This window comes from Enterococcus salsurae, assembly GCF_054784955.1.
On record NZ_BAAHWY010000002.1, the window covers coordinates 460,591 to 518,261 of the forward strand.

Here is a 57,671-nt window from a genome sequence, read left to right on the forward strand (position 1 = left end):
AGCACCGCTGACCCAGCCGCGTCCATTGATCCGATACCAGGTGGTATTGCCATTGACACTGGTACCCGTTTTACTGGCTACAGCTTGGAATGTCGCATTGCTGGCCAAAGAACCGGTGATACTGGCACTTGTCGAGGCATCACTACGGATGTTCAAGGTTGCCGTCGTGCGGAATTGTTGATTGATCGTTGTTTCTTGGTTGTTTTGGTTGTTATTGACAGCCGTAACGTACGCAGCACTGACCCAGCCGCGTCCATTGATCCGATACCAAGTGGTATTGCCATTGACACTGGTACCCGTTTTGCTGGCAACAGCTTGGAACGTTGCATTGTTCGCTAAAGAACCGGTGATACTGGCACTTGTCGAGGCATCACTACGGATATTCAAAGCGGCTGTGGTCCGAAATTGCTGGTTGATGGCTGTCTCCTGGTTATTGGTTGAGCCATTGCCGCTGCCAGTATTGCCTCCGCCAGAACTGCCACTGTCATATTGGGTCAAGTTGTAGGTTTCGATCAAGTTGATCAGCTTGCTGGCATAGGTTGTATCTGTAGCATACCGACCTTGGAGCCATTGGGCTGCTTCCCGATAAGAAGAGGTATTCGACCGCCAAGCACCAGAATAGAAAAACACGCCTGGTGTAAAGGAGGTTGTCCGCAATACATGGGCATTGTCTTCAAAAGACTCATGTAAGGAAGGATATTTGCGGAAGCGAGCGACGATTTCATATAAGTTGCCTTTGCCGTCATCTTCCAGTGTTTTCATCTCGACAAATTGGCCATTATAGCTGCCTTTGATGCCGAACATGTTATTGGCTTGGCGCGTAAGCAGGGATTGGCCCCAACCAGATTCAAGAATCGCTTGCGCAATCATGATAGATGCATAGAGATCATTGGCACTGGCCACTTGCTGTGCCATCGGTCCGACTTGCTGAATAAAGGCTTGCGGATTGGCAGAACGGGCATTGGTCAAATCTTCCGCAGGCAATACTTGCCCCTGATCTACTGTTGGCTGGTCTTGGACCATCGATTGATCTTCTTCCACTAAAGGAGGGAAATCTTCTGGCATGATCTCTGGATCTGTCGTGGGTGTATCGTCTTCCACCACAGCGCGGATTTGATCGCCTTCTGACAGATCATCTTCGGTTTCCTCTATCTCAACGTCTTGTTCTGGCTGGCTCAGTACTGCCTCTTCTGCTTGCAGACTGCTATCATCCGCAGCGTGTTCGACCACATGGACACGAGATGCTGGGTCTGTATCTTCATTGGCAAAAACAGTCAACGGTACCATGGGAATCGTCGTGGCGCAAATGGTTGTCAATGCCATGCCTTTCCTATATAAGATGCTGTTTTTCTGTCGTCTGAGTCGTTTTTTGATTGTTTTTCTGCTTTCCATTTTTTACTCCTTTTTGTCTATGATGATTTAAAAAAAACGACAACAGTGTTTGACCGTTATCGTTTCTTGTTGGTACTAGTGCACACGTACTGCAAAACTAGGTGCCCAATTGCTGGTTGAACCCACCGATATCGTTTGGCCAGGTCTTGGGGCATGGATATATTGTCCGCCGCCAAGCGCAATCGCCACATGATGGGTACTGCCGGCACTGCCCCAAAACAGAAGATCCCCTGCTTGGGCTTCGCCTACAGAGATCACCCTACCAGCTGATTCTTGCGGGACAGTCCAACCGCCAATATCGCGCCCAGTCACTTGCAAGTAAACATAACGGGTAAATCCAGAACAATCGAATGCATCTGGGCCTTTGCCACCCCATACATAAGGCTTGCCTATATGCTTATAGGCTTCGGCAACGATTGCGGATCCATTGGCTGCAGGCGCGGGTGCCGGTGTTGGTGCTGCTGGTCTTTGGACGACCGGTTCCGGTGTCGGTGTAGGTCCTGCCGGTGCCGCAGGTGCTTCTTCAGGCGCATCAACTGGCGGTGTGTCGGCTGGTGCCGCAGGCTGCACAGTTTCTAGCGTGTCGGCAGCCCTATCACGATCTGCTCCAGCTGCGTCCATGTCTTCCTCAACAGTCGGTTCAACTACATCAACCACGGCCAGACTAGTTTCTTGTTCTGCCTGTGCCGCTTCGATTTGGGCTTGCCTTGCGGCCGCTTGAGCGGCTTCTTCCCGGATGCGCGCTTGCTCCGCCTCAAAGACTTCTTTTTCTGCTTTGAGCTGCTGCTTTTCATCTTCTTTTGACGACTCTTGATAAGCCAGCGTGCTGACTTCAACATTGAGGTCGGCTTGCTTCCCCTCGATTTCCCCTTTTTGCGCTTCTAAACGACTTTGCGTCGCATGGAGCACAGCCACTTTGTCCTTAGACGCGCTTTGTTTACGTGCTAAATCTTCTTGATCCAGCTTTTGCTGGGTGATCAATTGATTGTTCGCCCGAACGATCGTCGTCATGGCATGAAGCCGACCAACAAAATCACTAATAGAATCCGCATCTAAAACAACATGCAACAATTGATCACTTTTCCCATTGACTTGCGTTTCCCGTGCTTGTTCTTCAATATTTGCCGCACGCTTATCGATCCTGACCTGTAATTCTGCGATATCTTCTGCTAATTGATCGATCACTGTATACAAAGCTTCTTGTTCTGCCAATAACCCTTGTGCTTCTTGATTGATCGTAGCAATCTCGTTCGTGAGATCCGTGATCCGTTGCTGGACTGTTTGACGTTGTGTCCGCAATTGATGGATCTCGTTATTTTTTTGTTGGATCATTTGATCAAAATCAGTCGCTGACACGTCTGTTGCCCCTGCAAAAAGTGTCAGTGTCAAACCACACAAACAGATAGAAGTGATGAGTTTTTTCTTCATTTTTCCTCCTTTAATTCAAAATAAAAGAATTTTTTAAATCATTTTGACATCTATAAGTTTAACACATATTTCAACGAAACCCAATCAGCGCTGATTAACAATTTGATTACATTATAAAATACACGTTATTTAATAAATTAAACGGTTTTTCTTCTAGTCTTTATCCTTTGATCCCTACTTGCATCTTGCTTTGCGTACAAAGCGTCCAGCAAATAATGTCGTCAAACAATAAATAAATCATGTTCTAGATTTCACTAGGATGACAAGCTGAGCACAAAAAATGCCCCATCTGTTTCTAACAGATAGCGGCATTTTTTTATTTTTATTCGCGATACGGCAAGAGTCGACGCATCATAGCGATTTGGTTGTCGATGGTCGTTTGACTCAAATGCCCGGTCAATGCCAGGATCCCTAGCCCTTCGATCACGAACATGTAGTTTTCAGCAATGATTTCTAGGTCTTCATCGCGCAGGACCTCTTGAGCGACACCGACTTGGAAAATCTCATGGATCGTCCGTTTGGTTTCGGTCAGTTGCGCTTCTTGCAGTGAACGCGATGCCATTGTCTTATGGGTATAGTAATATTCATACATTGCCCGCAGCATACTATCGGAGATGCTGTGAAGCAAGCGATCGCGATGATCCGCAAAATATTTGTCCAAAATCGTTTCAAAAGGCACTTGCGCCGTGATCATCTCCCGCACATCATCAAACTTGCGCTGAGAACGCTGCTCGATGACGGCCAAAAAAATTTCATCTACTGAGTTGAAATAAAGATAGATTCCTCCGCGACTAATGCCGCATTCTTCGATAATATCTTTCATGGTAGCATCGATCAGCCCTTTTTTACTGAATACGACTTTCGCGCTTTCAATGATGGACTCGCGTTTTTGTTGTTTCTTGTCTTTCGCTTTCACCGGTTCAGCATGTGTCATGCACATCTTTCTCCTTTCGCAACTTTTTTAATGACACACGTGTCATTCTATTGTATAATCACTTTACCACTAAATGACACGAGTGTCATTTATATCAAAAGGAGTGTTCCTATGAATACAAAAAGCAAAACGTATCGGTTGGTGATTCGTGCCATTCTGACTGCAATTATTATTTTACAAACAATGGTTCCCTTTCTCGGGTATATCCCGATTGGAATCACAAGCTTAACCATCATCCATGTGACGGTCATCGTAGCGGCCGTTGTTCTGGGAACCAAAGATGGCATGTTCATCGGCTTGATCTGGGGCTTATTCACGATTTTCCGTGCGTTTACTTCCCCTACCACGCCTTTGGATATCGCGGTTTTCACCAATCCGATCATTTCGGTGGTGCCACGGGTCTTGGTTGGCTTGGTCGCAGGTCTGCTCTTCACGATCATTTATAAGAAGACCAAGAAAGTGGTGGCAGCTTCGATCGTGGCAGCGATTTTTGGCACGATCACCAATACGGTATTGGTTCTATCCCTGATGGGCCTTCTATATACCGGTTTGGTGGCCAACACATACGGTGTTGATACGTCCGCGTTGTTTGTGACTTTAGGTGGTATTGCTTTGACCAATGGGGTTTCTGAAGTGATCACTGCTGCGATTTTGACCCCGATTTTGGTCAAGGCCTTGTTCGCAGCCACAAGCTTGCGTCCAGACAACCGTTGATACTGCTATCGTATCATTTTTCTTTGTGAAAAGGTACCTCGATCATCATGATTCTTTTGCGAAACGACCTCTTTATTGGTGGGTCGTTTTTTTGTCTTTCCGCTATCATTCTTGTCACATGGAATGATTTAGATTGTTTATTCGGGTTTTTCTGTTATTATTCATTTATAATCTTTAACATAATTTTTTAAACTTAAACACACCAAAGAAACGGAGGCTGTTCCGTGGCTATTACACTAAAACATGTGCGTTATTTGCGTATCACCCATTTGCTGGTTTTGTCCTTTGCGCTGTATTTGATCACTGCTGATGACTTTAGCCAAGGGATTGCGTTGGCAATGATCAGTACTTTGTTCAATTCAATTTATCCACCGGATTATGGTGGGAGCACTTGGTTGAGTGGCAAACCAGTTTATCCGATCTTTCTACAAAACAGCAGTCGTTTGGTTGAATCGTTGTGTGAAATCATAGGGATCATCGTTATGGTTGCGGCACTGTCTTTTCTCCTATGATGCCGCCAATTGTGAACGGTATCATCAATCTTTGAACAGACGTCACATATTCTAGGAGGTCCTCATGAACAATATCATGCGCAATATCCTTACTGCCTTGGTTTTCATCATCGTTTACTATGCCATAGACATCCTGTTTGGCACATATACAATAGGTTCATTACCAATCATCCAGATGTTCAATCAATTCTTGATGTTGCTTGCTATTTTCTTTGCGATCGATTTAGTGGTCAAATTTTATCAGCGTCTTCGGCACAAAAACTCAAATAACTAATGTTGCTTGTCTTTGACTAAGAGAGGTGTGTGCTTTATGGAAAAAAAACCTTGGTACAAGAAGAAAAAGATCTATCTGCCCATCGCGGTAGTTCTTGGCTTGCTGGGTATCGTGCCTAGCCTGGTTTCCTTGTTCGGTGTATCGATCGATGATGAGTTGAATCCAGATTACTATACAGACCCAGATCAAGATTTATTCCGCAAAAAAAAATAAGCCTAGTGCTTATTTTTTTTGCTTATTTAGCATCAAGATAGAACAAAATATCCTTCTTGTCTTCTTGAACCGTGCCACGATAGACTTCAGTATCCAGACCGCCAATCCGAAAACCAGCTTTCAGATAGAACAAACAGGCCGACACATTGTTGTCTTGCCCGATCGTATACAATCCCTGTTTGCCATGATCCTTGGCCCATGCAGCAGCTTCTTCTATCAGCATCTGGGCAATGCCTTGCTTCCGATAGGCTTGATCAACTTTCAGATCATACACGTAATCGTAGTTGAAGAAACCTTTCTGCACCACCGCTAATCCAATACATGTGTCTTGATCATAAGCACCGAAGAAGACGGTATTAGACTGCATCTGCTGATAGTCATACTGTTCATCCGGAAAGCACATCTCCCTTATTTGGTCAGATGGTAACCGCTCGATTGAATGGTTCCACGTTTCGTTGATATAGGTCGGGATCATTTTGCCCCAAAGTTTGAAAGGCTGGTTTTTGATGCGGATATCTTGCTGGGTTGCTTCTGTGATTTGCTTGATTTGGATCATGGGTCACCTCAGTTTTATTTCTTGGTTCCAGCCAAATGAGACAGCAAACATTAGAAAAAAGTCGTGATCAATGCCAATATTGCTAAGCCGCCTTGGGTCAAAATGATTTTCTTGTCGCTGGTCAGACTACCGTATGCAGCAACTAAAATGATACCAATTAATAACAATCGAGCGATTTCCAATTGGGCATGCGCAAAGGTGACACTATATAATAAACCAACACCAATCAAGCCATTATAGACCCCCTGGTTTTTAAACAATGTCTGTACGATCGGCTGACTGCCTTCATTCCTCTTCAGATTGAACACTTTTGCAGTATTGACTGACGTCGTAGCAAATGTCTCTAGATACAAAATATAAAAAAATTCAACAGCAACAAGAACGATGAGTATCAAGCTAAGTAAATTCATGTTTATTCTCCTTGATGGGTGACCGTGATTTCAGTCGGTTTGGCTGCAAATTCAGGCATTTTCTTAAATAAGTGTTGCAATTCTGCTGTTTGGTTATGGGCGTCGATTGCGGCTTGATCGGCCCATTTTTCCACCATTACAAAGCGATTGGGTTCTTCCGTCGATTCGTAGAGATGATAGCCGTGACAGCCTGCTTCTGCTCTAGCAGAAACCAATAAAGGTTCAACAGCTGCCATAAATGCTGCCCGTTGGTCTTCTTTGATATAAAATACGGCGTTGATGATTTCCATTGTCTGTGCCTCCAATACTGATTTTATAAAAAGGTGGTGATTTGTGCTGCGTCTAAACGTACGGACTCATAACCTAGTTCTTTGGCTTTCCCAACTGACAAGATCATCACTGGCACATACCGTTCTTTGTCTAAACCAAATGCTTCTGCCAATTGATCGGCTTCAAAACCACCGATTGGATTGGTTTCATAGCCATGGGCACGAGCTACTAGCATGAATTGCATCGCTGCTAAACTGGCGTCGATTTTCACGACATCATTCATTTGTGCTGTCGTTAGGTTTTGGTAATGCGGGATGATTGCTGCCAATTGCTGATCTCTGACTTCTGCGGGCATTTTGCCTTCTGCTACAGCTTTGTTGTAGATGTCTTCGCCTAATTCATGACATTGCAGGTCGCCGAATATCAAGACCATGGCCGATGAAGTGTCATTTTGTCGCACGTTGAAGCGGATCAACGGTTTTAATTTGGCTTTTTGTTCCTCGCTTTCTACTACGACAAAGCGCCATGGCTGCATGTTGACTGAAGATGGGGCGGTCGTTGATTCTTGGATCATGGTCAACATTTCTTCATGGGAGATTTTGTATGTTTCATCGTATACACGAACGGATTTCCGACCGAAAGTGATATCTGCGAAATTGTTATTGCTATATTCTGTCATTGCTATTGTCCTTCTTTCATTGGATAAGTTTGGTGAGTAATCCTTGTAATTGCTGTGCTTCACTTGCTGTCAATCGGATGCCTAAGCCTTCTTGGTCTTGGGCATGCTTGTCGTTGCAAGCAGCGAGATCATCGATGGCCTTCGCCGTCAATGCGACAAAAATTTCACGGTTATTGTCTTTGTTGCGGCTTCTGGTGACGAATCCTTTGTCCTCTAATATTTTTAGATGACGGGTGACTGCCGCACTATCGATCCGCAATGCTGCTTGCAGCTGATTCTGTGTGCAGCGTGTTTGTGCGTGCAACACATGCAGCAGTTGATAACGGGTCAAACTAAAGCCAGTTTCTTTCTCAAAAGCGGCAGTTAGTTCTTGATTGGCGATTTTCAATTGATAAAGCATGTCGCTGAGCATCGATAAATCCATCTGTCACAGGCTCCTTCCATCGTTGACTTGTCAACTGTTGACTCATCAATGATAAGCTTTTCCAATTGATTTGTAAAGGATATTGTCATTTTTTTGGCAAAAACATCAACAAAGACGCCGCAAATACTCAATCTGCGGCGTCTTTGCTGTGGTGCTTATTTCAGTTGGAAAGCTTTCTTCAAGCCCATGACCACCAAGGTAGAGATGGCGGCGGCAAGAAAGATGATTCCCCAAGTTCCTGCTTGGATTGGCATCGTCCCTAAAATTTGATTCATCACTGGCACATAGACAGCCGACAACTGTAAGCCGACAGATAACAGCATCGCCCCTACAAGCACTTTGTTCTTCAAGAAAGACTTGTCTAAGCCAAAGCCGCTGCTCTTGCGCACATTGAAGATATGCATCAATTGTGCGACTGCCATAAAGGTGAAGGTCGCTGTTTGGGCATACTGCAATTCATGGTTGGTATGCATCAAGTAGGTGAAAAAGCCAAAGGCGACTAGCCCGATCACGACACCACTCAAGATGATCCGTCCTAAGAATCGCTTATTGACCAAACTATCTTCTTTTGATCGTGGTTGCCGTTGCATGATCTCATCTTCTGCTGGCTCAAAAGCTAACGCCATCGCCGGTGCGATATCGATCACCAAGTTCAAGAACAGGATGTGCAAAGGCTGGATCGGGATCGGCATCAAGAAAATGACACTCAAGAAAATCGTCACGATCTCGACCATATTACAAGAGAACAGGAAAGACACATATTTCTTGATATTGTCAAAAATGATCCGTCCTTCTTTGATGGCATCAACGATCGTACCAAAACGGTCATCAGTCAAAATCATATCTGACGATTCTTTGGCCACTTCAGTCCCGCGAATCCCCATGGCGATTCCGATATCGGCGCCATTAAGGGCTGGGGCATCATTGACACCGTCACCTGTCATCGATACGATATCACCTTCTTCTCTTAACGCGTCCACCAATTGCAGTTTGTTCTCAGGTGAGACACGGGCAAAAACTGCCACTTCTTCAATGCGTTCATTGAAGCCTGGTTGACCGACAGCATCATCGATCTCTTTACCGGTCATCGTTTTATCATAGTCTTTCAAGCCAATTTCTTTGGCGATCATGGATGCAGTTTGTGGATGGTCCCCAGTGATCATTTTCACACGAATCCCGGCTTCTTGCGCCACTTTGACTGCTTCTTTGACATCTGTCCGGGGCGGATCGACGATGCCTGCAAACCCTTGGATCTCGATATGCTGCAAAGCTTCCCGTAAATCAGCTTCTTCGGTACCACCTTGGTAATCATCGATTCTTCCGACTGCAATCACCCGTTGGCCATGGCTAGCCAACGTACTATTGTAGTCTTCCAATTCCTTCGTCCGCTCGTTATCGGCGTGGGCTAACTCGATCAAGACATCTGGCGCGCCTTTGATAATCAAGGTCCGTTGCTCGCCTTCGTAGACTGTCACCATAAATTTGTTGTCTGAATCAAAAGGCATTTCAGCGATTTTTTGCAATCCTTCTGATTCAGCTGTTTGGCGGTCAATGCCTTCTTTTTTGCCTAAGACAACAAAGGCGCCATCGGTTGGATCGCCTAATATTTCGTATTGTCCGTCACTTTCTCGTAATGAAGCTGTGGTACATAAGGCGCCATTGCGGATCATTTGATGCAGTGCTTGTGTCTCTTTGGCATTGATTTCCTGTTCATCTGCATCATAAAATTTACCTTCTGGCTCATAGCCGTTGCCTGATACGGTATAGGTTGATCCATCGCTTAGGATAATTTCAGCGACAGTCATTTGATTTTCTGTTAACGTGCCTGTTTTGTCACTGGCAATGATACTAGTGGCCCCTAACGTTTCAACGGCTGACAGTGATTTGACTAAGGCTTTGTGTTCTGCCATGATCCGCATGCCTCGAGACAAAGTGATCGTTGAAACAGCTGGCATGGCTTCGGGTATCGCTGCCACTGCGAGAATGATCGAAATATGGATCATTTCCACGAAAGGCTGATCGGTCAATAGCCCAGCAATCAAGACTGCTACTGCAGCAAAGAGTGCGGCAATAATGATGGCTTTGCCCAATTTGTCCAATTCGATATCTAATGGCGTCCGGCGTTTCTTGTCGCCAGTCAGCATATCACTGATTTTGCCGACTTCTGTTTCCATTGCGGTTTCTGTGACAACGGCATAGGCATTGCCTCGGGTTGCAGCCGTACCGGCATACACCACATTCCGACGATCTCCTAACGGCATTTCGTCGTCGTAGATTTCTTTTGCATCTTTGTCAACGGCTTCTGACTCACCGGTCAAAGCGGACTCGATCGACGCAAAATTGCTGCTTTCAAGAAGACGGGCATCGGCTGCGATCGCGTCGCCTTCTTCTAGGACTAAGATATCACCTGGTACGATGTGGGCCGATTCGATCTCGGTCACTTCTCCATCACGAATCACTTTTGCGGTAGTGTAAATCATGTCTTGCAAGGAATCGATCGACTTTTGCGCCCGCAATTCAGTGATGAACCCTGTCATCACAGCAATCACAACGGCGATCAGTACGGCAACTCCTTCAATGGTTTCCCCCATCGCAAAAGAGAGTAACGCGGCTGCGATCAACAAGTAAACAATCAAATTGTTCACATTGTCCCACAGCAATGCCCACACACTATGGGACTCTTGTTGCTGGATCGTGTTTTCTCCATATTTTTCTAATCGTTGGCTGGCAGTCTTCCCGCTTAGCCCTTGTTGTCGGTCACTTTCAAAGTGTTGCAAGGTATCTTCAGTCGTTTGCTGGTAAAATTTTTCCATCAAATTCCTCCTTTTATATTTGGCATGGTTGATCAGAACCGATCGTTGACTGATTTAGGCATAGCAAAAAATGGCTTCAAGTAAAGTGACGGACTTGTGCTTGGAGTCATTGGGTCCTGCAAGGGCGCATCAGCTACAAAAGAACAACAAATACTTGTTCCTAAAAAAGACACAATCGGTTTGTGAAAAAATCATTTGGCTTACTCTTAACCTATCATGGATCAAGGGTATTGGTAAATAATTTTGCTTCACAATATAAGTAAAAAAACATGAGTTACGTATCTGATCATGACCTGACCCGCAAGAAGAAAGCGCACACATTCCTGTATAGGAACAAGGAATTTAGATGGAACGTGGCACCCTATCACTTAATCTCATAGGCATGTTGTGATTCATAAGGTTACATCTTACAGCCAGTGCCATTTCATAGAGAATGCAATCAGGATATCTCAATTATACCAGAAAAAAAACACCAAAAAAAAATATTAATTTGCTGTTTTTGATGATGATTCACACATATTTGCCTTATTTCCCCAAGAATATGCACAAAAAAGACGCATCCATTTACGATGCGTCGTTTCTTTTAAGCGCGTGTGAAGAAGGTACTGCGCTTTGGTAACAAAAACACGACAGCCGCAACGACAGCGACCGACAACAAGCGATCCAGATAATCCGTACCCGCTTGGACCAAAATCACACTAAGGATTTGATTCAACCCAAGACCGTGCAGCACCTGAACGATCATGCTAGAACCCGAAGAGGTGATTCCCCCGAATAAACGGACAGTGATAAAGGAAGCCGCCACTGTGCCTGGCAGTGAGACAAGCAAGGCCAAACCTGGTAATTTCCAAGAGCCTCTTTTGATGATTTTGCCTCGCAATAATAGACCCGCCATCACCCCAGTGACGATTTGAACGGGGGCATAATACAACGAGAAGATATCTGTTGTGACACCACTAAGAACGCCACTGCTTAATCCTGTCAGCAGACCGATGATTGGTCCCCCTAGCGCGCCAGCAAAAATCGTACCGATGCTATCTAGATAAATTGGCAATCTTAACCAAAGGGCAATGGTTCCGCCTAAAAAGTTGATTGCGATCGAAAGTGCCATCAACGTGAGGACTCTGACGTTGAACAGTGTGTGTTTGTTTTGTTTCATTATTGATCATCCCATCTGTAGTTTTTCTAGATCTGCTTCGATCGTTTCTTTGTGTGCATTTAAGAGAACGGTCAAAAACTTCTTGAAAAACTGACGAGAATCGACGTCAGTCATTATTTTGCTATTGGCAGCTTTTTGCCAAAAATCATAGCGGTCCACCAATGTCTGTCCGCGACTGAGTCCTTTCGTTTCAACAGCTGTATAGCTGTCGAACCCTTGACATAAGGTATCATCGATAAAGTACGCGATCGCCAGCGGGTCATTGATCACGCAGCCGAGAATGCGTTCTTGCTGCCAATGGAAATCAACATAAAAACGGGTGATATCTCGCATGAAGCCTCCTGTATCAGGATCCATTCGACAGCAATACTCAATCAGCGTAGGCGTAAATATGATGGCTCTCGTTACGTCAAGTCCGACCATTTCGAGACAAGTACCTAACTTGTCAAAAACCAACGCAGCGGCATCGGGATCGCACCAATAATTATACTCAGCGACGGGCGAACAATTGCCATGACTTTTGTACGTACCCCCCATGCTAACGAAGCGGTCCATATGACGGCCCATGTCCGGATTCAATTGCAGGGCGGTCGCAATGTTGGTCAATGGACCCAGCGCAATCACTGAAATCGGCACATCATGGGCAAATGTTTGCGCCAGAAAACTGGCTGCCCCTTGGGCTTCAATGGTTTTGCTGCTATTGATTGGCCTATTCGTTTCCCCTAAGCCGTCCATCCCGTGGGTATCTTGGGCGCTGATAAAGGGCTGTTTCAAGGGTTGCTTTGCGCCTTGATAAATCGGGATATCCAAACGATCCAAGCGTTCCAAGCATTTGATCACATTTTTGGTGCCAATGTCTACCGGCGCATTGCCGCAGACAGTCGTGATCGCCACCACATCGATCTCTGGGGCTTTGATCGCCAACATCAATGCCAGCGTATCATCGATACCAGGATCACAATCGATAATCACTTTTCGCATTTATTTCCAACCTCCAATCTTTGAGAGATACTTAGTTTTTTAACCTGGGAAGTTTTCGAACCAGTCCAAGACGATGTCTTGATTTAAATGCACGGAAATAGTATACCATTTCCGAATGTAAAAGAGTTTGCTTTTTTCACCTTTTGTACCATTGCCAGCAAATGAGTGAACAGAAACCGCTCACAATTCTTCCGTTTCGATATAACAGTAGATTTTCACTTGCGGCATGACCTTTCGAATGTTCGTTTCAATATCATCTATCAGCTCATGGGGTTCCAGAGGCGCCTCTAATTTGAGCAGAACATCTGCCACGATCAATAGTTCATCGGTACTCAAGTGTAAGGTACGCAAGTCATTGACGTTGACGATCTCTGGTCGTGTGAAGCAAGTCTTTATTTTGGCCAAATCTTGCTGTGAAGCACTTTCTCCCATTAACAAGCTATAAAACTCACGCGCCAAAAAAACAGCAGCCAGCAACAACAACAGTCCGCCCAAGATGCCGCCGAGGGAGTCAAAGACAGCGTTGCCTGTGACTGCTGTCAACAAGATGCCCACCAATGCGATCACGACACTGGCTAAAGCAAATAGATTTTCGGTAAAACCCAGCAATAAATCGGCATCACGGCTGTCTTTCAAAAAATGCAGCAACGGCACGCGCTGGGTGTTTTCGTCTTTGATTTCCTGATCACCACTTTGTACAGCGGTCACTTCTATATACAAACTAACAAACAAGATGGCGATGACATACTGGATGTGTTCCACTTCATGGCCTGGATCGAACAAATCACGGCCAGCTTCAACGACCGCCAACAAGCCACCACCTAAAAAAGCAGTCATCGCCACCACTGTGCTAAAGAAATAAATCGCTCTGCCCTCGCCAAATTGATGCAGGTCACTGCGACCACGCCGGGCACGCTTTTCGCCGATTACCAGCAACCCTTGGTTCAAACAGTCGATAATGCTATGAATACTTTCGTTCATCAGCACGGCACTGCCGCTGAACAAAAAACCAATCAACTTGACGATAAACCCTAATAGATGTGTTAGCAGTACAATACTGCGGGCTTGTTGTGTTTGCTGTTTTTCCATAAGAGAACTTCCTCTCGTTGTTTGTCCTTTTCCTTTGATCCAAGCATACCACCACGGCCATATTCACGGTACTATTGCGCATTAATGTTTGATCTAACTCAAAAAAAATATAACAAAACACCAGTTTTTTATCGAAAATTCTATCGACCCTATTATCTTCTGACTTATTTGTCCGATATTCTCTGTACCGCTAAATGGTAAACCAGGAATGGATGAACGGTTAGTCAGCACTTGTTTTGGTGAATAAATGTCCAAAAATCCGGTTTCATTTATTCGTTTTCTGACCATCGTTCTGATCCCGTCAAACCATCTTAATTGAGTGATTTGGTTTATAATTAGCCTATTATGTCAGACTGTATTTTTTTAAGGAGTTGATAACTATACTTGGATTGCACTTACACACGCGCGTAAAAAAAGACCTGCTGCTGCTTTTAAATAATCACCACGACTTTGTTCCCACTCAGCTTTTGGTCGCGCAGATTGGTTATGCAAATCAATATGTTGTCAAGAAAGCATTGAATGAACTACTGGAAGAGATTCGGGACGCCTTTGACCCCGAGGAATTATCCCTGAAGATCAACAAACACCGCGGAGTTCATTTGTATAGTCGTGATGGCAATCTGTATGACGCTTTGAACATGATTATGTCGAAAGACACGGGTTATTTGATCTTGATCACGATGCTGATCAAAAGAAATGTACCGACAAGTGACCTGTGCGACACGCTCTTTATCAGTGAATCGTCATTGCGCAGACGGATCAAAGACATCAATCAGCAAATGGCTTTTTATGATTTGCGGCTCACTTTTTCAAAAACGATTCGTTTGCATGGGCCTGAACACCACATCCGAATTTTGACTTTTAGTTTGATTTTTTACATCCATCGGACATTGGCAGGTCTGCCATTTTCTGTGGACATACAGCCATACAACACATTGGCGCATCAAGTCAGCCAGCAGTTGCAGCTACAGACGAACAGCCACCAAGAAACGATTTTGGCTATGCTGCTTTTCGTTGCTGATCCAGCCATACGTGGAGGGAAACATGTCATACTTCCTATCCAACAACTGCTGTTTTATCAAGATATGCTGATTCCTGATAAACCGTCCTTTTTAAGCCATTGGTCACCGGATGACTGGTCCTTTCTATTTATTGCGATTTTATCTGCGGATTGGGCTGGTTTCAGCCTTGATATCAATTTACCAAAAACGATCAATGAGACACAGACCGCCGCCAGCCAAAGTTGGCTGCTTGCATTTGAAACAGTCTTTGGTGAGATCCGAAGCGAGCGCAGCCGTGCCATTTCGCAGATCAACAGACAGTTATTGGCCAATCTCTTTTTTCGATTAGATGATGCTTTGTTCGAACTGTTTCACTTAAATGATTATCAAAACATCCAACGATTGTATCCGGCTTATACCAAAACATTTGAAGGCGCCTGGACAATATTTGTGACGCAACATCCTGAGTTTGATACACACTATGCCAAGCAAACGAATTTGTTGCTTTGCGTCTACCTCTTTCCGATTCAGCATGTTTTGCCAGAAATCCATCTATATAATCATTCTTATGTCCCTATGACGATGAAGCACTATATTGAAGAGCGGGTCAAGGGTCATTTCTTTGATCGTTGTAAAATTCGTTTCATGGAACATATAGAAGAAGCTGATTTGATCATCGGTACGCATAAAGTCGAAGCAACGCAGGCAGTGCATCAGCAAACAGTCATCATCGAAGCGTCTCTTTCTGCTTGTGATCTCGCTCGAATCGAACAGGCGATCGAGGGGTTGATTTACGCAAAAGTTGATTGAAGCATCAAAGGCCCGCAACACCGATCGGTGTTGCGGGCCTTTGTTTAATAGTTATAATCTGTTCCAGTGTCTGACGATTCAGTTCCCCACTCTTGATCAGTGCCTTGATCGGTTGTGGTGGTTTCTGTACCCGTTTCTGTATCTGTCAGCTGACCGAGTGCTTTCAACATATCATTGCGCACCTCAGTATAAGAATAATCTTGGATGTAGACAACGGATTGGCCATCATAAGAGGTGCCATCGTACCATTCGTAGGTATGTTTTTCGATGTCAAATCCAGACAGCATATTCCCTGCCAATGAAACCAAGTCTTCAAACTTAAAGTTGGTATTGACATCTTCACTCACGGAATCAAGAATTTGTTGGTATTTGGTGACATTGTTGATTTTCAGCGCTTGGCTGATCGCCGCTTCAATGACTTCTTGCTGACGATTGCCGCGGTCTACGTCGGTATCCATTTTACGGATTCTGGCAAAAATCAAGGCTTGTTCCCCATTTAGCAACTGGCGGCCTTCAGGAATCAATGTTTCTCCTGTGTTGTCGGAGGTGTATTTTTTGTTGATATCATAGGGCACATCAACGGTCACACCGCCAATGGCATCGATGATTTTTTCAAAACTGGTAAAGTTGATATTGACGTAATAATTGATTGGTAATTGTAAATAATTTTGAACGGTTTCAATCGTTGCATCTTCTTCACCAATCGCGAAGGCACTATTGATCTTGGCAGTACTGACGATCGTGCCATTCCCTGTACCATCATAAATATTGGTCCACACATCTCGAGGGATGCTCACCATATCGATTTTTTTGTTTTCCCCATCATAGACCATATAGATCAAGCTATCCGCCCGGGTACTGTCTAAATGTTCCGTCTTCTCACGTTCCGCATCATTATCGACCCCCATCAGTAAGATGCCAAACTTGCCATCGACATCAGAAGCTTGGAGACTATTGTCTTCATTTTTTTTATTGGATGTGATCACTGCAGATTCTTTATACATTTTATCGACAGAGCTTTTGGCCGCATAATACGTATACCCTGCAAATAAAAAGACTCCTGCTAACGCAAAAAGTAGGATACCTATAATGATTCGTCGCTTATCTCGCTTTTTAGTTGCTCGTTTTCGGCTGTATTTCGTCTTTCTATCCATAGTGCCTCCTTCATTTCTCCTGAATTGCTCTCCCCGATTGTACCAGAATTTTTAGTATACGCCTATTTTTTTAAGAAGTTTTATCATTTTAACGGTGTATTTTTGAAGCGATTGTAATAAATAACGCAACCTATTTTTTAGAATATTCGTCTCCTAGACACGAATATCGCTGCAGATCTCGTTGAGACAGGCTTTCTTCACAGTTTTTTTCATTTGTTGCATTCTGATTTTCTTGCTATTATCAAAGTACGCTTGTTTTTTTCAAGTAGATGATTGATTCAGATTCAGTTTTCCCTTTCCGGGTTATCGCTGTTTAACGTATTAAAAGATAAGGAGTGTGTTGCATGTTTTTTCTCACAAAAAAAGGGCTGCATCGCCTTGCGGCACCGTATATCACTGACGGGGCCGCAATTGCATATGGCACTTGGCAATCTTTCAATGCACCTTCCAGTCGGTGCTTGTGCGTATTGAATGACCAGCAATTACATATATTATCGCTGAATCTTTTTTCAACAAAAGTACTTTATGCCCAGGTGATTCCTTTGTCAGACATGAAAAAGGTCAAATTACAGCGTCATCTTTCTACTGCCACATGGCATTTTGCTTATGCCAATCAAGGCTATCGCTTCCAATTCCCATTGACTATTTTGACGTTGGGTCAATGGCAGCCGCGGTTTCTCTCACGCTGTGAGCAGCTGTTTGTTTGATTATTCCCATTATTTTTTAGTCATCCAACCAAATCTTTCAATGAAGCGTTTGCTTTTGGCTGTTGTATTTTACCTAGTCATCGTCTGTGATAAGATAGCACTGAAGAATAGGAGGGCCCATGGATAAGATTAAAGGAACACGACTATATTTAAGAACGTTTGAAGCTAAAGATGAGGACACACTTTTTCAACTTTACAAGCAGCCTGCTGTGTGCAAGTACCTTTTGCACGAGCCCTGGACGTCCGCCAACAGCGCTGAAGCTTTTCAGAAAAAGTGTGTCCAAAAGCGCCTCAGCCATCAGACGGCGCTCTCGTTAGCGGTGGTATACGATCATCGGGTCATTGGCGATCTATCCGTCTGGCGGACAGGACAACCTGATTGTGTAGAGATTGGCTATGCCTTTGATCCTGCTTATTCTGGTCGAGGTTTTGCGCAAGAAGCACTCCAGCTATTGATCAATTGGTTGTTCAGCACGCAGCAGGTCCATCGTATCCAAGCAACATTAGATGCCCGTAATACCCCTTCTGCCAATTGCTGTCGACGCATTGGCATGCGGGAAGAAGCTCATTTTATCCAGGATTGGTGGAATAAAGGCCAATGGACAGATAGCTTGGTCTTTGGCCTGTTGGCTGCTGAGTGGGCGCAAAAATGAAGGAGCAAAAAATAAAAAGCACCTGTGGGTGTAGAAATGAATCGTGTAGGAGGCAATTATGCTAGGTTTATTGCGTTATGCTAAGGATTATCGTAAACAAATCATCCTTGGTCCGTTTTTTAAATTTTTAGAAGCTGTTTTCGAGCTAGTTTTGCCGTTGCAGATGGCGACATTAGTAGATGAAGGGTTACGTCAGAACAATTGGTCCAAAGTCGTGGAAATGACCTTATGGATGATTGCGATGTCAGTGATTGGGATGATCTGTGCCGTGATTTGTCAATATTATGCATCGGTGGCATCTCAGGGATTTGGTACTGAGCTGCGCAATCGCTTGATGGCGAAAATCAATTCGCTGTCACATAATGAACTGAATATTTTTGGCACAGATACGCTGATCACCCGCATGACCAACGATATCAATCAGATGCAAATTGCATTGGCTATGTTGATTCGCTTAGTGGTTCGTGCGCCTTTCTTGAGTATTGGCTCGGTGGTGATGGCCTTTGTCATTGACTGGCAAGCAGGTCTGATTTTCTTATTGGTGTTGCCCTTATTTTGTATTGTCTTGTTTTGGATCATTTCAAAAACGGTTCCTCTCTATCAAAAAGTCCAAGTGCGACTCGATCAATTGAATGAACTAGTGAGCCAAAACTTAAGCGGTATTCGCGTGATTCGGGCATTTGCGCGAACAAAAACCGAAACCAAACGTTTTGATGAAGCAACAGATGATCTGGGCAGTATTTATTTATGGGTCACCAATTTATCGGCATTGCTCACGCCGGCCACAACCTTCATTATGAATATCGCCATCATTGGGTTATTTTATATCGGCGGGTTCAAAGTCAACGTTGGTCATTTGCAGCAAGGACAAGTACTGGCCTTGGTCAATTATATGAACCAAATGCTGTTGGCGTTGATCGTCGTGTCGAATCTAGTCATCATCTTTACCCGTGCCGCGGCTTCTGCTTCTCGGATCAACGAGGTATTGGATGCAGAACCTTCAATTGATGATCAACTCTCTGAAGTCTTTTTAGATCAACCGAAGAACAATGTTGGTGCGATTCGTTTTGAACATGTCGATTTTCGTTTCTCAGCAGATTACGGTCTGGCGCTGCAAAACATCGACTTCCAAGTGACGCCTGGATCAACATTGGGTATTACTGGGCCAACAGGAAGCGGTAAGTCTGCTTTGACTCAATTGATTCCCCGCTTTTATGATGTAGCGGCTGGGAAAGTGATCGTGGATGGCCAAGATGTCCGAAAATGGCCATTACAGCAATTGCGGCAAAAAATTGCGATGGTGCCGCAAACAGCGGTCCTCTTTTCTGGCACGATTCGCGAAAACTTGCAGTGGGGCAAAACCGATGCCACCGATGAAGAATGTTGGCGGGCGTTAGCTATCGCTCAAAGCCGCGACTTTGTTGAAGCATTGCCTAAGCAATTAGATACCCCGATCTTTGAAGGAGGCAAAAATTTCTCAGGTGGACAAAAACAACGCTTAACGATTGCCCGAGCGTTGATCGCCCAACCAGACATTTTGATCCTTGATGATTCATTGAGTGCCTTAGACTATCAAACAGATCTTGATTTACGGATGGCCTTAAAAGAAAACTTGCGGGGCACCGTGATCATCATCTCCCAACGGGTCCGTTCGATCCAAGATGCGCAGCAGATACTCGTGTTAGACCAAGGGAAACTTGTTGGCAAAGGAACCCACGATACCTTATTGGCTGAATCGACAGCCTACCAAGAAATCGTCACATCTCAAGCAGAGGAGGAAGACAAATGAAAAAGAAATCCATTGATTGGTCCGCTTTGGCCCGTTACTTCCCATACTTAGGTGCCTACCATAAAGAAACTTGGACTGCTGTGGTCCTTGGGATCGCTGCCGGTGTCTCTAGTGTCTATATGACCTATTTGATTGGTCAAGGGGTGGATCAGCTGATTGGTGCTGACCAAGTCCATTTCAATGCGCTCTTCCGGATTCTGCTGCTCTTTGGCGGTGTGATGCTGGTGACCGTGATCAGTCAGTGGCTGATCCAACGGTTAGGCAATCGGGTGGCTTATCTTTCTGTCGCCGATTTGCGTAAGCAAGGATTCGCCCATTTGAATACATTGCCTTTGCGCTATTACGATCAACAATCACATGGGAATATCGTCAGTCGTTTTACCAATGATATGGACAATATATCGATTGCTGTCTCAGCTGTCTTCAACCAGCTTTTTTCGGGGATTTCTGTGGTTTTGATTGCCTTGATCGTGATGTGCCAAATGAGTATTCCGTTGACGCTGGTCGTCTTGGTATCCACACCGATCATTTTCTTGGTCAACTGGGTCGTTACAAGAACTTCCCAATCTCATTTCGCTCGGCAGCAAGAGATCGTCGGTGAGATTTCAGGCTTTGTGACTGAAATGATCGGCAACCAAAAAATCGTCAAAGCGTTCGACCGTGAAGCAATCAATCAAGCACAGTTTGAAACCATCAATCAAGACTTGAATGTCCGCGGGCAAAAAGCCCAGTTTTCTTCTTCATTGACCAATCCCCTCTCTCGCTTTGTGGATCATTTGGCTTACTTGTCGGTTGGGTTCGTCGGCGGATTTTTGTTCTTTTCTGGCACGGGATCGGTTACGATCGGTGTCATCTCAAGTTTTACGATTTATTCGACGCAATTTTCGAAACCCTTCATCGAATTGTCCGGGATCACTACCCAAATCCAAACAGCACTTGCTGGCTTGGCTCGAACCTTTGATTTGTTGGATCAAGAACCAGAATCTGCTGATGACCAAGAATCTCATGCTTTAACATCGATCAAAGGGAAAATCGATTTTGAAGATGTCGCATTTGCCTATGATCCAGACCAAAAATTGATCGAAGACTTTACCTTTACCGCCCAACCAGGGGAAACCGTCGCCATCGTCGGAAAGACCGGTGCTGGGAAATCCACTTTGGTCAATTTGCTGATGCGTTTCTATGATGTGGACAAAGGATCGATCCGAATCGATGGTATCGATATCCGGCAACTGAAACGAGAAGATTTACGCCAAAGTTTCGGGATGGTTTTGCAAGACACGTGGCTCTTTGATGCCTCTTTACGAGAGAATCTGCAATATGGGCAGGCGAATGCCACCGACGAAGAAATCTATGCTGCGCTGAAAAGTGCCTATATGTATGAATATGTCATGCGCTTGCCAGAGAAACTTGATACCCCAATTGGACATCAAGGTATTAAAATCTCTGACGGACAACGACAATTACTGACGATTGCCCGGACAATGATCTCAAATCCGCCGATGCTGATTTTAGATGAAGCCACTAGCTCAGTCGATACCTTGACGGAGAAAAAAATCCAAGATGCTTTCTTACGCATGATGCAAGGCAAAACCAGCTTTGTGATTGCCCATCGCTTGTCCACGATTCGGGCCGCCGATAAGATTTTGGTCATGGATGCTGGCCAAATCGTAGAACAAGGCACCCATGAAGAATTATTGGCGCTGCAAGGGTATTACTATCGCTTGTACCATGCCCAGTTTCAACATTAAAAAAATCACTCTTTGCGCCATGCAAAGAGTGATTTTTTGTACCCGCCGTCCGTATATTTCTTTTATGTTGCCTCATCTGGTAAAGTGGAATCAGGGGTGCCCTCCACCGTTGCCCAGTACTGATCACCCCATTGACAGATTTCTTCGACGATTGGTCTTAAGGACAAGCCAATCTCCGTCAAACGATAGTCGACTTTGGGTGGTACGACTGGATAAACCTGACGGGTGATGATTTGGTCTCGTTCTAGTTCTCTTAATTGGCGAATGATCATCCGTTGATTGATTGCTGGCAGCAAACGATGGATCTCACTCAGCCGCAAAACCGGTTGCTGCAGCAACGCCCAAATCAGCGCAATCTTGTATTTGCCACCAATGACATACATGGCGAGGTCTTTGGTATGGATAAATTCTTTGTCATTATAGTGATACATCGTTTTCTCCTATTCTCTACATGTGATGGGTATGTGCCAATGATAGGCACTATACCATCTTTTGTCGATAGTGACAAACTCGTCAGTATTGAATCATCTGACACAACCGTTATACTGAACACAAGCATACTATTATTTGAAAGAAGGTCGATGTGATATGAAAAGCAAAGCAGCCGTAGCATTCGAAGCCGGCAAACCATTAGAAATCGTCGAGATCGATGTGGCCGATCCGAAAGCCACAGAAGTGATGATCAAAATATTATATACATCCGTCTGCCATACGGATGCCTTTACGCTATCGGGGGATGATCCTGAGGGCGTCTTTCCCGCAGTTCTAGGCCATGAAGGCGCAGGGGTCGTCGTCAAAATAGGTTCTGACGTTACGTCGGTCGCAGTTGGCGATCACGTGATTCCTTTATATACTGCAGAATGCGGCACATGTAAATTCTGTCTATCAGGCAAAACAAATCTTTGTTCCGCGGTGCGAGAAACGCAAGGCAAGGGCTTGATGCCAGATGGAACCACTCGCTTTTCTTACCAAGGTCAACCGATTTATCATTATATGGGCACCAGCACGTTTAGCGAGTATACGGTGGTCAACGAGATCAATGTAGTCAAAATCGATGAACGTGCCCCCTTAGACAAAGTCGCTCTTTTTGGTTGCGGTGTGACCACTGGTTTAGGCGCAGTCAAAAATACTGCCAACGTTGAATCCGGTTCAATCAACGCAGTTTTCGGACTAGGCGCCATCGGTCTAGCTGTGATCCAAGGATTAAAGAAAGCCAATGCTACACGCATCATCGCTGTTGATACCAATCCTGACAAATGGCCGCTTGCGCAAAAAATGGGTGCCACTGATTTCGTCAATCCTAAAGACGATGATCGACCCATCCAAGAGGTCTTGGTGGAAATGACTGATGGCGGCGTCGATTACAGCTTTGAATGTATCGGCAATGTCGATGTCATGCGTTCCGCTTTGGAGGCTTGTCACAAAGGCTGGGGCGAGAGCATTATCATTGGTGTCGCTGGTGCCGGCAAAGAGATTGCTACCCGTCCTTTTCAATTGGTGACTGGTCGGGTCTGGAAAGGTTCCGCTTTTGGCGGCGTCAAAGGACGTTCACAGTTGCCAGGGATGGTGCAAGATTATATGGCTGGCGACATTGATTTAGACTCTTTCATCACCCATTATCTTGACTTTGATGCGATCAATACCTCTTTTGATTTATTACATGCCGGTGAATCGATCCGTACGATCTTGACCTATGGGGGCGACGATGCATGCGTCTAAAAATAATTGAACAACACAAAAGTCACGGCGGTCTGCAGATCAAGTATCGTCATTATGCTGAAACCTTACAAACTGAAGCTACCTTCAGTTTATATTTACCCGAAGCTGCAACTGCCGCTACTCCAACTGCTTTGATCTGGTGGTTGGCAGGATTGACTTGTACCGATGATAACTTCAGCCAAAAAGGCGCGTTCCAGAAATATGCCGCCCAGCAGAACCTCGCTTTTGTGATGCCGGATACCTCTCCTCGAGGCGTAGATGTTGCGGATAGTGAAGATTGGGATCTAGGCCAAGGGGCTGGATTTTATCTGAATGCCACGGAAGCGCCTTGGCAAGCACATTTCCATATGTACGATTATCTGACCAAGGAATTGCCAGCCATCGTCTATGACTTGATTCCTCATTTTTCCGGTCAAGAAAGTATCATGGGTCATTCTATGGGGGGGCACGGTGCCTTGATTCTGGGATTAAAAAATCCAGCACGTTTTAAAGCCATCTCCGCTTTTGCCCCAATCAGCCATCCGTCGGTCGTTCCTTGGGGAAAAAAAGCCTTTACTGCCTATCTAGGAGAAGATCAGACCAAGTGGCAAGCATGGGATGCGACGGCATTGGTGGCCAACGTTGATGGACCGCCACCGCCGATATTGATCACACAAGGTACAGCGGATGATTTTTATGACACCCAACTAGTTGAGACTGATTTTCTGACAGCTGCCAAAGAAGCTGGCGCATCTGTGCGCTATGAATCAGAAACAGGGTACGACCATAGTTATTTCACGATTGCCTCGTTTATTGAACGGCATATTGCGTTTCATCAACATTATTTTTCATAAACAAAAGAAGTCTTTACCAGCAAAAAGGTAAAGACTTCTTTTGTTGAGCTTCATCGATTATCGATTCCACACATCCCCATACTCGGATTTTTGTTCAAATTCTTTCTTGGCGAATGGACACAAGGGAATGATTTTCTTGTTTTCTTTACGGGCTTTTTCTACCCCTTTGGCGACAAGTTTTTCCGCTAGTCCTTGTCCGCGATAACTAGGATCAACAAAGGTATGATCAATAATCATGCGCTCAGTTCCGGCATCTGACCAGGTCATTTCACCTATTTCTTTGTCGCCGTCTTTTAAAGCAAAACGGTTTTTTTCTTCTACGATTTCCATCATGATTGCTCCTTCGTGACAAATTTTAAGGCGCCGCTTGGACAAGTATGGATCACTTGCGCTACTTGCGGTGCTTCGCCATTATCTGGCATGATCTAGGGTCTGCCTCCAACTTCGAACACAGCGGAATTTCCTCGTACACAGTTGCCACTGTGGATGCAGATTTACTTATTATAATAGACATCGATCGCTTCGCCATGGTATTTTCGATACCCGCCAGCTAGTAATGTTTCTTCTGTGACTGGTTCACCAGCCAATGTATGACCGTCCATCTGACCGCCTCCTTCATGTTCAACCAACAACAACCATCCTTTGTTTTCATCATACGCCTATTTGGTGAAAAAAGAAAAGATTCTTTCTCCGCTTTTAGGCGTCGCAGCTCTTTTGACTTTGGCTGGATCTCATGCTACACTGCCAACATTAACGGGTACTTGCAGGCGAAACCCGCAGCCAACATTGCCGTCGATAAGAAAGGAACAACTATGCGTATCAACATTTTGCAACATACACCAAACGAAGGGCCTGGCGCAATCATGGATTGGGCAAAAACGTATGGTCATGAGGTCTTCATCTACCATCCTTACCACTTCAACGGTGTCTTGCCCCTTGCCGATGAAACTGATTTCTTAGTAATTTTGGGTGGCCCCATGAGCCCAAATGATCCACTGCCATGGATCAGTGAAGAACGATCACTGATTTTGGCGTTGATCAAGCAAAATAAACCAATTTTTGGGGCCTGCTATGGCGCACAGCAAATCGTCAAAGCCCTCGGATATGCCGTAACGAAAGCCCCCCATAAAGAAGTAGGCTGGGCACCAGTCTATCTTGAATCATCGGTGATCCCGCAACTGCCAGATCAAATGACCGTCTTGCATTGGCACGAAGAAATGTTTGAGATACCGAATGATGCACAGCGGCTGTTTCGCAGTGACCTGGTTGCCAATCAGGGCTTTATCCTGAACCAGCGGATCATTGGCTTGCAGTTTCACTTTGAACCCTTGGTTGAGAATGTGCGAGAAATGGTCATCAACGATGGGGCTTACGCAGCGGATAGCAAGAATGCTTTGCAGCAAGACCCTGCAGCAATTTTGATGCAAGAGGTGCCTGCAGAAAACAAGCGTATCCTCTATCGATTGTTGGACTTCATCACAGACACTCCTTCAGTGATCTGAAAAAAAGAACCAAAAACAAGGGCTGAAAGCTTCCTTTCAGTCCTTGTTTTAGTTATGCACATGTTTGATACTGTCTGCTCACATCTCGTGCTTATCGATCGCTTTGAAATGGTACATCTGAGAAGCATAGTCTCCTGCCAAGTGCGGATCCACATAGAAGCCGATCTGCATCAACTCATCCCCACCCTGGATCCCTAAGTCGGAAGCGTATTGTTTCTCAACATCTAAGCCTTGCAATTTCAATGTCACCAATGGCGCAGAAGCTTCAGCTAACACACGGAAATAAAAGACCATAGCTTCCGATCGATCCTGACTGATATACATCCAGGCTGTATCGTTGCCTTCAAAAGGGCTCAGCAAGCGGACAAATCTGCCAAATTGCAGCAAGTGTCGATGTTGCTTATAGACATGGATTTGCTCTTTGATGGCTGTTTTCTCAGCTGTCGTCAATTGGGTCAGATCTAGTTCATACCCCAATAATCCTGACATCGCCACGTGTCCTCTTATGGAAAGATCAGTGATGCGATGGGTCTGATGATTCGGCACGGCTGACACATGGGACCCCATGGTTGACGGTGGATAAACCAAGCTGGTGCCATACTGGATCTTCAGCCGAGCAATGGCATCGGTGTTATCGCTGGTCCAAATCTGCGGCATATAATATAAGAAACCTGGGTCAAACCGACCCCCACCACCAGAACAACCTTCAAATAGAATCTGTGGATAGGCCGTTGTCAATTTTTCCAGAAAGTCATACAACCCTAGCATATAGCGATGGGCGACTTCTCCTTGCTGGGCTGGGTCCAGCAGCAAGGAATAGACATCGGACATATTGCGGTTCATATCCCATTTGATGTAGTCGATCGGCACGCGATCAAACAGCTTTTGCAACTGTTGATAGATGTGGTCACGGACATCTTGCCGGGAAAAATCTAACACATATTGACTGCGGCTCAATGCTGGTTGGCGCTGCGGGACTTCTAAGCGCCATTCAGGGTGGGCGCGATACAATTCACTATCGCCAGAAACCATTTCTGGTTCTAGCCACAACCCAAATTGCAGCCCGCGGTCTTTGACTTTCTTGGCAAATCCTGCAAGCCCTGAGGCCAATTTCCCTTCGTTTTCGAACCAATCACCAAGGGATGTCTGATCATCTTCCCGCTGACCAAACCAGCCATCATCTAACACAAATAGTTCGATGCCTAGTGCTTTGGCTTCGTCCACTAAGTGGTCCAATTTATCTTCATCAAAATCAAAGTAAGTGGCTTCCCAATTGTTGATCAAGATGGGCCGCTCTTTGTTTTTGAAATTGCCGCGAATCAAATGCTGGTCATAAAAGTCATGGTATACATGGGATAATTGGTTCAATCCTTGATCACTGTATGCCAGCACAACTTCAGGCGCTTGGAAGATGTCTCCTTGATTGAGCTGCCAATTGAAATGGTCACGATTGATCCCCATGATCACTCTCGTTTGCTGATAGGGATCTCGTTCAATGACCGTTTCATGACTGCCGCTATAAATCAAGCTAAAACCAAAACATGTGCCTTGGACTTCGTTGGTTTGCGGATCGGCTAAGATACTGAAGGGATTTTGCTGATGACTGCTGGATCCTCGTTTGCTGTCCAAGCGCTTGGTGCCGATCTGAATCGATTCACGGGTCATTTGACGTTCCCGTGCCCATGCACCATGCAGATGAATCAAATCTAGCGGACGATTGGGAAAGTCGATCGATTGGCTGGCGAATTGTTCGATCCGCACTTGCTGCTCATGGTGGTTGATCAGCTGACTAGAACGAACGATCACTGCGGTATCAGAAAAAATCGAGTAAGACAACTTCAGCTCCAGTTTGGCCGTTTCATCTATGAGGGACAGGCACAGAGTCTCGATTGCGTCAGCATCTCCATAGGTTTGAGGCAAGCCAGCCAGCATTGGTTTGCCTTGCATGATTTCATGTCCTTGATAGACAAAATGGGTCACGTGGCTGCCGTTTTGATGCCGAATGTCATAGGCTGCTTCGCGGAAATCGCCAAAGCCATTACCGGGAAACTCCATCATCATTGTGTCTAATGAAAACAAACGGTCTTTACTTCCTGGCGGGTTTGGCGAAAAAGACCGATCAATGCGGGGATAACGATACCCGCCAGAATAATGGGTCAGATACTTGCCATAATAGATATGGGCAAGATTGCCGCCTTCTTCGATCTGCATCACATAACTGATCTGCCCATTGCTTAAATGAAAAATATGATTCGTTTGATCAAATGTAATCATGGGATATCCTTTCCAGCTGTTTTGTCATGGTCATTTCACAGAACCTAGCATGCCTTGTACAAATTGTTTTTGCAGAACAAAGAAAATAATGGCTGTCGGCAAAGTAGCGATCACGATCCCGCACATCATCATGCCGTAATCTGGTGTATACGAGGCACCCATTGCCGATAGAACCAGTGGCACTGTCCGTTTGTCCGGTGATTGCAAAGCAACCAATGGCCACAAATAATTGTTCCAACTATTCATAAATGTAATGATCGCTGCTGCCGCATAGGTATTTTTGGCTGTCGGCATATAGACTCTCAAGAAAATACTCAATTCGTTCAATCCATCGATCCGAGCGGCTTCCACCAATTCTTTCGGAAAAGCTTTGATATTCTGCCGGAAGAAGAAAATCAAGAACGCAGTACATACAGACGGTAAGATCACAACAGCAAAGGTGTTGATCCCGATTGGTGTGCCGCTCAGCTTACTGAACATCCGATACAAGGGAATCATCAATGCCGCAAAAGGCACCATCATCGACAAGAGCAAAATGTTGAAAATACGGTCTTTGGTTTTGGTTCGATAAATTTCAAATCCATACCCTGCCATCGATGAAAAGAGCAGCGCAAAGATCGTCGTGATCACAGCGATGAAGGCGGAGTTTCCAAGGGCACGGGTAAAATTAAGATCTGAGGCAAATAAGTTTTGGAAGTTGATGACCAATTGGTCACCAATCATTATTTTCCCTGCAACGATATCAAAGGTTTGATTGGTCATGCCTAAGATCATCCACACAAAAGGGAAAATCGAGATGAAAGCCAGGATACATAAAAAGAGATATTTGAGTGTTAGTGATAAAGTTTTCAATTTTCTTTCCCTCCTATTTTGGTTTGGATGATCGACAAGATCACGATCGCAATCACGATCACAAAGGAAACCGCTGCGGCATAGCCAAAGTTTGGCGTAAACTTGTAACTCAAATTATAGATATATTGCGACAATGTCGTCGTCGCGTTTGCAGGGCCGCCGCCTGTGATGTTTTGGACTTCGTCAAATAATTGCAAGGTACCGATCGTTGAAGTGATGGTCGTGAAAAGAATAATTGGTCGCAAATTGGGAATCGTGATCTTGAAAAATTGGTCCCATTTTGAGGCACCGTCGATTTCCGCAGCTTCGTAGATACTAGGTTCAATATTTTGCATGCCAGAAATGAAGAAAATCATATTGTAACCGGTCCAGCGCCAAGTAATGGCAAAAATAATCAAGACTTTAGCCCAAAATGGGTCGGTCAACCATTGGATCGGTGTATCGATCACATTGATCTGAGTCAAGAAATTATTGACCAAGCCATTGGCTGAGAACAAACTTTTCATGATCAATGAATACGAAACCAACGAGGTGATACAAGGCAAGAACAAGGCCGTTCTGAATAATCCTTTGAACTTTAATTTTTTGTCATTCAGTATGTTCGACACGACCAATGCCAAAAAGAGCATGATCGGCACTTGGATCAATAAATATAAAAACGTATTGCCAAAGGCTTTTTTAAAGGTAGAATCTGTTAGCATTCGCTGATAATTCCCCAACCCGTTGAAGGTCATGGCCGTTGGTGTACCTGATTGAAAAGATGTAAATAACGCTGAGATCATTGGGATAAAGACCAATGCTGAAATCAAAATAACCGGTAATGTGATAAATGCATTGCCATTGGCAAACCAATTTTTTGATTTATTTTTCATGGTGTTTCCTCCTTAACACAGAAACTCGCGATTGCTCACGAGTTTCTGCAAAGTTGTTCGATTAGTTTGCAATCTGTGCTTCTACTTGTGTTTGTGCATCTTCTAATACTTTATCGATATCTTCGCCATTGATGACCCGTTGCAAGCTTTCAGTCAAGACAGACTCGATGGCATAGGTATGGTTGCCGTAGTTTACAGCTGGGATTTCTTGTGACCATTGAGAGAAGTCTTGGAAGACTTTTTGACCACCGTAGAAGTCCAAACCAGAAGTATATTCTTCTGTTTCTTCAGCGGCATTCATTGTCGATACTAACCCAATCTCAGTTGCCAACGTACCCATCAATTCTTTGTTCGATGCAAATGTTTTATCTAAGAAGTCTTTGGCATTGTCTTCGCCATCCACACCTTTGATGACATACCAGCCGGCACCGCCGATACTGGATGCATTGACCGAGTTGCTGTTGCCTGCAATAGATGGAATTTGTGCGATCGCCCATTTGCCGCTTTGATCTTCAGCACCTTGGATCGTGCTTGAGTACCACGCGCCTGTTGGTGCAGAAGCGGTATTCCCTGATTGTACCGCGTTGACGCCGCCATCCCAATCAGATACTTGCTCAACCAAACCTTCATTCAATAGTGTCGCCAATACATTCAATCCTGCTTTAAAGGATTCATTGTCTTTGATCGTTACTGTTGTTCCATCTTCACCGGTATACCATTCACCAGCAGACTGCATAATGATCCGTGCCAAGCCTAAGTCACTTGGATCCAGCGACATCATTGGATGGCCAGTTTTTTCTTTGACATCTTTGGCGATTTGGATGAAATCATCCCAGGTAATATCTTCTAAGTCAGCTGCTTCGTACCCAGCATCTGCTAAGTAATCTGTGCGGTAGAATAATCCAGCCACACCACTGTCAAACGGCACGCCATAAATCACATCATCAACTTTATTGACCGCAAATTTATAGCTGGAAAAATCATCTTCATTGACGATATCCGTCAAGTCACTAAATGCATCTGGATAAGAGGATAGATACCCTTGGATACGGTAATCTTCAATTAAAACGATATTTGGCAAGCCATCCGTATTCCCTGAAGCCAAGCTGGTATTTAGTTTTTGCACGATATCATCTTGTGACATCGTCACGACTTCAACATCGACATCATCATTCTCATATACTTTGATGGCTTCATTTACTGCTTTGATATTAAAGGTTTCATCCCAAGCCCAAACAGTCACTTTATCAGAAGAACCACCCGAATCTCCAGAACTAGATCCACTGCTGCCACAAGCCGCCAAAGTCAAAAGCGCTGCTGCCGTTACAATAGAAGTTATCAATTTTTTCATTTCTATCCCTCTTTCCTTATTTATTACATCCTTACTATACATCGAATCTGTAACCGCATTCAATAACCTTGAAAGAGCTTACTAAAATTGTCCAAAAAAAGAAAAAATTTACCAATAGCTATCTTTTTTGAAAGCGTTTATATTAAAATAGAAGAAATAGGGGGTATTTTTGATGGCTAATTTACATACAGTATTAATCGTCGATGATGAGGCGACGATCCGTGATGGATTGAAACATATGATTCGCTGGGAACAAGAAGGCTTCCGTTTGCTGGGGGATGCGGCAAACGGGGAAGAAGCTTTAAATCAGATTCAAACGTTGCAACCTGACATTGTGATCACCGACTTGAAAATGCCGCAAATGGACGGCATTCAGTTGACCACAGTGATCCAACAGCAATACCCGGAGGTCCATTTTCTGGTTTTGAGCAGCTATGATGATTTTCACTATGTGAGTCAAGCATTTAAGAATGGTGCCCTTGATTACTTATTGAAGCCAACCTTGACACCGGCATCCTTATTGCAGACACTCGGCAAAATTGCCAAAAAAATCAGTCATAGTCAAGGATCGATTTCCGAAGAAACACAATTACAAGAGGCGTTGAACCGTTATTTGGCCGGCTATGAAGAATCACTTCAACCGATAGATGCTTATTTGAACCCAACCCTTACACCGGCAGATTATCAGCTGCTTTATACAAACTTGCGCCATTTCCAATCAAATCAGCAACTGTTTCATGCCCTGAATGAATTCGCGCAATCTGAGCCAAAATTACGGACATTGCCCTTTCGCACGAGCAACAACGATGCTGGGTTATTGATATGTGGACCACAGCATCTTGACATTGGCGCATCTTTAAAACAATGTTTGCTGCAGTTGACCTATACCGAACCAGACGCATTCTTTACTTTAAGCAATGCTTTTCACAAAATTGATCAATTGCGGACATCCTACCTACAATTGAAAGAAAAAAGCCGCGGTCAATATTTTTTTTATAAGCGCCAGCGCTTGGTATCTGAGCATGAATTATTCCCATACCTGACAAGTGAACGATTTGATACAAAGAAATTCTTGCGGGCATTACTAGATAACAATTTCTTGTTGGGTATCGCCCGCATCGAAGAATTTTTTAATGAGATGATCATTTCAAATGTTGAACCCGGTGTCTTAAAACAACAAGCCGGCAGTATTTTTTACACATTGCTTTCTCGCTTGGAAGAAGAATTTCCAAATGAAGCGGCTTTTAGTCAGATCAAGCATCAATTCTTGCGGGAAGTTGCCACAGTTAGGTACTTAGAAGATTTCTCTGATTTATTGCTAAAGACCATCGAAGCGATCCGGGAACAACTGACCCCATTGTCGCCATTAGATGAAGACGATCTATTGGTATCGATCCAAAGATTCATCCATGACAATTATATGAAAAGTTTGTCTTTGTCGGAATTGGCGGACACGTTTCATTTCAGTTACACATATTTGTCTGCGTTCTTGTCTTCGAAATTAACCATGAGCTTTTCAGATTATTTGAAAAACATTCGTCTAGAAAAAGCCAAAGAACTGCTAGTCAAATCTGATTTGAACCTATCAGAAATCAGTCAGGCAATCGGTTATTCTGATATCAGCTATTTTTCTCGTATCTTTAAAAAAGAATTTCAAATGACGCCTTCCAAATACCGTAGGATGAATCAACTATGAAATGGCGCAATTGGATCAAAGAAAATGAGTTGTTTGCCCGGATCTTTCTTTTTGTTGTCGTTGGCGTGATCAGTGTCTGTCTATTAACCGTCGCTGTGATTTACGGTCGTTCCAAAGATGCCTATGTCGCTTCTTACCAAAGTTCCAACGAACTTCTTTTAGAAAAGATCCAGGAAGATTATGAACGATTGAATGACAATATCAATCGAATCTTTGATGTCGTGGACGAAAGCAAAGCCGTAGAAAGCTATTTAAAAGGGGAATTAAATCAAGGACGTACCATTTTGGAATTAAATGATCAACTACAAGACACCCGCTCCCTGTTTCAAGATATTCCCTCCAATTTAGTGCTGATTGGGGTCAATGGCCGAACGTTCTTTCAAAATGATGCGGTACGAAATCAATCAGTCGAAGATTTTTTGTCTAGCAGCTTCGTGGAACAGATCAATACTGATCCTGCGATCAGCCAATACTATTTTTTAGAAGCGGGTCTGAGTACCTCGACTGCCGATTATCCTGGGCTCATGTATGTACGGAAGTTGATCAAAAACAACACCATTTTTGGCTATGCCATGATTTTCTTAAAAGAGGTAGATTTCGCGTCGATTTACAGTCAGTTACTCAATATCCAGCTTCATGCCGTCTATATCGTCAACAGTGACAACCAAGTGCTCTCCAGTTCTGAAAAACAATATTTAGGCGAAAGCTTTGATCCTGCTTTGGTGGCTAAAAAAACGGCAACCAGCGTCAATCAATTGCCGCTATATTCTTATCAATTTACATTTTATGATGTGTTGGATGAAACCCATTTGGTTCGGAATATGAAACTGATCCAACCAGCCGTCATGATTTCTTTTATCAGTATTTTACTTTTTAGCTTATTTGCTTTTTGGATCATCCGCAAAATCACCAAACCGATTTATCAGTTGATCGATAAGATCCCAGCAGTTACGCAAGGTGATTTTAGCGAAAAAGTGACCTTATCTGGTACTTATGAGACCCGTGCCCTCGGTCGCGCCTATAATCTGATGTTGGAAGACCTCGCTTCTTATGTCGATCACTTAATGGTGACCGAAGCGGATAAACGCAAATTTGAAATTCGTTCGCTGCAAATGCAGATTCAACCGCATTTTGTCTATAATACCCTGACAGCGATCAAATTTTTGATTTGGCAAAATGAACAAGAAAAGGCAACCCAAGCGATCGACAGCTTTGTTCAGTTGCTGCGGCATACGTTTAAACGAGAAGAAATCGTGCCATTGAAAGATGAATTGGCGATTGTGACAGACTATTTTGTACTGATGAATGTGCGTTACGGCGATCGAATCAAGTCTACGGTCTTTACAGATGAAGGCGCGGAGCAAAGTCTGGTACCGAAGATGATCTTGCAACCCATCATCGAAAATGCCTATCTCCATGCCTTTCCGGATGAAGTGATGGGCTATATCCAAATCTTTTCTCGTCTAACCAAAGAAGGATTGCAGATCGAGGTGATCGATAATGGTATTGGCTTTAATGAAGCTGATACGCAACAAAAAAATCAAACATTTGACCATTATTCCGGCATCGGACTAGACAATATCGACCAACGAATCAAACTATTGTATGGCCCGAAATTCGGCTTAACCGTCCACTCTCGTTTAAACGAAGGCACCTCCGTGGTCTTGTTGCTGCCAATCAAGCAGCATATGGCTGATGAACAAGACAACCATGATCCAGCCCTTTAACAACAAGACTCCCGCTACCTATTCGTAGTGGGAGTCTTGTTGTTCTCTTCATCGAACGATTATTCTTTTTGTGCGAGGTCTTCCCCATTGGTTGCGATAACTTGTTTATACCAATAAAAAGATTTCTTTTTTGAACGTTTAAATGTACCATGGCCTTCGTTGTCACGATCGACATAAATATAGCCATAACGTTTTTTCATTTCACCGGTTCCTGCCGACACCAAATCGATACAGCCCCATGAAGTGTATCCTAGTAATGGAACACCATCTTCATCGATGGCATCTTTCATCGCTTTGATGTGGGCACTTAGATAAGCAATCCGATAATCATCTTCCACAAAACCATTTTCGTCAGGGCGATCCACAGCCCCTAATCCATTCTCAACGATAAACAAGGGTTTTTGGTATCGGTCATATAAATCGTTCATTGTGATTCTGAGACCAAGAGGATCAATTTGCCAGCCCCATTCAGATGCTTCTAGATATGGATTTTTGATGGTTGGGAAAAGATTGCCTTCAGTTTTTTGAACATCAGAATCTTCGGAAGCAGCCACTCTCGATGCATAGTAGGAAAATGAAATGAAATCGACTGTATGCGCCTTAAGCAACGCTTTATCTTCTTTCGACTGTTCAATCGTAATGCCTTTTTTGGCAAGCATTTTCAAAGCATACGTAGGGTATGCGCCTCTTGATTGGACATCAATGAAAAAGTAATTGCCGCAATCACTTTGCTTGCTCTCCCAAACGTCTTTAGGATTGCAGCTATATGGATAATAACTAGCAGCCGCGAGCATGCACCCTACTTGGTTATCAGGATCGATTTCATGTGCAATTTTAGTGGCTAGCGCACTAGCCACCAACTCGTGATGCGCAGCTTGATATTTGATTTGCTCTTCATTTTCACTTGGTTCAAAAGTTAACCCAGCACCTAAAAAAGGTGCATGTAAAATCATATTGATTTCATTAAAAGTTAGCCAATACTTGACTAATCCTTGATAACGTTCAAAAATGACCCGACATAATTTTTCATAAAAATCGATCATTTTTCGGTTGCGCCACCCACCATATTCTTCAATCAAATGGATTGGACAATCAAAATGAGTGATGGTCACAAGTGGTTCAATAGCATATTTTTGACACTCTTGAAACAAATCTTGGTAAAATTGCAGTCCTTCTTCATTCGGTGTATCTTCATCACCTTTGGGAAAAATTCTCGTCCATGCAATTGAAAGCCGGTAGGTCTTGAAGCCCATTTCGGCAAAAAGTGCAATATCTTCCTTAAAATGCGTGTACATATCTATTGCTTCTTTTGCCGGATAAAAATATTCTGTTTCAAAGCTGAGCATATTTCTTTTACCAGTAATCACCGCGCGGCGATCAGGTCCGGTTGGAATGACATCTACATTGGCTAATCCTCGGCCGCCTTTATCATAGCCGCCTTCACATTGATTGGCAGCTGTCGCGCCGCCCCATAAAAAATTATCTGGAAATCCCATGATTCACCCTCCTACTCGACTATCAGCCGATGACCTTAATGATTTGCTGTCCTCTGACAATTGGTCCCTCGTTGGCAGCTAAAACATCTCCGACTTCTGCGCTATTGGTGATCACGATTGGTGTAATCACTTGATATCCCTGGGCTTGAATAAACGCGCGATCAAAATTGATCAATGTTTCGCCTACTTGAACTTCTTGTCCTTTCACCACTTGATACTGATATCCTTGACCATTTAACTTCACAGTGTCGATGCCTACATGGATCAACAATTCTATCCCATCTTTACTCGTCAATCCAATTGCATGCTTTGTATCAAAAATTGCAGTCACAACGCCATCAAATGGTGCCACGACAGTGTCTTCTGTTGGTTCGATGGCAACGCCCTGTCCCAAAATCTCTTCGGAAAACATGCCATCATTTACTTCTTTTAAACTTTTTAACGCACCAGTCATAGGTGCTTTGATTTCAGCACTACTAAAGTTGTGTGTTGGTTTTTCAGTTGGCACTGTATTCTTTTCTTCCGTTTTTTCTGATGGATCTTTATATAGCACCAGGGTAACTACGAGGGTAATCACTATACTGATGGCAGCGCCAATCCCCGCATTGATCAAATGTGAAAGTGTGTCATCCCCGATATAACTTGGTAAAGTAAGCAAGCCGGGAGATCCACCTGAAAAGTTTTTTACACGCATGATCCCCATAAACAATCCACCAAAACCGCCACCGATCATTGCTGCATACAAAGGCGTTTTGAAGCGAAGATTGACACCATAAAGCGCAGGCTCAGTAATCCCAAATAGTCCTGTTAGACCTGCTGAAAAGGCCAGTTGTTTGATTGTTGAATCTTTAGATTTGATCCCTACACCAATCGCAGCTGCACCTTGACTCACGTTAGAAGCCAGCATGCCCGGATAAATCACCGTATCATATCCTGTGGTCATACGATTGTTGATGCCGATCGGTACCAAGCCATAATGGGTCCCGGTTGCAACAAATAAAGGTGTAAAGGCGCCAATCAATAAAGGAACGATCCATGGACTTACGTTTTCCAACGCTTGGATCCCGCTAGAAATTGTTTCGCTAATGATATAGCCTAAAGGTCCTAACGCCACAAGTGCCACTGTACCGACTACAAAAATCGTTATCAATGGTTTGCTAAAAAACTTGATAGCTTTTGGAAAAATTCGATCTGCGATTGGTTCCACATAAGACATGAACCACACGCTCAAAATGATCGGAATAACGGAAGAAGAATAGGTTACTGGTGAAATCGGCAAGCCAAATAAGAAGATCCCTTCTCCACTTTCTTTTACAGCAGTGACCATTCCGATGAAATTAGGGTGTAATAAGATTCCCCCGAGCATCATCGCAAGATACATGTTCGTTTTAAATTTCTGCGCAGAAGAAGCCGCTAAAAGGATAGGCAAGAAATAAAATGCAGCATCTGCCATGAAGTTCAAAATTTGATAACTTTGACTTTCTGCGGTTAATACATTGAAAACCACAAGCAATGATAAGACCGCTTTTAACATTCCTGCAGCTGTAATAGCTGGTAGAATCGGTGTAAAGATGCCAGTGATCGTGTCAATGATTTTGGCAACTCTGCCTCGATCATCTTCTTCGTTTGGCTGCTCATTTGTTAGTTGGGTTTGATTGGTGATTTCTTTATAGACGTTTCCAACATCGCTCCCAATGATGATTTGATACTGGCCGCCTTTGTTGACAACCCCCATGATACCAGGTGTACTTTTTAAAATTTCTTCAGAAGGTTTTTGATCATCCTTTAAATTGAACCGTAATCTCGTTGCACAATGGGTCAACCCTTGGATATTGTCTTCTCCACCCACTTGATTGATGATCGTTTGGGCTAAATCTTTGTAATTCATTCTTTTTCCTCCAATTCGTTGTATGTTTCCTGTGTGAAAAACATAAAAAAATACCTAAATAAACTCTTATAAGAGTTTATTTAGGTATAGCCTGGCAAGCCAGTAACAATCCTATTCGCTAGTTATTCGTTTGATATGAATGGTTAAATAAATCAATTCATCTTCTTCTAACGGACGTCCAAATTCTTTTTGGATATACTCGCTGATCTTTAACGCGCATGCATATTCTTTCATGTAGCGATCTTTTAGCATGAAAATGAAACTGCCAGTCCCTGCATCATCTAATTTTGTTCCGCTGAATAATCGTTGGACGAAAAACTTAAGATGTGTGACAAAGCGTTCATAATTCAATGAATACTCATCAAGTTCCATCGAAAAATGATATTTGACGATATTTAAAATATGTTGAATGATTTTTGCCATCTCTGACACTTGACTCACTTGTCCCATATCAAGCTCTGCATTCACGATATGCAAGGCGATGAATCCGGCTTCATCTTCCGGTAAATCAACGGATAAGCGGTTTTTTATGATCGATAACGCTTCTTTTCCAATCAAAAATTCATGGTTATAAAATCGTTTGATTTCCCACAGAAGCGCATTCTTGATCTCCATTCCATTTTGATAGCGCTCGATCGCATAATTGATATGGTCGGTCAGCGTGAGAAACAAATTTTCGCTCAATTTTTTCCCTAAAGAAACTTTGGCGAAGCTAATGATTTCATTCGCAACCTGTATTTGCTCGATCGGTATTGACGAAAGTAACTGCGTTAGTTTTGTGACATTCCATTCTTGTGTACTGAGATATACTTTTTCGATTTTGGCTTCATCGACCAAATCACCCGGTTTTTGCTTAAAACCTAAGCCTTTGCCCATGACAACCAATTCTTGCTGGTCATCGTTCTCAGAGATCACAATGTTGTTATTGATCACTTTTGTTACATTCATACTTACAATCCTATTCTTTTTTAGATTTGTTCACACAAAAAATAGGTATAGCCCACATAAAGCGGTAACAATCCTCAGAGCCAGTGTAGCATGAGAGTTCTTACCAGTCAATAAGGCTTTTCTCTCAAGTGAATAAAAAACATCAATGTAACGCAAGACCAAACGGTCTGTTACATTGATGTTCCTATCAAGATCTTCCGCTAATAAGACGAACGAAACAAGTGGTTAGATTCGATTCTCATGATCAGCTATTTTTACCAAGTTGGCACCAATCATTCCACCGAATGAGGTCAAGGCTAACCCTAGAACCATTGCTACAAAGCCCCAGATAGATGCTTGTGCGGTTGTATCACTTGCTTCATCTGCTGCTTGTCTAGCATCTTCGATTGCTTGATCAATCTCTTGTTTGGCTTGTTCAAGATTTTGTTGGGCTGTTTCGATTTGTTGTTGCGCTTCATCTGATGCTGTTTGTAAACCATCGATGATATTTTGTGTCGCTTCATCTGCTTCTTGTTGGCTTAAATCAGTATTTTGCGCGACTGCATTTGAAATGGCATCTTCATCAACTGCATCTCCAATCGTTGTCGCACGATCTTGTAATTTGGTAGATAGATCATCAATGATTTGATCTGCATTCTCAGGATTTGTGGCAATTTCTTTGCCGGCTTCCGTGATGTCATCTGTTGCATCTGACAATTGGTTTTGCAAGTAATCAGGCTGCAACTCCGCTACATCGGTATCTTCTAATACATCATTGACATTGGCTTGCAATTCATCTGTATTGATGTCTTCCATATTTCCAGTGATCTCATCAAAGGCTTTAGAAGCGACATCTGCCGTTCCACCAGCGACGGTTTCTACTGTACTACCTACTGCTGAGCCGATATTGCCCAATAATGAGCCAACCAATGAAAACGCACCTACAGTTAAGTAAGACAACATGACCACCATGACGATCATACTGGTTGCCCATGTCAAGAAACCGTGCACCAATCCAATACGTCGTGCAGAAACACCTGACACGAATCCGGCACCAAATAATGCCAAGACAAATGTCACGATCGTCCAAATGATCAATCCGGTTCCTACCCCATATAACGGATCATTTGATGTCGGTTCCACCATACCAAAGCCGATTGCCGAACCAATCAGTGACAATGTCATAAATAATGCAATAAACGTCACAACACCTGCAAAAATAGATCCCCAAGACAAATTATAACCTGCCTCACGCTCATCTGCGCCTAAATAATTTCTAAATCCTCTTTTCATTCTTCCATCCTCCTGTTCTTTATGATAGTTATAGTTTAACAACAGGTTGTTTTTTTATCAATTAAGATGCCTAGTCGACTTCAATGTATCTATGACTGGTCAATCTTTGCTTTTTATTTCTGCTCGTTTAAATGCGCGATTATTTGTATGCTTTTTATATATTGTAAGTAAAAAAAGCATAAACAAACATGTACAGAACACACTGAACCAGATCCACCAATGATTACTCCTTTTTTGTTTTTGTTTTTTTATTTCTGTTTGATTTTCTGCTGTGAAGGGCACTCTTCGTCCCCGAACGAGCAAGCGGTGCGTGTTGACCATGTATGGGGTGCAAGTCAGCAATGTGACATATTCTTCTCCATCTACCACGAGAAGGTCATCTGTTTCTGTGGGCAAAATCACTTTTATTTGATCCACTTCATAGGCATGTGTTTCTTGATTGATTTCGATGTAAAACATGTCGCCTTCGCTCAAATCAGGTAATCGATCAAACAAGGTCGCCTCAGGCAAGCCACGATGAGAGGAAAGGACTGCATGCGTCGAAGTGCCACCAATCGGATAACTGCTGCCTTCTAAAAGTGAAACGCCTTTTCTTAAAAAGAGTTCATTTGTTTGATCGAAAATCGGCAAATCTAGGCTAATCGCTGGAACCTTTAGAACGGCAATGATATGTTTTTCGTAATAATTCTTTTCTGCATCCTTTGTTTCTCTGGAGAGTGCTTCATTATACGCTGTGACACCAGGCGCAACTTTATCTGCAGCGATTTGTTTATTTGCTGCTGTTTGCAATGCTATCATTTCTTCAACATCTTTTTCATTTTTTTTACTTTCTTCTGCTTGATAATGGGCAATCAGCTGTTGATCAAGATAATCGCTGATTTGACGATGTATGAAAGGATAAGAAACAATGGCGACGCCTATCAACAAGACTAGCGCCATAACCATATCGAGCCATTTTTTTTTCATATCTTTCACCTCTCTTTCGTCGAGATCCTTAAAGAATAACAGACGACACCATTTCTATTACTTGTGTGTCGTCTGTTCATTTTTTTTATAATAAGCTAACATGTAAACATTATGCGTGTTTTCGTTTTGAAAAATATAGAACTGCTGTTCCTATGATCAAAATGCCTGTTATCACAAATACTGTAATACCCATACCGCCTGTCAGTGGCAAGCTGCCTTCAAGCTTATTTGTGAGCAGCATTGATTCAACACCATTATCTGCTTGGAAATCCCAGGCAGATTTTGGCAGGACATATCCATCTGGTGCTTTCTTTTCCACCAACTGATACATGATTACTTGATCGTTTTCATCTTTTTGTGCTATTCCGGAAAGAGTGATTGCGCCATCCTCTCCAGATATGAAAGTGTGTGCTTGGTTTTGATCATTAGACCAAGAAACTTTACCATCTTTTAACACCAAATATTGGTCATTTTTTTTGACATTGAACTCCGCTCCAGCCAATGGATTTTGGGTATCAGCGTTAACTTTTTTGAATGTTTTTCCGTAAGTTTTGACAGATACTTCATCTGTCTTTAAATGAAAATCATTGTTCAATTCGATTTTATTGCCAATTTCTTTACCCATATCAGTTCCTGGCTTCAACTTCATTTTGACAGTCAGGCTGATTGTTTGTCCTTGATAAGCAATCAATTCAGTGGGGGTGAAAGTAAAGGTCAGTACACCCTCGGTTTTTATATCGACTAGATTTGAAGAGACAATCTCATCATTTATAGTTAAACTGTCGGCAATTTCAGTTGCTGTTGAAACCAAAACTAGCGAAGAATCTGGCGTATCAACTAATTGAAAAATTGAATAACGTGCGATGTCCTTAGGAATCTGTTGTTTGATTGTATAAGTGAATACTTGATCGATATCTACATCAGCATCATCCACTGTTTTTACTGGCTCGGGGACTTTATAGTTATAGGCTTCTGCTACATCACTTCCCAAAATTAGTTTTTGATTTTCGTCATAGTAATCATACGTAATTTTCAATGATGAGGTTTCTTTATCACGAACTGTATGCACAACAACTGCTGGGTTCGTTTTAAAATGATATATTTCTTGCGCTATTCCTTGGTTCGCTTCCGTTGCAACTTCTGAGTCTATTTCAATAAATTCGTACACTGCATTATCTTTCAAAATTAAATCCTCTACTTGAACAAGACCATTTACATCTGATATAAAAGCTGTGGCATCCTCTTTTTTTGCATCAAAAGTATTGGTTTCGGATGAAAAGTAATTTCCATCGCGTTCTTTTAGAATGAATGCTGCGCCATGTAAAACTTCGGGTGCCTGTATTTCCCCTTTTTCATCAATAGACACACCATACTTTGTCAATTGGATCGTGCTTGTTTCATACTGGTTTTTAGGGTAAAGATGGACATTCTCTTTGTTTGCTCCATCGCTGTTAATCACTGGCAATCCTACCACAAAATCAACGGATTTCTCTGCAATTGCCCCGTTTGGTGTGGTTGTTTCTTTAAAAAGATATACTGCATTTTGATCATTAGATACAACTGGAAGATTCATAGTAGTCAATCCGCTGCCATCTGTTAAATCGAACACATAAGCTTTCAGACTAGTCGATTGAAGACCTTTCACAGTAGTTTCGGCAGCGCGTTGTTTAACTGGTTGGCTTCCTGATGTTTCGTTATATACTTTCCAATAATCTATTGTGACATCATATGCTGTAAATCCAGCATTCTTTAATGGTTGCGACTTTTCCCAGGACATGATATCCCCCGTATTTTGTTGTTCCTTGGGTATCGTATCAAAAACCAATTTGTGTAATGTGATTTTTTGCGTTTCTGGTTGTTCTGCTGCATGGACTAGACTAAGTTGCCCCCATAATAAGATTGGAATGAATAATAATAAGTTTACCAACAATTTTTTCATCTTCTTTACTCCTTTTCTTTTCGACTAATTTGGATACTGCCAATCAGCAGCACCACAAAAACCCCTAAAAACATTATTCTTTTATCATCCCGCTCATTGGTCTGCGGTAAGTTTCCGGACGGACTTGCTGCCTGAGGCTGTGCTGCCTTTTTATTGACCACATGTAATAGTTGATCAGCAGCCTCATATGTTCCTTTTGTAATGTCAAAAGTTATTTCTTGATTGCTTTTGATATATCCTTTAGGTGCAGTTTCTTCTTCAAGCAAATACTTGCCATATTGCAATCCATTGACAGAGAATAACCCATTGTCATCAGAAACCAATTTCACTAAATACTTACGATTGTCTTCAGAAACGCCATTCACCCATTGATAGCCACCCTCTTTCTTAATCAAGTAGGCACCCACATGATTCTTGACCAAAAATGCGGCACCTTGAAGCGGCTGCTTGCTGATTGCATCAATTTTCATGAAGTGTTTACCGCCGATATATACGCCAGTTTTCGCTTCCAAAATGAGATGATCGTCTAGATACAATGATGCTAGGTTTTCAAAATATGTTGTTTGAACTTGACTATCTTCAACTTGCATTCGATACGTAATAGTGACAGTTTGACCTATATATTTCTTCAGCGCACTTGGTGAAAATTGAATCGAAAAACCACGTCCATTTTGTCGAATCGTATAGGAATCAGAAGGAATTCCTGTAGTAGAATCTACTGCAATCGTATCGAGAAGTATCGATACCCCTGCATCAGGGATATCAGTGAGTAGGAAACTTTTTGCTTCCATAATCGTCGAAGGAATGATCAATTGGGTCTCAAAGTTGACCTTATCTCCATATTGATAACTGTTCTTTGGATCAACGATCGTTTTTGTCAAAGCAGGTGGGACATCCATTGATCTCAGACTTTTCATATAGACAAAAATGTGGGTCAATGCACTGCCATCCTCATTGATGATGGGCAAAACGATCAAAATCGGGTTTTTGTTTTTATTTATTGGTTGAATCAAAAATGCACTATCATGTCCTTCGGTTTTACTCCTTACCTCAAAATCAAGTTGTCCAGACACCCCATTAACTGTATGCGTTGTTCCTATTGCTTCGGCTGTTAGACTATCGATGTCTTTAGATATATTTGCCGCAAATAGCTGTTTGATATGATCACTGGCAATGTCATTTGGTGACTGTTCTTTAAGAAACTCCATCCATTCAGCTGTTACATTAAAGAGTTCAAATGTTTCGTCATTTATTCCTTGAAATTGCTTCAATAATTCTTCACCCATCGTGTGTTGCTGATCGTCACTTTCCTCGTATTCCATCAGGATATCTCTCAAAGTGATCGTGACTATTTCATCGGTTTTTGTTTCGACTGCATTGGCAAACTGACTACAACCAAACACAGTCAATAGAAAAAACAAGCACCCAACCAATATTTTTCGCCATGTATTCATGCCCTCCACCTCCGTTTCAGGTAGATCCATGGAGCAATCGTTCCCACTATCAATAGTGTTCCACAAACAATAAACGGTGTGACACCTTTACCACCTGTTTGGGGAAGTGTTGGTATGGCGTGATTTGATACACTGAGTAAAATCAAATTCTCTGTACTGCTTAACTCCACAGAAGTTATTTGGTCATTGACCATCACCTTTCCGTCTTCAGCAATCGTAATCATGATAGGCACTTTCAATCCTTGAAAACCACTTGGTGTTTTTGTTTCAGTTAATTCGTAAGTTCCTGATCGCAAACCTTTGAAATGGAAAGTGGACTCACTGCTACTATCCATCGTTAAATCGATGTCATCATGATTCGTCAATCTAAAAGTCGCACCTGCCAGTGGTTGGCCGGTTTGATCGACTTTGGTTACTTTGAGATGGAAGTCATTAAGGTCGTTTACAACTGTTATTTCTTTTAAAATAAACGCTGATTTTTCCTCATCAAAAGTACTTGATAATTTGATTTTTTTGCCCTCTGGTGAGAGGACATAGCTTTCAGTTTCATCTAAGATATGCACTTGCCAAAACCCTTCCAACTGTTGATAACCTTGCGGTGCAGTAATTTCTTTGATTTGATAAACACCAGTTGGAACTTGTGTCGAAAAAGTCAGCTGTCCATTGTCATCAGATGTTGCTTGAATCGTGTCGATTCCATCCCCAGATAATGCGAAAATGGCCCCTTGCAGTGGCGTTGAAAGGTCAGCATTCATTTTTTTGAGATTGATTTCGAAAGGATACCGCTGATTGACCAACTTAGCATTTTCTGGCAATCCTATGATACTTAATGAACCGTCTTTATCTATGATTTCAACATACAGATCAGCCATTTTCTGATATCCGTTAGGTGCTGATTTCTCTTTGATGATATAGTTCCCAATGGGTAGATCTTTAAAAGTCAGCTTTCCATTCCCATCCGATATTTGTGATTGAATTGGGTCATTTGGCCTACTTTCTACATACAGATCGAAAGAAGCACCGCTTAAAGGTCGATCTTCCTCAGTAACTTTAGTCAAAGATATCGATTTGGTTAATAAGGTATTGGTCACTTCTAATTGTGTCGTTGTATCGATCGTTTCCGAGATTGAATAACTTGGCATTTCGTACCCGTCCACTCTATTTTGATCACCAATTTTTTCTACTAAACGATAGGTGATCAATTGCCCATTCTTATACTTAGGTAAATTTGAAAATGTAGTTATTAGTTCTGCATTAGAAGCTGTTGCTGAAAGTAGAACTTTTTTGCCGTTGACATCTTTCCACTCATTGCCGGCCTTTTCTTGCAACTGTATTACGATGTCTTTACGCAATCTATATTGATTATCTTGATCTTGCCAAATCTTCCTGACTTTAAATGATCGTGTTGTCACTTCTGTACGGATCGATGGGATAGCAAAATGCAAGTATTCGCTTGTACTTGTTGTTGACTGGCGATTCAATAAATAAGTATTCTGATTTGTTTGGTAAAACAAGCCATCTCGATAGGCTTCTTTTAATTCGACGGTATAGGTCAGACGGATTCCTTGATTTAGATTGTCTTTTTCGGATAAATAAAGATTTGAGACTGTCAGTTTTGCTGTTGCTTGATCTAAGGATACTTGTTTTGCATAGTCAGGAAAATTCGTGCTCGATGCATCGATCGTCACCAAATTTGTATCAGTCATATACATAGCGGTTATTTTGGCAGAGTTGGGAATCAGCTTGACATAGTCACTCATAGGATCATTGATGGTTGCATTTTGAACAGAAGCACTAAAACTGGAAGAAATTCTTCCCAGAACAGTGAGTAATTCATTTTTATTATTTGCCTGATAGGCACCATCTTTCCCAATTTTCTTTAAGACATCATTTGATCCTGTAGTATAACCTATGGAATAAGTGATGACATTTTTGGTATTATTTTCTGCAAATCTTTTGTTCATATGAGAAATTGTCGCTGTTGCACTTGAGGCGATAGCTGATGTGGTTCCGTTCCCTGAAAAATAATTCGTATTGTTTATTCTTGCATTGTATGTATCAACCATTGATGTGCTCGTATTAGTCAAAGATAAAATATTGTTGGCTAATTGATTGTATCCATCATTGGGTGCAAAAGTGGGATCCCCATCTGTCAATACAATCAATACTTTGACAGCATTACTACGTGCTTGATATTTCGTACTTGTTAGCATTGCATATCCAGCATCAATTCCTAAAAAAGTTGGTGTGCCTGAATTTTCAGGTGCGTTGCCGGCTGAAATGATTGAACTATTAGTTAAGGATGACTTATTACTCGTAAAAGCACTGCCACCACTAAATTTTTGAATTTCTGCATACGGTATATTTTGAGAGCCATTGTTCGCTGACCCGAAAGAGGTAATACCTATTCTGACTAAGTCGTTGTTTTCAGTGGTCAGCAAATTATCTGCAAAATCGTTGACTGCTTCTTTCATGATTTGCCAGCGTGATTTATTGTTTTCTAGTGTTTCTCTCATTGAGGCAGATTTATCGATAACCAATGCAATATCTACTGGTTGACTTGTTTTTAACGCTTTACCAATAACATCCAGCTGGATGTTAAACTGATTTGGGTCTTCAGTGGGCAAGACGATTTTTTTGATATACGCGTCTTCGTATTCATGATAACCATTTTCAAAAGTTTGATTGCCCCCATAAGCATTTGTTGTAGTTGAATCCTGTTCTGTTATGTTCTTTTCAAAATTATAATTTTGGATATATGATGAGCTGTTATTATTTAGATAGCTATTCGTATGCTGGTTTGGAAACGTACCTTCCGCTGTTGTATCATACTTAAAAGGATCTGCACTATCGGTCAAAGATGCTGGTATAATTTCTAAAGCCCGTGCTTTGATAGTCGTATTTTCAGAATACTCAGCATCATTTTTTATTGTTTCTTCAACATTTTGATTAGGGGGTTCATCCGAAGAACGATCGTCCCCGTATTTTGATAACTGACTCTCCATGGTTTCATCGTTCATTTCTGGATCAGTTTGTTCAGACCTCTCCTTTTGGTCAGACTGTATATCATGACTAGTAACGGTTTCTATTTGCTCTTCTGATTCTATCTGCGCACGAATCGAAATAGGTTCACTAGATTCATAAAGCGTTACTGTTTGCTCACTCTGAGCAGGATCTGTTTTGATTACTTTCACTTGAATATCGATTTGATTTACGGTATTACTCGTTTTCATCACAAGTGTACCTTTTTGATTGCTTTTCGTTTCTTCTGAAGAAAACCATTCACCTTTCTTCTCTAACCCTGTATTTTCAATAAAGGTGATTGATTGATCAGCAGTTGCCTGAAACCAAAAAGCGCCCTCCGGTATGTCATAGGTTATCTCCCACTGGGTCGCATCGCCTTCTACCAGTTTTGATTGTGCATCAATTCTCACAGCATCCTGATCAAGCACATTGACTGATGCAGAAGATGCATACACTGGGTGAAGAACAAATAGACTCATGAGAAACTGTAAAAGAAGAATGCCAATACTTACCATACGATAATTTTTACCTTTATCCATTAATCTCCCCTCAGCTTTCAATAAACCTACTTTTTTGAAATAGGCATTACTTCAGCATTGTAGCAACGGGAAGAACGGAGGACAATTTTAGCAAACGGCATTTTCGGGGAGGAAACTCCATATTTTATTTGATTTTAAATAACTAGATTAAAACAAAATAAGAGCCTAGATGTTTACATCTGACATCTTCGTTATCAATAAAAATTTATCATTAGTTTAATAATCCACTAGATAAGATAACGAAAAGTAAAAATAAACTTCAATTTTTAGCATTATTTTATTCAAATAAAAAACGTTATGTATTATTTTTTTGATCGATTAATATTTTTGTTTTATGATAACATTTATGCGAGGGGGATTTTTATGATAGAAGAGTTGTTATTAACCAATTATGATAAGAAAAAAATTGCTATTTTGAAAATACTCAATCAACGTATTGGTCGACAGACCAACATCAATACGCTCGTAGAGAGCTTGACATTGTCTTATCAAGGAGTCATTACTTTACTGGAGGAAATGCAACATGAACTTTCTTTGGTTTTTGGTATTACACTTTGTGAAAAAGGGTTTAAACTTATTCCTTTTACTGATGAAGTCTGCGAAAAGAGGTATCTCAAATACCTAATAGAACATACATTGGCGTTCCAATTGATCTTAACATCATTAACGCAACCCCAAGTAACTTTAGAAGAATTTGCCGCGCAACAGTATATCAGCCGCTCAACGGTAAACAGAGGATTAAAAAAATTAAAAGAATATTTAAATGAACGTAATATTCATCTGAATGTATCCAAAATCAAACTTAGTGGAAACGAAATTGACATTCGGCTGTTTCTTGTCCATATTTTACTCTTGATTGATCCAAGCAGATTGGAGATGTTGTTTCGTGATTTTCGCAAAGAAGCAGGAATTTTGATTTCACTAGGACAAAAGCATCTGTCTATAACCCATCAGCACGTGGTATTTATTATGTTTATCACATCTAGATTAAGATACACACAAGGGTATAAAATTGAAGAAGTGAAGGGCTTCGATGATATTTATGAGCCTTTAGATAGCGAATTAGATGATTACCTCTATAGATTTATACATGATGATCAACAATTTCTCTATCATAAAAATTACTTGAAAGGCCTTATTTTTTTCTTGTTTCATTACACAGATCGTTCCTCAATCCAAGACAATATCATTGATCATTTTTCTGAAAATATTAAAGAGTGTCAACCACTATTCAGACAATTAATCAATGAACTAACTGACTCCATTTTGCATAATTTCTTTGAAAAAGATTTGAAGGCAAAAAAAATCTATGAAATCAAAAGAATCATCTTTCTTATTTTCTATTTGACTTATGCTATAAATGGTCATTATATAAATCTTTGGTTGCAGAATGAATTTTACCACCTTAGTCATCAAAAACACTATGAACGGCTTGAAAAAGATATCCGCAAAATCATTAATAAATATAGTCGTCGCGTTGGTTATGAGTGGTTAAACAACGGAAAAGCTCATTTACCAAGTTATTTAGCCTTTTTCCTTTTTCCATATTATCAAAATGTTCGTATGAAAAAGTTGCGCATCGGCTTATTGCCTACCTTAGACTTCACTGTGATTCAGCAACTAAGTTTTTTCTTGGAGCATGTCGACTTCATTGAGTATGGAATAGCAAATGATAGTGAAAATGTGTTTGATTTTTATCTTTCTGACTCAAGAAAGTCCCCTCAGCAAATCAATGATGCTAAAATTATTCAGTTTCAAAAAACCAAAATCGAAGATATCTCTCCGTTATTTGAGATTCTTTGGGATAAATATTTAAAAAAAAATCGAAAGTAGCCATTCCTATTTTTTAGGATACAAAAGTAAGGCTAGGAGGACCATGACTACTGTCTTAATGGTCTCCCTAACCTTGTTTTGGTTCAATCATTCCTGTTCACACGTTGCAATGATTGAAGAAGTAAATTATTATGTGAAACCAGCCTACTGTCTTTAGCTAGACCTCGTCATTTCAAGCCAATCTGCTTCCCTCACTATACTTTATAACCAACACAATCATTCGCCCAAAGCTTTGACTTCCCAACCAAAGCACATCAACGACGGTGCAGTATGCTCAGAAAAGATTGACTTACGTCTATTTTACATTGAAAATAGCATTGAACATGAAACGGACTATTTTTTCGTCCACATCCACATATCATTATAGGAGGGACACAATTGGAAGCAAATCAATTACTCAAACAGCTACGCACAGAGCGAAATCTTTCTCAAAGAAAATTAGCTCATGATATTTCAGAGCGCAGCACATTAGCTACATTCGAACAAAAAGGTCATCGTATCGCTTTTGACACATTGTATGCCTATTTGACGCGTATGAATGTCACCTTGGAAGAGTTTGAGTATCAATTACATCATCAAGCTCTATCTGAGAAAATCACATTATCTCGAAAAATGCTGCAAGCTTATTACCAGCAAGATACATCAGTACTAAATTCATTGATTGAAGAAGCTAAAAGAGCTTATGAAGCAACCAATGATTTTATGTTCTACATATTATACAGTCAATATCTTTTGATCATCAAAGATGAGACACCACGTCACAACACACCAGAAAGTCAGGCCGTCGAAACAACAATCAAAGACTATTTGAACCGAATCGACACTTGGGGAAAGTTTGAATTGACGACATTCACCAACTTGATGTTCCTCTTTTCAGATGAGTATATCTTGAATCAAATCGATCAATTAAGCAAGAAACGCTTTTTTCACAATACATTGAATAACCAGTATCAAATTTATACGAAGCTACTGACAAATGCAGCCTATTTGTTTATTGACCGCAAAAATCAGGCTGCATTAGCGATGATCCTTTCTTATCTTTCGGTCGATTTACCACCAGATAATGACCGGATTAGGATTCTGATTCGTTATTTCGAAGGTATATTAGCCCTATTTGAAGGCAATATCACAGACGGAAATGAGATGATTGAACAAGTGCTGGTAATTTGGCGATTTATTGGACAAGACAAATTAGCCGATCAATTGACTGACATGGCCCGCTCGATCATGGAATGAACAGTAATCACTGTATATCAAAAGCCGCCGAATTATTATCGGCGGCTTTTGTGGATGTTGGTTCATTCGTTGTGGCAGTTAGATAAATCGTCGGGTCAATCGTTTATAGGGTACAGCCCGACCGACGAGATAGATCATCGCTGTTTGGATTGGGAACATGATCACGGCTTTGAGTAAACGCACAGACCAGATCGCCCAGCTTGTTAGTGGAATATTCAGCATCATCGATAGCCAAATGGGTGTCAAGATCAGTGTGATCAACACTGTGTTCAGCAAGACCACCAACGCGGCTCTTTTGAGGGTCACTGCTTTACGGTAGAAAAAGAACCCGTAAATCAACCCACCGACAAAGGCGTTGATCGTAAATCCGAAAAAGTATGCTGATTTTGGAAATAACACCATTCCTGCGATATCCGCCAATGAGGAACCTATGGCTGTCCAAAATGGACCGAATAACATCCCCATGATCATTTGGGGCACGAAGGAAAAAGTGAGTTTGATATAGGCTGTTTCAAAGCCCAAAATTTGCGACAAGACTACCATCAAGGCAATCAAAAGCCCCATGATCGCGATCATGTGTGCATCGACTTTTCTTTTCATAACGAGCATCTCCTTTTAGAGTTGCTACAAGTACATGCAGCGAATGCGAAAATAAAACCGCGGACAACCGTCCTTCGTCCGAAAGGCAACATCCCATCCTTTCAGCACTTAACGCTTTATTTCCTACTCTGATTTTTATTAGGTATTTCTACCCAGACACACTATAGCACACAACGGAAGCTGGCGACAATTTTTCCCACTTATTTTTCTGAATATTTTCATTGATCGTTCGCATTTACAAAAAAACCTTCCTCGCAAAAGAATTGATTGACGAACACAATCAGATCTTCTGCGAGAAAGGTTTATTTTGTCTCAGTTTATCACATCATCCAATCAAATTGTCGTTGATCAAGACTGATTTGATGTCGCGTAATTGATGATCGATCTCAACTTGCTCGATCGTCATACTCGTGGTGACTTGTTTCATCGCATGCATTTCTTCATTTAGTTCATTGACATTTATCACTAATTTGTTCAAGGCTTCAATAATCAACTGATTGCTATCCATGGTTGGCAACTCCCTTTTCCACTCAATTTTATTTTGATTCTTTGACTTGCTGTTCTAAGACACTTGCATTTTCAACAACATTTTTTGTTTTATAAAACAATTTGTACAAGACGATGACGACGACTGGAATCAAGCCGCACACGATATAAATTTGTGCATAGTTCAATAATCCGTGCAGACTACCTAATACATATGGACCGACCCCTAAGCCTAGATCCAAACCAATGAAGTAGGTTGATAAGGCCACCCCAATCCGATGAGGATCCACTTCTTTCAAACACACTGCTTGTCCGTTGGACATAAATGTACCGTAGCCTAATCCGACGAAACAACCGGCGATCAATAACATGGCGCTATTGCCTGTGATACTCAACAAAAACAAACCGAGTGTCAAAAAGATGAAACTTGGATACATCACAGCATCTGCCCCATGACGGTCAAACAATTTCCCAGTTGCTGGCCGTGTAAATGTGACAGACAATGCATAGACCACAAAGAAGAATGCCCCAGCAGTTTCTAGCCCTAGATCACTGGCATAGATCGATAAGAAGCTCAGGACACTTGAGTAAGCAAAGCCGATCAAAAAGCCGATCGCCGAAATAAAGAGAACTTTGGTTTCCACGAAAGATTTTAATGACCATTTCTTTAACTCAGCGGCATGCTCCGGCGTCAATGTAATATTCTCAACTGGAAAGGCGAAACAAGCAATCGCTGTGCCAATCGATAAGATCGTTGCCAGCCAGATGATAAATTGAAAGCCTAACGTTGGCAATAAGAGCATTCCGATAAATGGACCGACAGCGGCTGCCAAACTCGTGCTCAAGCCATAATAGTTGATCCCTTCTCCATGTTTAGACGCAGGGATATATGCTGTAACGATTGCGTTGGCGGCAGTAGACACTGTACCATAAGCAAATCCATTCAAAAAGCGAACCCCTTCTAAAATAAAGATATTTGATGAGATCAAATACGCAGCTGTCGTGATGACATAAAAAATAATTCCCCAGCGCAAAATCGCTTTGCGTCCTACCAATTCCAAAATTTTCCCAATATACAAACGGGCAATCAATGTCCCAATAATATAAATGCCGGCTGCCAATCCCGCTTGTGCAGTCGTTGCCCCTAATTCCTGCGTGGCGAATTTTGCCGTGATCACGACAAAACAATAATACACAAGAAATACAATAAAATTAATGATGGTAATCGTCACAAATCCCTTGTTAAATAATTTTTCGTTTTGACTTTCTTGCATGTGCTGCTTTCTCCTCCTTCGTTTTTGACCCGTATCCAGTAAAGATTTGATCCCTCCCATTACCCATTTGAATGACTTAACTATACTGAATATGAAATTTTCTGAAAATCACATTTGTTGCTGTAAAAGCACAATAACAAGAAACATTAACATTTGTTATTGCTTTTTGCTCTGAAATGTCTTTTAATAAAGCAAGAATATTAGAACTTTCAGATTTTTTTCAGAAAAAAGTCAATGATAGATGAGGAGCAGTTTGGGTGGATAAACAAATACTTAGTAGGTATCTTGAGAAAAAATCAATACCTGTTGTCATGCGCAAGAAAAAAAGCTATTTGACTTATGAAGGTATTCCTGACCGTTATGTCTATATCTTAAAAAAAGGCATTATCAAGACGAGTGTGGTGACCCATGAAGGTAGAGAATTCAACTTGCGCTATCTCAATGACTTCGAGATCGTTTCTCTTTTCAAGGATGAGTACTCGCAAGAAGTCGAAGCCCCCTTCAATGTCCGTGTAGAGTCGGAGGAAGCTGCATTATACAAAATCGTTCGCGATCAGTTTTGGACCGATGTCAACCATGATCGGCAGCTGCAAGATTATGTCAAAGAGTATTACCGTAAAAATTTGATGGATACGATGAAGAAAATGCAGCAAATGCTGATGAATGGTAAATATGGGGCTGTTTGTACACAAATCAATGAACTATACGAAACCTTTGGCGTCAAAACGGCGGATGGAGTCTTGATCGACTTTGAAGTCACCAATGAAGAAATCGCCCGTTTTTGCGGCATCACTTCGGCCAGTAGTGTCAATCGCATGATGCAGCGTTTGCGGGAAGCCGGCGCCTTGCAAAGTGTTGATCGCAAATTACTCGTGAAGAACATTGAGATGATCCGCGAAAATATTATTTATTGATGATGCGTATCAATTGATCAAACTGTTTCCCAAAAAAAATGACGCATGTCTGGATATTGCGACCATAACCTATGAATTGTTCTGAGGCAGTTTCTTTTTTAAAGAAGAAATTCTTTTCACAAATTGTTTTTTTCCACAATTCTTCGTAAAAGTATGAACAATTTCATACTTTTTGCATATATCTTTTGTTAGGTACATTGCTTCATGGCTAATAGCCTCTGTATAAACAACAACAATATCTGCTGACTTAATTTTAGCGACCATTGTTTGTCGTTTTTCGTGTCCTCTTAATCTTATAAAATTGCCTGACCGTTTTTCAATTTCTTCTTTGAGATAATCCGTTAAAGACGGATTTCCACCAACGGTCAAAATGTTTAGTCCTTCAAAGATTGGCAAGAAAGCTCTCCTTGCTTTCTTCGGAGATATTCGTTTACTCGCTGCTTTGTGGCTTTGTTCTTCGATAATAGGAAAAGGATCTACTTTATGTTTCCACAAGACACACCCTAACATCACATCATCAGGATGACACACATAATCAATGATGTCTCCTTCTTTCAAGTTAAACTGATCAATGTCATTATCTTTTAATAAAATAGTTGTTGGAAAATCTTCTTGAGGTCTCGATAATTCGATATAAAGTCTTTTAAGATCGAGATGTTTTTTGATGGCAATACCAGTAATCTCTTCTCTTTTTTCGATTGATTGATTCGGGTTTTTTTTAAGCAATCGATAGGTATAATAAGGTTTATTTTTGACAGTTTTCAAATATGTTGCTTCTACTAAGTCATCATTATGGAAGTCCATTTGCCGGCAGATGGATTCCGGTACATATAATTCTTTTTTTGTGTGAACCGTTCCTCCGCGGAGCATTCTATGAAATATACCATGAATAATATTTCCATCATCTAGTATTTTTTCTTGGAATCGCTCTTTGGTCTTTTTGATGACAGATTGTTCTGTTTCAGACTTTTTTGTTTGTTCAATCTTCTTAAGAGGGAACGTTTCATTTTTCTCTTCTTTTTTTGCAGCGCTTTCAAAAAAGACACCTTTGCTTACTGCTTTTAAGATATTTATTTGACTTTCAAGAACCTCTGAGACATGGAACAGATTTTTTGAATCCAGATTTTTCAAGACCTCTATCATTTCTTCCTTTACTAATGCTATCATTGTCTCTTTTCTCACGCTTTCTCCTCCAATCACTCCGTAACTTGTTTATTCAGGCAAACGACTCATTTGTTAAAAACCGAAAAAATATCACAAAAACAAATATATCCATGCACAAAATACTTTATTTTAACTATATTTTACCTAATTTCAATTTTTACGCAAGTAACAAATTGCGAAATCATCCTAATAGGGATGATGATATATGTAAAAAAAGACGGCACCAATTTCCATACTTTAGGAATTTGATGTCGCCTTTTACATGTATAAAAAACTTCTCATTTAGGATCATAGTGAATCCCATATAAAATTCAGCAAACAATCAACACTTTTGTTGCGGCTACTTCGACTATCAAGCTGCTAAAACGTCTCGTGTCATCAGCCCTATCCATGTTTATTTAAGACTTAAACAAACGCCACAGTTTCCGTCACCTTGATCGCTGGGTCTAACGATTGGATCACCGGGCAATTGGGTGAGATCAATTTCAAGCAGCGAATGGCTTTTTCTTGGTCCGCTTCTGCAACTTTAGCTGTAAACTTGATTTGGATGGCACTGACGGGCTCGGCTTTTTTCTCAGGATCCCGGTCATAACTGACTTCGATTTTGCTGATTTGCGCCTCAACTTTAGAGTTTTCCAACACAGAACGGTAGACATAACCGCCACAAGCTGCTACAGCGCTGACCAGCATTTGCACTGGAGAATAGCCTTGTTCTCTGGCTAGGATCCAGTTGCCAGTAGGCGTCTGCATTTCAAATTTGTCGTTTTCATTTCTACCATCATGAATCGTTAATGTTTCGACTGTCATTGTTTTTCTCTCCTTACATAGTGTCCCTCTGCGACTTCGATCCATTCGAAATGCGCAGACAACTGAATACTTTGATTGATTTCTGGTTGAATCATCGCAGCTCGTGCCAACACTGGATCTGCGATCGGTGCTGCCGCTAACAACTTCTTGGTATACGGATGTTGTGGATTTTCAAACAGTTGCGCTGTGGGTGCCAACTCGACCAATTTTCCTTGATACATGACTGCTGTCCGGTCACTGATATGACGAATCACAGATAAGTCATGGGAAATAAACAGATAGGACAATGAAAATTCTTTTTGCAGCTGCAGCAATAACTGAATGATCTGGGCTTGAATCGACACATCTAACGCAGATGTAGGTTCATCACATAAGACAAATGCCGGTCGATTGACGACTGCCCGTGCAATCCCAATACGTTGCCGTTGTCCGCCGCTAAAACTTCTCGGCAGCTTATGCACATCTTCTCCTGTGATGCCTACGATTGCAAGAATTTCTTTGGCTTTCGCCGTTGCGGCTTCCTTGCTGTCGGTCAACAAAGGCTCCATCACCAACTCCAAAGCTGTCATCCGTGGATTCAAGGATGAATAAGGATCCTGGAAAATGACTTGCATGGCTTGATAGGCTGCTTTTTGTTCACTTTTCGATAACGTCGCAAGATCCTGCCCTTCGAAATAGACTTTACCTGATGTGAGCTGTTCCAAATGAAGCATACTGCGCCCTAATGTTGTTTTGCCACTACCAGACTCTCCCACCAAACCTAGTGTTTCGCCACGATGGATCGTCAATGACACATCCTCTACAGCTCGGACTTCTTGGAGGACCCCGCGCCAATTTTTGCTGCGAAAGGTTTTACTGGCATGTTCTACGCGAATCAATTCTTCCATTTTGCTGCCTCCTGACTCAACCACACCCGATGTGTTGGACTCAATTCTTGTTTGATCAAGGTCTCTGGTAAGACCTCATGATAATCAAAGATTTTCAATTCGGCCTGTTTGTCCCCTAAATGCGCAGCTTGCAGCAATTGTTTGGTATAGGGATGGGCAGGCTGATAAAAAATATCTTCAGTCGTGCCTTCTTCCACTACGCGTCCTTGATACATCACTTTGATATAATCACACATCCCAGCAACAACGCCAAAATCATGGGTGACCAAGACCACAGACAATTGATTTTCTTTTTGCAAGTTTTTGATCAGTGCCAAGATTTGGGCTTGGATCGTTACATCTAATGCCGTCGTTGGTTCATCCGCGATCAACAATTCTGGTTGGGCCAGCAATGCCATCGCGATC

50 protein-coding genes, 2 pseudogenes and 2 riboswitches (2 of these 54 only partly in view) are annotated in these 57,671 nt (G+C 42.1%); of the genes and pseudogenes, 17 read left to right on the forward strand and 35 right to left on the reverse strand.

The window, feature by feature from the left end; translation table 11 throughout:
* The 3 genes from ACYVRS_RS06480 to ACYVRS_RS06490 all read right to left on the reverse strand — a co-directional run.
* On the reverse strand, positions 1-1,392 hold the 5' portion of the coding sequence (locus ACYVRS_RS06480) for a glucosaminidase domain-containing protein (RefSeq protein ID WP_461202981.1). Its footprint begins 408 nt before the window's first position; 1,392 of the gene's 1,800 nt are visible here — the first part of the coding sequence; the start codon lies at positions 1,390-1,392; its stop codon lies beyond the left edge, outside the window.
* A gap of 75 nt (positions 1,393-1,467) precedes the next feature.
* Positions 1,468-2,820: a C40 family peptidase gene (locus ACYVRS_RS06485; RefSeq protein ID WP_461202982.1), complete on the reverse strand. Its 1,353-nt coding sequence runs from the start codon at positions 2,818-2,820 to the stop codon at positions 1,468-1,470.
* A 322-nt stretch (positions 2,821-3,142) separates the two neighbouring features.
* Positions 3,143-3,754: a TetR/AcrR family transcriptional regulator gene (locus tag ACYVRS_RS06490; RefSeq protein ID WP_461202983.1), complete on the reverse strand. Its 612-nt coding sequence runs from the start codon at positions 3,752-3,754 to the stop codon at positions 3,143-3,145.
* A gap of 111 nt (positions 3,755-3,865) precedes the next feature.
* Between ACYVRS_RS06490 and ACYVRS_RS06495 the strand changes: the two genes are divergently transcribed.
* The 4 genes from ACYVRS_RS06495 (at position 3,866) to ACYVRS_RS06510 (ending at position 5,467) form a co-directional block, all read left to right on the forward strand.
* Positions 3,866-4,468 carry an ECF transporter S component gene (locus tag ACYVRS_RS06495; RefSeq protein WP_313539333.1) on the forward strand — a complete coding sequence of 201 codons (603 nt, stop codon included), beginning with the start codon at positions 3,866-3,868 and terminating at the stop codon, positions 4,466-4,468.
* Between the two features lie 224 nt (positions 4,469-4,692).
* Positions 4,693-4,980: a hypothetical protein gene (locus tag ACYVRS_RS06500; protein ID WP_054116173.1), complete on the forward strand. Its 288-nt coding sequence runs from the start codon at positions 4,693-4,695 to the stop codon at positions 4,978-4,980.
* Between the two features lie 64 nt (positions 4,981-5,044).
* The gene (locus tag ACYVRS_RS06505) at positions 5,045-5,254 is read left to right on the forward strand and encodes a hypothetical protein (protein WP_461197764.1); all 210 of its coding nucleotides are present in this window, start codon (positions 5,045-5,047) and stop codon (positions 5,252-5,254) included.
* 36 nt (positions 5,255-5,290) lie between these two features.
* Positions 5,291-5,467 carry a hypothetical protein gene (locus ACYVRS_RS06510; protein WP_313539327.1) on the forward strand — a complete coding sequence of 59 codons (177 nt, stop codon included), beginning with the start codon at positions 5,291-5,293 and terminating at the stop codon, positions 5,465-5,467.
* Between the two features lie 22 nt (positions 5,468-5,489).
* Here ACYVRS_RS06510 and ACYVRS_RS06515 read toward each other — a convergent pair whose 3' ends face one another.
* From ACYVRS_RS06515 to ACYVRS_RS06555, 9 genes are all read right to left on the reverse strand, one after another.
* Positions 5,490-6,023, reverse strand: coding sequence for a GNAT family N-acetyltransferase (locus tag ACYVRS_RS06515; RefSeq protein ID WP_461202984.1), 534 nt, complete (start codon positions 6,021-6,023; stop codon positions 5,490-5,492).
* Between the two features lie 50 nt (positions 6,024-6,073).
* Positions 6,074-6,433, reverse strand: a complete 360-nt coding sequence (locus ACYVRS_RS06520) for a DUF1304 domain-containing protein (protein WP_312540512.1) — start codon at positions 6,431-6,433, stop codon at positions 6,074-6,076.
* 2 nt (positions 6,434-6,435) lie between these two features.
* Complete coding sequence (locus ACYVRS_RS06525; RefSeq protein ID WP_313509377.1) at positions 6,436-6,723, reverse strand: putative quinol monooxygenase; 288 nt, start codon at positions 6,721-6,723, stop codon at positions 6,436-6,438.
* Between the two features lie 23 nt (positions 6,724-6,746).
* Positions 6,747-7,382 carry a nitroreductase family protein gene (locus ACYVRS_RS06530; protein WP_313539321.1) on the reverse strand — a complete coding sequence of 212 codons (636 nt, stop codon included), beginning with the start codon at positions 7,380-7,382 and terminating at the stop codon, positions 6,747-6,749.
* Between the two features lie 16 nt (positions 7,383-7,398).
* Positions 7,399-7,806, reverse strand: a complete 408-nt coding sequence (locus ACYVRS_RS06535; RefSeq protein ID WP_313539318.1) for a MarR family winged helix-turn-helix transcriptional regulator — start codon at positions 7,804-7,806, stop codon at positions 7,399-7,401.
* A gap of 155 nt (positions 7,807-7,961) precedes the next feature.
* Positions 7,962-10,619, reverse strand: a complete 2,658-nt coding sequence (locus tag ACYVRS_RS06540) for a cation-translocating P-type ATPase (protein ID WP_313539316.1) — start codon at positions 10,617-10,619, stop codon at positions 7,962-7,964.
* A gap of 583 nt (positions 10,620-11,202) precedes the next feature.
* Positions 11,203-11,778 (reverse strand): ECF transporter S component, encoded by a 576-nt coding sequence (locus ACYVRS_RS06545; protein ID WP_461202985.1) that lies wholly within the window; start codon positions 11,776-11,778, stop codon positions 11,203-11,205.
* A gap of 6 nt (positions 11,779-11,784) precedes the next feature.
* Entirely contained in the window at positions 11,785-12,759 is a 975-nt protein-coding gene (locus ACYVRS_RS06550; RefSeq protein WP_461202986.1) for a nucleoside hydrolase, read from the reverse strand.
* Positions 12,760-12,784: 25 nt separating this feature from the next.
* Positions 12,785-12,829, reverse strand: a riboswitch (PreQ1 riboswitch).
* Between the two features lie 110 nt (positions 12,830-12,939).
* Positions 12,940-13,848, reverse strand: a complete 909-nt coding sequence (locus ACYVRS_RS06555; protein ID WP_461202987.1) for a cation diffusion facilitator family transporter — start codon at positions 13,846-13,848, stop codon at positions 12,940-12,942.
* Positions 13,849-14,237: 389 nt separating this feature from the next.
* Here ACYVRS_RS06555 and ACYVRS_RS06560 point away from each other — a divergent pair, with 389 nt between their 5' ends.
* The gene (locus ACYVRS_RS06560) at positions 14,238-15,659 is read left to right on the forward strand and encodes a helix-turn-helix domain-containing protein (RefSeq protein WP_461202988.1); all 1,422 of its coding nucleotides are present in this window, start codon (positions 14,238-14,240) and stop codon (positions 15,657-15,659) included.
* A 44-nt stretch (positions 15,660-15,703) separates the two neighbouring features.
* Here the strand turns inward: ACYVRS_RS06560 and ACYVRS_RS06565 are convergent, their stop codons facing one another.
* Entirely contained in the window at positions 15,704-16,813 is a 1,110-nt protein-coding gene (locus ACYVRS_RS06565; RefSeq protein ID WP_461202989.1) for an LCP family protein, read from the reverse strand.
* Between the two features lie 344 nt (positions 16,814-17,157).
* Here ACYVRS_RS06565 and ACYVRS_RS06570 point away from each other — a divergent pair, with 344 nt between their 5' ends.
* From ACYVRS_RS06570 to ACYVRS_RS06585, 4 genes are all read left to right on the forward strand, one after another.
* Entirely contained in the window at positions 17,158-17,520 is a 363-nt protein-coding gene (locus ACYVRS_RS06570) for a hypothetical protein (protein WP_313539304.1), read from the forward strand.
* Between the two features lie 119 nt (positions 17,521-17,639).
* Positions 17,640-18,173, forward strand: a complete 534-nt coding sequence (locus ACYVRS_RS06575; RefSeq protein WP_461202990.1) for a GNAT family N-acetyltransferase — start codon at positions 17,640-17,642, stop codon at positions 18,171-18,173.
* Between the two features lie 58 nt (positions 18,174-18,231).
* On the forward strand, positions 18,232-19,962 hold the full coding sequence (locus tag ACYVRS_RS06580; RefSeq protein WP_461202991.1) for an ABC transporter ATP-binding protein: 1,731 nt from the start codon (positions 18,232-18,234) through the stop codon (positions 19,960-19,962).
* Complete coding sequence (locus ACYVRS_RS06585) at positions 19,959-21,713, forward strand: ABC transporter ATP-binding protein (RefSeq protein WP_461202992.1); 1,755 nt, start codon at positions 19,959-19,961, stop codon at positions 21,711-21,713. Before ACYVRS_RS06580 ends, ACYVRS_RS06585 begins: the two co-directional genes overlap by 4 nt.
* Before the next feature lie 62 nt (positions 21,714-21,775).
* Here ACYVRS_RS06585 and ACYVRS_RS06590 read toward each other — a convergent pair whose 3' ends face one another.
* Positions 21,776-22,144, reverse strand: coding sequence for a winged helix-turn-helix transcriptional regulator (locus tag ACYVRS_RS06590; RefSeq protein ID WP_312497970.1), 369 nt, complete (start codon positions 22,142-22,144; stop codon positions 21,776-21,778).
* Positions 22,145-22,301: 157 nt separating this feature from the next.
* On the opposite strand from ACYVRS_RS06590, the gene ACYVRS_RS06595 reads away from it, so the two are divergent.
* Complete coding sequence (locus ACYVRS_RS06595; protein ID WP_461202993.1) at positions 22,302-23,432, forward strand: S-(hydroxymethyl)glutathione dehydrogenase/class III alcohol dehydrogenase; 1,131 nt, start codon at positions 22,302-22,304, stop codon at positions 23,430-23,432.
* A complete protein-coding gene (gene fghA / locus ACYVRS_RS06600) occupies positions 23,423-24,265 on the forward strand; it encodes an S-formylglutathione hydrolase (protein ID WP_461202994.1) in 843 nt (280 codons plus the stop codon). The genes ACYVRS_RS06595 and fghA overlap by 10 nt, the downstream gene beginning before the upstream one ends.
* 57 nt (positions 24,266-24,322) lie before the next feature.
* On the opposite strand, the gene ACYVRS_RS06605 is transcribed toward fghA, so the two are convergent.
* Together ACYVRS_RS06605 and ACYVRS_RS06610 are read right to left on the reverse strand one after the other, a co-directional pair.
* Positions 24,323-24,595, reverse strand: coding sequence for a GNAT family N-acetyltransferase (locus ACYVRS_RS06605; RefSeq protein ID WP_461202995.1), 273 nt, complete (start codon positions 24,593-24,595; stop codon positions 24,323-24,325).
* Positions 24,595-24,867, reverse strand: a pseudogene (locus tag ACYVRS_RS06610) ((4Fe-4S)-binding protein). Before ACYVRS_RS06610 ends, ACYVRS_RS06605 begins: the two are co-directional and overlap by 1 nt.
* Positions 24,868-25,077: 210 nt before the next feature.
* On the opposite strand from ACYVRS_RS06610, the gene ACYVRS_RS06615 reads away from it, so the two are divergent.
* A complete protein-coding gene (locus ACYVRS_RS06615) occupies positions 25,078-25,767 on the forward strand; it encodes a type 1 glutamine amidotransferase (RefSeq protein WP_312541162.1) in 690 nt (229 codons plus the stop codon).
* Between the two features lie 78 nt (positions 25,768-25,845).
* Here ACYVRS_RS06615 and ACYVRS_RS06620 read toward each other — a convergent pair whose 3' ends face one another.
* From ACYVRS_RS06620 to ACYVRS_RS06635, 4 genes and pseudogenes are all read right to left on the reverse strand, one after another.
* Positions 25,846-28,041: an alpha-galactosidase gene (locus ACYVRS_RS06620; RefSeq protein ID WP_461202996.1), complete on the reverse strand. Its 2,196-nt coding sequence runs from the start codon at positions 28,039-28,041 to the stop codon at positions 25,846-25,848.
* A gap of 30 nt (positions 28,042-28,071) precedes the next feature.
* Positions 28,072-28,878: pseudogene (locus tag ACYVRS_RS06625) on the reverse strand (carbohydrate ABC transporter permease); the annotation flags it as partial.
* Positions 28,879-28,889: 11 nt separating this feature from the next.
* Positions 28,890-29,765 (reverse strand): carbohydrate ABC transporter permease, encoded by an 876-nt coding sequence (locus tag ACYVRS_RS06630; RefSeq protein ID WP_054116145.1) that lies wholly within the window; start codon positions 29,763-29,765, stop codon positions 28,890-28,892.
* 61 nt (positions 29,766-29,826) lie between these two features.
* Positions 29,827-31,116: an ABC transporter substrate-binding protein gene (locus tag ACYVRS_RS06635; protein WP_461202997.1), complete on the reverse strand. Its 1,290-nt coding sequence runs from the start codon at positions 31,114-31,116 to the stop codon at positions 29,827-29,829.
* A 172-nt stretch (positions 31,117-31,288) separates the two neighbouring features.
* Between ACYVRS_RS06635 and ACYVRS_RS06640 the strand changes: the two genes are divergently transcribed.
* Positions 31,289-32,812, forward strand: a complete 1,524-nt coding sequence (locus tag ACYVRS_RS06640; RefSeq protein ID WP_461202998.1) for a response regulator — start codon at positions 31,289-31,291, stop codon at positions 32,810-32,812.
* On the forward strand, positions 32,809-34,539 hold the full coding sequence (locus ACYVRS_RS06645; protein ID WP_461202999.1) for a sensor histidine kinase: 1,731 nt from the start codon (positions 32,809-32,811) through the stop codon (positions 34,537-34,539). The genes ACYVRS_RS06640 and ACYVRS_RS06645 overlap by 4 nt, the downstream gene beginning before the upstream one ends.
* A 59-nt stretch (positions 34,540-34,598) precedes the next feature.
* Here the strand turns inward: ACYVRS_RS06645 and ACYVRS_RS06650 are convergent, their stop codons facing one another.
* The 8 genes from ACYVRS_RS06650 to ACYVRS_RS06685 form a co-directional block, all read right to left on the reverse strand.
* Positions 34,599-36,035, reverse strand: coding sequence for a 6-phospho-beta-glucosidase (locus ACYVRS_RS06650; RefSeq protein WP_461203000.1), 1,437 nt, complete (start codon positions 36,033-36,035; stop codon positions 34,599-34,601).
* 22 nt (positions 36,036-36,057) lie between these two features.
* Entirely contained in the window at positions 36,058-37,923 is a 1,866-nt protein-coding gene (locus ACYVRS_RS06655; RefSeq protein ID WP_461203001.1) for a beta-glucoside-specific PTS transporter subunit IIABC, read from the reverse strand.
* 111 nt (positions 37,924-38,034) lie between these two features.
* A complete protein-coding gene (gene licT / locus ACYVRS_RS06660) occupies positions 38,035-38,871 on the reverse strand; it encodes a BglG family transcription antiterminator LicT (RefSeq protein ID WP_461203002.1) in 837 nt (278 codons plus the stop codon).
* A gap of 225 nt (positions 38,872-39,096) precedes the next feature.
* Positions 39,097-40,143 carry a hypothetical protein gene (locus ACYVRS_RS06665; RefSeq protein ID WP_461203003.1) on the reverse strand — a complete coding sequence of 349 codons (1,047 nt, stop codon included), beginning with the start codon at positions 40,141-40,143 and terminating at the stop codon, positions 39,097-39,099.
* 99 nt (positions 40,144-40,242) lie between these two features.
* Positions 40,243-41,109 (reverse strand): class C sortase, encoded by an 867-nt coding sequence (locus ACYVRS_RS06670; RefSeq protein WP_461203004.1) that lies wholly within the window; start codon positions 41,107-41,109, stop codon positions 40,243-40,245.
* Between the two features lie 109 nt (positions 41,110-41,218).
* Positions 41,219-43,048, reverse strand: a complete 1,830-nt coding sequence (locus ACYVRS_RS06675; protein ID WP_461203005.1) for a SpaH/EbpB family LPXTG-anchored major pilin — start codon at positions 43,046-43,048, stop codon at positions 41,219-41,221.
* Between the two features lie 5 nt (positions 43,049-43,053).
* On the reverse strand, positions 43,054-44,502 hold the full coding sequence (locus tag ACYVRS_RS06680; protein ID WP_461203006.1) for an isopeptide-forming domain-containing fimbrial protein: 1,449 nt from the start codon (positions 44,500-44,502) through the stop codon (positions 43,054-43,056).
* A complete protein-coding gene (locus ACYVRS_RS06685; protein WP_461203007.1) occupies positions 44,499-48,065 on the reverse strand; it encodes a SpaA isopeptide-forming pilin-related protein in 3,567 nt (1,188 codons plus the stop codon). The genes ACYVRS_RS06680 and ACYVRS_RS06685 overlap by 4 nt, the downstream gene beginning before the upstream one ends.
* A gap of 363 nt (positions 48,066-48,428) precedes the next feature.
* On the opposite strand from ACYVRS_RS06685, the gene ACYVRS_RS06690 reads away from it, so the two are divergent.
* Both ACYVRS_RS06690 and ACYVRS_RS06695 read left to right on the forward strand, forming a co-directional pair.
* Positions 48,429-49,898, forward strand: coding sequence for a helix-turn-helix domain-containing protein (locus tag ACYVRS_RS06690; RefSeq protein WP_461203008.1), 1,470 nt, complete (start codon positions 48,429-48,431; stop codon positions 49,896-49,898).
* 378 nt (positions 49,899-50,276) lie between these two features.
* The gene (locus ACYVRS_RS06695) at positions 50,277-51,134 is read left to right on the forward strand and encodes an Rgg/GadR/MutR family transcriptional regulator (protein ID WP_461203009.1); all 858 of its coding nucleotides are present in this window, start codon (positions 50,277-50,279) and stop codon (positions 51,132-51,134) included.
* 78 nt (positions 51,135-51,212) lie between these two features.
* Here the strand turns inward: ACYVRS_RS06695 and ACYVRS_RS06700 are convergent, their stop codons facing one another.
* The 3 genes from ACYVRS_RS06700 to ACYVRS_RS06710 form a co-directional block, all read right to left on the reverse strand.
* Positions 51,213-51,743, reverse strand: a complete 531-nt coding sequence (locus ACYVRS_RS06700) for a folate family ECF transporter S component (protein WP_461197784.1) — start codon at positions 51,741-51,743, stop codon at positions 51,213-51,215.
* A 26-nt stretch (positions 51,744-51,769) separates the two neighbouring features.
* A riboswitch (THF riboswitch) is annotated at positions 51,770-51,867 on the reverse strand.
* Between the two features lie 192 nt (positions 51,868-52,059).
* A complete protein-coding gene (locus tag ACYVRS_RS06705; protein ID WP_312540486.1) occupies positions 52,060-52,242 on the reverse strand; it encodes a hypothetical protein in 183 nt (60 codons plus the stop codon).
* A 28-nt stretch (positions 52,243-52,270) separates the two neighbouring features.
* Positions 52,271-53,494 (reverse strand): MFS transporter, encoded by a 1,224-nt coding sequence (locus tag ACYVRS_RS06710; protein ID WP_312540485.1) that lies wholly within the window; start codon positions 53,492-53,494, stop codon positions 52,271-52,273.
* Between the two features lie 257 nt (positions 53,495-53,751).
* Here ACYVRS_RS06710 and ACYVRS_RS06715 point away from each other — a divergent pair, with 257 nt between their 5' ends.
* Complete coding sequence (locus ACYVRS_RS06715; protein ID WP_054116133.1) at positions 53,752-54,408, forward strand: Crp/Fnr family transcriptional regulator; 657 nt, start codon at positions 53,752-53,754, stop codon at positions 54,406-54,408.
* A 69-nt stretch (positions 54,409-54,477) separates the two neighbouring features.
* Here ACYVRS_RS06715 and ACYVRS_RS06720 read toward each other — a convergent pair whose 3' ends face one another.
* The 4 genes from ACYVRS_RS06720 to ACYVRS_RS06735 all read right to left on the reverse strand — a co-directional run.
* A complete protein-coding gene (locus ACYVRS_RS06720; RefSeq protein ID WP_461203010.1) occupies positions 54,478-55,590 on the reverse strand; it encodes a DUF2325 domain-containing protein in 1,113 nt (370 codons plus the stop codon).
* Between the two features lie 387 nt (positions 55,591-55,977).
* Positions 55,978-56,379 (reverse strand): OsmC family protein, encoded by a 402-nt coding sequence (locus ACYVRS_RS06725; RefSeq protein ID WP_312540483.1) that lies wholly within the window; start codon positions 56,377-56,379, stop codon positions 55,978-55,980.
* A complete protein-coding gene (locus ACYVRS_RS06730) occupies positions 56,376-57,266 on the reverse strand; it encodes an ATP-binding cassette domain-containing protein (RefSeq protein ID WP_312540481.1) in 891 nt (296 codons plus the stop codon). Before ACYVRS_RS06730 ends, ACYVRS_RS06725 begins: the two co-directional genes overlap by 4 nt.
* Positions 57,254-57,671 carry the 3' portion of an ABC transporter ATP-binding protein gene (locus tag ACYVRS_RS06735; RefSeq protein ID WP_312497437.1) on the reverse strand. 470 nt of this gene lie beyond the right edge of the window, so only the last 418 of its 888 coding nucleotides appear in the window; the start codon falls outside the window, past its right edge; it ends in the stop codon at positions 57,254-57,256. The genes ACYVRS_RS06730 and ACYVRS_RS06735 overlap by 13 nt, the downstream gene beginning before the upstream one ends.

Excerpts from the sequence above, each read along its gene's own strand:
- ACYVRS_RS06485 (WP_461202982.1), bottom strand. The coding sequence starts at position 2,820 with ATGAAGAAAAAACTCATCACTTCTATCTGTTTGTGTGGTTTGACACTG.
- ACYVRS_RS06490 (WP_461202983.1), bottom strand. The coding sequence starts at position 3,754 with ATGACACATGCTGAACCGGTGAAAGCGAAAGACAAGAAACAACAAAAA.
- ACYVRS_RS06495 (WP_313539333.1), top strand. The coding sequence starts at position 3,866 with ATGAATACAAAAAGCAAAACGTATCGGTTGGTGATTCGTGCCATTCTG.
- ACYVRS_RS06505 (WP_461197764.1), top strand. The coding sequence starts at position 5,045 with ATGAACAATATCATGCGCAATATCCTTACTGCCTTGGTTTTCATCATC.
- ACYVRS_RS06510 (WP_313539327.1), top strand. The coding sequence starts at position 5,291 with ATGGAAAAAAAACCTTGGTACAAGAAGAAAAAGATCTATCTGCCCATC.
- ACYVRS_RS06515 (WP_461202984.1), bottom strand. The coding sequence starts at position 6,023 with ATGATCCAAATCAAGCAAATCACAGAAGCAACCCAGCAAGATATCCGC.
- ACYVRS_RS06520 (WP_312540512.1), bottom strand. The coding sequence starts at position 6,433 with ATGAATTTACTTAGCTTGATACTCATCGTTCTTGTTGCTGTTGAATTT.
- ACYVRS_RS06525 (WP_313509377.1), bottom strand. The coding sequence starts at position 6,723 with ATGGAAATCATCAACGCCGTATTTTATATCAAAGAAGACCAACGGGCA.
- ACYVRS_RS06530 (WP_313539321.1), bottom strand. The coding sequence starts at position 7,382 with ATGACAGAATATAGCAATAACAATTTCGCAGATATCACTTTCGGTCGG.
- ACYVRS_RS06535 (WP_313539318.1), bottom strand. The coding sequence starts at position 7,806 with ATGGATTTATCGATGCTCAGCGACATGCTTTATCAATTGAAAATCGCC.
- ACYVRS_RS06540 (WP_313539316.1), bottom strand. The coding sequence starts at position 10,619 with ATGGAAAAATTTTACCAGCAAACGACTGAAGATACCTTGCAACACTTT.
- ACYVRS_RS06545 (WP_461202985.1), bottom strand. The coding sequence starts at position 11,778 with ATGAAACAAAACAAACACACACTGTTCAACGTCAGAGTCCTCACGTTG.
- ACYVRS_RS06550 (WP_461202986.1), bottom strand. The coding sequence starts at position 12,759 with ATGCGAAAAGTGATTATCGATTGTGATCCTGGTATCGATGATACGCTG.
- ACYVRS_RS06555 (WP_461202987.1), bottom strand. The coding sequence starts at position 13,848 with ATGGAAAAACAGCAAACACAACAAGCCCGCAGTATTGTACTGCTAACA.
- ACYVRS_RS06565 (WP_461202989.1), bottom strand. The coding sequence starts at position 16,813 with ATGGATAGAAAGACGAAATACAGCCGAAAACGAGCAACTAAAAAGCGA.
- ACYVRS_RS06570 (WP_313539304.1), top strand. The coding sequence starts at position 17,158 with ATGTTTTTTCTCACAAAAAAAGGGCTGCATCGCCTTGCGGCACCGTAT.
- ACYVRS_RS06575 (WP_461202990.1), top strand. The coding sequence starts at position 17,640 with ATGGATAAGATTAAAGGAACACGACTATATTTAAGAACGTTTGAAGCT.
- ACYVRS_RS06580 (WP_461202991.1), top strand. The coding sequence starts at position 18,232 with ATGCTAGGTTTATTGCGTTATGCTAAGGATTATCGTAAACAAATCATC.
- ACYVRS_RS06585 (WP_461202992.1), top strand. The coding sequence starts at position 19,959 with ATGAAAAAGAAATCCATTGATTGGTCCGCTTTGGCCCGTTACTTCCCA.
- ACYVRS_RS06590 (WP_312497970.1), bottom strand. The coding sequence starts at position 22,144 with ATGTATCACTATAATGACAAAGAATTTATCCATACCAAAGACCTCGCC.
- ACYVRS_RS06595 (WP_461202993.1), top strand. The coding sequence starts at position 22,302 with ATGAAAAGCAAAGCAGCCGTAGCATTCGAAGCCGGCAAACCATTAGAA.
- fghA (WP_461202994.1), top strand. The coding sequence starts at position 23,423 with ATGCGTCTAAAAATAATTGAACAACACAAAAGTCACGGCGGTCTGCAG.
- ACYVRS_RS06605 (WP_461202995.1), bottom strand. The coding sequence starts at position 24,595 with ATGGAAATCGTAGAAGAAAAAAACCGTTTTGCTTTAAAAGACGGCGAC.
- ACYVRS_RS06615 (WP_312541162.1), top strand. The coding sequence starts at position 25,078 with ATGCGTATCAACATTTTGCAACATACACCAAACGAAGGGCCTGGCGCA.
- ACYVRS_RS06620 (WP_461202996.1), bottom strand. The coding sequence starts at position 28,041 with ATGATTACATTTGATCAAACGAATCATATTTTTCATTTAAGCAATGGG.
- ACYVRS_RS06630 (WP_054116145.1), bottom strand. The coding sequence starts at position 29,765 with ATGAAAAATAAATCAAAAAATTGGTTTGCCAATGGCAATGCATTTATC.
- ACYVRS_RS06635 (WP_461202997.1), bottom strand. The coding sequence starts at position 31,116 with ATGAAAAAATTGATAACTTCTATTGTAACGGCAGCAGCGCTTTTGACT.
- ACYVRS_RS06640 (WP_461202998.1), top strand. The coding sequence starts at position 31,289 with ATGGCTAATTTACATACAGTATTAATCGTCGATGATGAGGCGACGATC.
- ACYVRS_RS06645 (WP_461202999.1), top strand. The coding sequence starts at position 32,809 with ATGAAATGGCGCAATTGGATCAAAGAAAATGAGTTGTTTGCCCGGATC.
- ACYVRS_RS06650 (WP_461203000.1), bottom strand. The coding sequence starts at position 36,035 with ATGGGATTTCCAGATAATTTTTTATGGGGCGGCGCGACAGCTGCCAAT.
- ACYVRS_RS06655 (WP_461203001.1), bottom strand. The coding sequence starts at position 37,923 with ATGAATTACAAAGATTTAGCCCAAACGATCATCAATCAAGTGGGTGGA.
- licT (WP_461203002.1), bottom strand. The coding sequence starts at position 38,871 with ATGAATGTAACAAAAGTGATCAATAACAACATTGTGATCTCTGAGAAC.
- ACYVRS_RS06665 (WP_461203003.1), bottom strand. The coding sequence starts at position 40,143 with ATGAAAAGAGGATTTAGAAATTATTTAGGCGCAGATGAGCGTGAGGCA.
- ACYVRS_RS06670 (WP_461203004.1), bottom strand. The coding sequence starts at position 41,109 with ATGAAAAAAAAATGGCTCGATATGGTTATGGCGCTAGTCTTGTTGATA.
- ACYVRS_RS06675 (WP_461203005.1), bottom strand. The coding sequence starts at position 43,048 with ATGAAAAAATTGTTGGTAAACTTATTATTATTCATTCCAATCTTATTA.
- ACYVRS_RS06680 (WP_461203006.1), bottom strand. The coding sequence starts at position 44,502 with ATGAATACATGGCGAAAAATATTGGTTGGGTGCTTGTTTTTTCTATTG.
- ACYVRS_RS06685 (WP_461203007.1), bottom strand. The coding sequence starts at position 48,065 with ATGGATAAAGGTAAAAATTATCGTATGGTAAGTATTGGCATTCTTCTT.
- ACYVRS_RS06690 (WP_461203008.1), top strand. The coding sequence starts at position 48,429 with ATGATAGAAGAGTTGTTATTAACCAATTATGATAAGAAAAAAATTGCT.
- ACYVRS_RS06700 (WP_461197784.1), bottom strand. The coding sequence starts at position 51,743 with ATGCTCGTTATGAAAAGAAAAGTCGATGCACACATGATCGCGATCATG.
- ACYVRS_RS06705 (WP_312540486.1), bottom strand. The coding sequence starts at position 52,242 with ATGGATAGCAATCAGTTGATTATTGAAGCCTTGAACAAATTAGTGATA.
- ACYVRS_RS06710 (WP_312540485.1), bottom strand. The coding sequence starts at position 53,494 with ATGCAAGAAAGTCAAAACGAAAAATTATTTAACAAGGGATTTGTGACG.
- ACYVRS_RS06725 (WP_312540483.1), bottom strand. The coding sequence starts at position 56,379 with ATGACAGTCGAAACATTAACGATTCATGATGGTAGAAATGAAAACGAC.
- ACYVRS_RS06730 (WP_312540481.1), bottom strand. The coding sequence starts at position 57,266 with ATGGAAGAATTGATTCGCGTAGAACATGCCAGTAAAACCTTTCGCAGC.